Below are 57,671 nucleotides of genomic sequence, written 5' to 3' on the forward strand. Positions count from 1 at the left end.
TCTTGTTTTTCTGGATCACATGATGCCCGGCATGGACGGTCTTGAAGTTGTCGCCAAAATCAGGGCCAGGGGAAAAACCGATGAGTACTACCGGAAGCTGCCCCTTATCATGCTCACCGCAAACGCCCTGACGGGTCAGCAGGAGCTGTTCCTGAAAAACGGGGCGGATGATTTTCTTGCAAAACCTATCGAGACAAAAAAACTCAACGCCATACTGGAAAAATGGATACCCTCGGAAAAACGAATACACTCCCTCGCCGAAGAGGAGGACCGTCGGGAAGGGAAAAGCCCTCCCCTCCCCGACATACCGGGACTTGATCAGATCCGGGGTATGCGAAATTGCGGGGATGATCCGGCGATCTACCGGGATATACTCTCTTCGTTTAGTCATGATGCGGAGGACACCGCCGCGGAGTTGAAGGACACCATGGAGAAAGGGGATCTCGGTCTTTATACCATCCTTATCCACGCACTTAAGGGGACAGCCCGCAGCGTAGGCGCCATTGAGTTTGGGGAAGAGGCTGCGCTGATGGAAGAAGCGGCCCGGCGGGAAGACGCAGAGGCTATAAAGGAAAAAACAACACCCCTACTGGAAAAGCTCAAGTCATTGTTAGACAGCATAAACGCCGCCCTCCTTCATGATACAGAGACGGCGGTCCTTCAAACGGAAACAACTATCCCGGGGCTTGGGGAGCTCAAAAACGCCCTCCTCAAGATGAATATTGGGGAAGTGAATGCCCTGCTCCTCCACTATGCGCTTATGCCCCTGGATAAAAAAGCAAAGGACCACATAACGGAGATAGAACAATGTATCCTGCTGTTTGAATATGACAAGGCGGTTAAATGTATCGACCGGCTTCTAAATTAAGCGCCGCCTTGTTTTTCTCCCGCTATCGTTTTTTCAGATACTTCCGTATATCAATGGCAACCGCAGCAATGATGATGGCGCCCTTTACTATCTGCTGCCAGTAGGGCGACATATTAATAAACGTAAGACCGTAGTTTATCACGCTGAATATCAGCACCCCAATGACGATACCCGGAACAGTACCGATACCCCCCAGGTTGGAAACACCGCCCACAACGCAGGCGGCGATAGCATCCAGCTCGTAGCCGTTACCATAGTTGTTCGTGGCCCCACCGGTACGGGCAGCCTCCAGGGTGCCCCCCAGGCCGAAAAGTATCCCCGCTATCGTGTAAACCAGGATCAGGGTTCGGTTCACGTTGACCCCCGAAACTTTTGCGGCCTCCGCATTGCCGCCGATGGCGTAGATGTTTTTTCCATAGGTAGTTTTATTAAACAAAACATAGGTGATCAGGGTGACCACCACTGCGATGATAACAATATAGGGTATCGAATAGAGTCCGTCAAAGCCTATGTAGCCCGAACCCAGGGTGGAAAAACGCCGGTCCAGACCGCCGATGGGCTGGGCGCCGTAAGGGGGCCGGTCAAAATACAGGGAGTTCACCCCATAGACGGCCACCATGGAACCCAGGGTCGCGATAAAGGCCGGCAGTTTTAGTTTTGCAATAAAGAAGCCATTGAGGAAGCCAAAGATACCACAGGCAGCCATGGCCGCCAGGATAGGAATAAGCAGGGGCAATATGGGCATATCCGGGTACATGCGCCGGGGGTAATCAAGGTTTTGCAGCAATGATGCGGACAGTACCGCGGCGAGCCCTACCTGCCGCCCTGCGGAAAGATCCACTCCGCCGGTTATCAGAATCGCCCCCATGCCCATGGCGATGATGATCCGGGTGGCCGACATGGTTAAGATGTTCCGGAAGTTATTCAGGGACAGAAAGGCCGGTTCCTTTATCGCGATGACCAGTACCAGTACCACGAATACCAGATAGATCGCATACTGGACACCGAAGTCCTGCAGCTGCTTGATTTTGCTCGGACCCTGTACTTGATTTTGTGCCGCCATTGTTTTTCTCCAATTACCTGAATTTTGTTGCCAGACGCATTATTTCTTCCTGAGTCGCATCCTTGCGCTCAAGAAATCCCGTTGCCCGGCCTTCGCACATAACCATGATCCTATCGGAAATACCCAACAGTTCGGGCATTTCCGATGAAATCATAATAATGCTTTTCCCCTGTTTTGCCAGATCCAGAATGATGGTATAGATTTCATATTTTGCACTCACATCGATACCCCGGGTCGGTTCGTCCAGGATAAGGATATCCGGTTCGGTGAGCAGCCACCGGGCGAAGAGGACTTTCTGCTGATTCCCCCCGGAAAGGTCCCGGATAAGCGTTTTACTGTTCGGGGTTTTTACCTTCAGGGTGTTAATATTATCGGCAACATCGGATTCGCCCTGCTTGTCGTTGATCAGCCCCAGGTTTCCCACATAGCTTTTCAGGTTTGCCAGGATCATGTTTTCCTTCACCGAAAGCATGGGAACGATACCCGTAACCCGGCGTTCCTCGGTTAGCAGGGCAAGCTTGCGTCCCTTCGCTTGGGTGGGGTTTTTAATACTTACTTCCTGACCCCGGATAAAAATCTGCCCGCTTTCTATGGCCCGCAGTCCGAACAGGGACTCCACCAACTCGGTCCGCTGTGCGCCCACCAGACCGCCGATGCCGAGGATTTCCCCCTGACGCACACTAAAACTCACATCCTTAAAGGAACGCTCCAGGGCAGAGCTGAGGTTCTTTACTTCCATGATGATTTCCCCGGGAACATTGTCCTTGGGGGGGAAGCGGTTACTCAGATCCCGGCCTACCATGTATTTTATTATTTTGTCCGTGGTAAGTTCGGAGGCAGCATAGGTACCAATATGTTTGCCATCCCGCATGATGCTCACATCATCGGAAATGGTCAGTATTTCTTCTATTTTGTGTGATATATAAATGATGGCGACCCCTTCACTGCGCAGCCGCCGGATAATCGTAAAAAGCTGGGCAACTTCATTCTCCGTGAGGGATGAAGTCGGCTCGTCCATGATGATAACCTTGGAGTGCCAGGATACGGCCTTGGCAATCTCCAGAGACTGCACCTTGGAAACCGATAGTTCCCGGACCCATACCTTGGGATCAATCGCCATGTTGAGGGTCTTAAAGAGATCCACCGTATCCTGGTACATCCGTTTATGGTCCACCAGTTTAATGGGGCCGATTGACTGCTGCGGATACCGTCCCAGCCAGAGATTCTCCATGACGCTGCGGAAGGGTACCGGCAGCAACTCCTGGTGGATCATGGAAATACCGGCGTCCAGGGCTTGGCGGGAATCATCAAAATGTACGGACTTGCCATCCAGGATGATTTCCCCTTCATCGGGTTCATAAATGCCGAACAAACATTTCATTAAGGTAGATTTACCCGCGCCGTTCTCCCCCATGAGGGCATGAACCGAGCCGGGACGGACATTAAAAGAAACCTTATCCAGGGCGTTTACCCCGGGAAAGGATTTTGATAAGTGATTTACCTGAAGCACATAGTTGGTGTTTTCCATCAAACCCCCTCAAAAAACAGGTACCCCGGGAACCTGCCTCTTTCGAAGCTTTCCCAAGGTACCTTTTTAAACTGCGGTAAGGTTCTTACCGGCCATCCTTATTGGAAGCTTTTGTAATTGTCCCGGGTTACCTTTTGATAGGGTACCCACACATATTTCCCGGCCGTAAGGGTCCAACCGGCAGCGCTGACATTGGCGCCCGTGGCAAGGGCATAGGCAATATCAAAGGTGGCTTTCCCCTGGTTCTGGGCATCATTCAGCACGGTACCCAGGAGGGTACCTTCGCTCAGGGCCTGAAGGGCAGGCGCGGTGGCGTCAACTCCGACTACGGGGAGGTACTTCCCACCGGTAAAGAAACCGGCGTTCCGCAGGGATTCAACAACCCCCAGGGCCATGTCGTCGTTGTTACAGAGTACCGCTTCGATCTTATCCCCAAACCGGGCATAGAAGGCGTCCATCTTTTCTACCGCACGGGGCCGATCCCACATGGCGGTATCTTCGGCCAGGAGTTCAACCTTGATTCCCGCAGCGGTGATGGCCTTAACGGAAAATTCGGTGCGCAGCTCCGCATCCTGGTGTCCGGGTTCGCCCTTGAGCATGATATACTGAATAATGCCGTCGCCGTTCTTGTCTGCAGCGGGGTTGGCTTTCCAGTATTCAGCCAGAATTTCGCCCTGCATGGTGCCGGATTCTTCCGCCTTGGCGCCCACATAGTAAACCTGGTCCCATTTTGCCATATCCTCGGCAAAGGGTTCACGGTTAAAGAACACCACCGGAACTTTGCCGGCCTTGGCCTTGTCAATGATGGCCCCCGCCGCAGTCCGGTCCACCGGGTTGATGGCAATGGATTTCACCTTCTTGGAGATGAACTGATCCACCTGATCGTTCTGGGTGGGCTGGGCATTCTGGGAATCTACCGTGGTTACGGCAGCCTTTCCCTGGGCATTGGCTTCGATGGCGTTCCGGGTGTAAGACATAAAGGTATCGTCAAATTTGTAAATGGCGACCCCAATAGACGGCAACCCGCCCGCGTCTTGCTGACCGCCGGCAAACACCGCGGCAGTAACCAGCATCAGAACCAGTCCTGTAGCACATAGCTTTCTCATAAAAATTCCTCCATACATAAAAAATTAACTATAGGGTAACATACATTATCAGAAAAAAAAGGTACTAAAGTACTACTTTTTGGAATATTTTTGACTCATGTTTTACCAAATGGCTTATTTTTATCCTGCCGGGACGCCGCCATATCCATCTATACTATAATAGACAGATGCCCCCCAAGGATCCAAGCCAACAGGGACATTCCAAGGCCCCTGTCTTTTCGCTTTCCCATGAAGGGTTTACACTGTTCCCATGGGATTAAACGACACTCCTTCGGCAAACCGCATTCATATAGGCTTTTTCGGCCGGCGGAACGCGGGAAAATCCAGTCTGGTCAATGCGGTTACAAACCAGGACCTGGTCATCGTCTCGGATATCAGGGGCACCACCACGGACCCGGTTTCCAAGGCCATGGAACTTCTCCCCCTGGGGCCGGTGCTGATCATCGACACCCCGGGGATCGATGACGAGGGCGCCCTGGGGGAACTTCGGGTCCGCCGGGCCAAGCAGGTCTTAAATAAAACCGATGCGGCGATCCTGGTGGTGGACGCCGTTACCGGCAAGACCGAGGCGGACGAGGAACTTATCAGCCTGTTCCGGGCCAAGCAGGTCCCCTTCATCATAGCCTACAATAAAAGTGATCTGCTGGAAAGCCCTCCGGCGGATAATGCAGAAAACACCGGTGGCGAAAACACCATTTATGTGAGCGCCATAACCAAACACAACATAGAAACGCTGAAAGAACGGATCGCTTTCATCGCTAAGACCGATGAGCCGAAACTGCAAATCGTGGGGGACCTGATCCGGCCCGGGGATTTTGTGATCCTGGTGGTCCCCATCGACAAGGCTGCCCCCAAGGGACGCTTGATACTTCCCCAACAGCAGACTATCCGGGATATTCTTGAGGCGGATGCGGCGGCGGTGGTGGTAAAGGAATTCGAGCTTAAGGAAACCCTGGAAAATATCGGGAAAAAACCAAGTCTGGTGATAACCGACAGTCAGGTTTTCGCCAAGGTTTCTGCGGACACCCCTGCTGATATTCCCCTCACTTCATTTTCCATCCTCTTTGCCCGTTACAAGGGCTACCTCGCATCCGCAGTGCGGGGGGTTAGAACCTTGGACCATATTGATGACAGGAGCCGCATCCTCATTGCCGAAGGCTGCACCCACCACCGTCAGTGTGACGATATCGGCACGGTCAAACTTCCCCGGTGGATCAAACAATACACCGGCAAGGAGCCTGAGTTTGCCTTTACTTCCGGGGGCGAGTTTCCCGAGGACCTTTCCCCCTACGATCTGATTATCCACTGCGGGGCCTGTATGCTCAATGAACGGGAAGTGCGGTACCGGGAAGCCAATGCGGCGGATCAGGGGATACCCTTTACCAACTACGGTACGGTGATCGCCCATATCCAGGGCATCCTGAAACGGAGCGTGGCGGTGTTCCCCCACATCCTGGCGGAGCTGGAAGACGAATTATGAGAAAAGAACAGGACGAACTGGGAGAACGGGAACTGCCCGATGAGGCCCTCTACGGTCTTCAGAGCCTCCGGGCGGAGGAAAACTTTTCCCTGGCTTACAGAAAAACTAATCTCAGGCTTATCCGGGCAATGGTAACGATTAAGAAAGCTGCGGCCCTGGCTTACGGGAAGATTGCCGAAAGTGACGGGCAGGATCCGGATGGCGCCAAAAACGGCAGAACGGAAAAAAGCCGGGCCATTGTTGAGGCCTGCGACAGGGTTCTTGCGGGGGAAGCGGAGGATGCGTTTATTGTGGACGCCCTCCAGGGCGGGGCGGGGACGTCCACCAACATGAACGTCAATGAGGTTATCGCCAACCTGGCCCTGAAAATTTTGGGAAAGGCGCCGGGGGCCTACGATATTGTTCACCCCCTTGACGATGTGAACCGGGGGCAGTCCACCAACGATGTGTACCCCACGGCCCTGCGTATTGCCGCGATAGAACTGCTGCGTGACCTGAGCGATGGGTGCGCTAAATTGCAGGAGGCGCTTCAGAAACGGGAAAACGAATTTGCGGATATTAAAAAGCTGGGACGCACGGAGCTTCAGGATGCGGTGCCCATTACCCTGGGGGCCGAGTTCGGTGCCTATGCCCAGGCTATAGGCCGGGATCGGTGGCGGCTTTACAAGATCGAAGAGCGTCTACGGCAGGTGAACCTGGGGGGCGCCGCGGTCGGGCTTTCGGACAAGCTGACCAAACGTTACCGCTTTGAGGTGATAGAAAAACTGCGGGAGCTTAGCGGCATGGGACTGGCGGCGGCGGAATACCCCATGGACCTTACCCAGAACAATGACGTGTTTGTGGAAGTTTCGGGGCTCCTCAAAAGCCTGGGGGTCAACCTTACCAAGATCGCCAACGATCTCAGGCTTTTAAGTTCAGGACCCCACGGCGGTCTGGGGGAAATCCGGCTTGCGCCGATGCAGAAGGGAAGCACCATCATGCCCGGCAAGGTGAACCCGGTGATACCCGAGATGATTATCCAGGTCGGGATAAAGGTTGCGGCCAACGATTTCGCCGTCACCGCTGCAGCCGCCCGAGGGGAGCTGGAACTCAACGCCTTTTCCCCGATCATTGCGGATGCGCTTCTGGAAAGCCTTTCCCTCCTCTGCCGGGCGGTGTTCCTCTTTCGTACCCGGTGCGTAGAAACACTGAGCCCAAACCGGGAACGCTGCGCCGAACTGCTGGCCAGGTCCTATGCCTTTGCGGCCTCCTATGGCGAGAAACTCGGGTATGACCGGGTAAGCGCCATTATCGCAGAAAATGGGGGAGACCCGGAAAAAATACAAAAAGCCCTGGATGCGGAATGTACAAAATATCACCCCAGTTAATAGATACTGAAAATTTCACTTTCATTTTTTTCCGTTCTGTGGTATGCTTTCAATAATCCATATTGGGCGAGATTTTTCTTACCCGGCAGTGGGAAATATTCATTAGACCTTGTTGGCTAAGTCCTGTTGAAAACGACGGTTCTGGCTGCCCGAGGGTAATTATGGAAGGCATATCGCCCTGTCATTACCACCCCCGGGATAATTCCGGGGGTTTTTTTATCCCCAGACACAAGGCAAGGGAGTAACTATGCGGCGAATAGCGGTGATCGGGGCTATTTTGGAAAAACCCCAGGGCAGTCAAAAGGCCTTTAACGACACGGTCTCATCGTTCAAAGGAATCGTTAAGGGGCGAATGGGTATTCCCGTTACGGAGGAAGACCTGGCGGTAATTTCCATCACCCTCCAGGGGGATCTGGACGAGATAAATGCCCTTACGGGAAAATTGGGAAATCTTCCCGGGGTAACCGTAAAGACGGCGGTGTCCAGCGATCTTAAATCCGATACGGGTAACTAGGGGGAATATATGGTTACGGAACGTATGGATACTGCGGCGGCGGGAAAGGCATCGGAATTACAGCCGGAAGTCTTTATCAATCAGGCCTATATTGAGGAGCTTCTGGAAGGGGCAAAACATACCGGGGACGATGTCATCCGGGGTATTTTGGACAAGGCGGAACGGTTTGAGGGGCTTAACCACATTGAAATTGCATCCCTGCTTACCACAAAAAATCCTGCCCATATAGCACGGATATTTTCCATCGCCGGGATGATCAAGCGGCATATCTACGGCAACCGGATCGTGTTATTTGCACCCCTGTACGTGAGCGATTACTGTGTGAACCGCTGCGGCTATTGCAGTTATAACTGCGGCCATGAATTTAACCGGAAGAAACTTACCATGGATGAAGTCCGTGAAGAAGTGAAGATCCTGGAACAGATGGGCCACAAGCGGATAGCCCTGGAAGCGGGGGAACACGATACGGAATGTCCCATCGATTATATCCTGGAATGTATGCACACTATTTATGGAATGAAATTTGAAAATGGCGAAATCCGGCGGATCAACGTTAATATCGCCGCTACCACGGTGGAAAACTACAAAAAGCTCAACGATGTCGGCATCGGTACCTATATCCTCTTTCAGGAAACCTATCATCAGCCTACCTACGATACGGTCCACCACTCGGGGCCAAAGAAAGACTACGCCTACCATCTCACCGCCTTTGACCGGGCTCACCTGGGAGGTATTGATGATGTGGGGGGCGGGGTTCTCTTCGGCCTGGCTGACCCATACTTTGAAGTATTAGGTCTCATGATCCACAACGAACATTTGGAAGAGCAATTCAACGTGGGGTTCCACACCATTTCTGTGCCCCGGATCTGCCCCGCCGCAGGGACGGATACCACGGACTTCCCCAACCTGGTGGATGACGCCACCTTTGAGCGGATCGTGGCCATCATACGCCTGGCGGTTCCCTTTACGGGGATGATCCTCTCTACCCGGGAAAATCACGCCATGCGGGGGAAACTCCTGCAGCTGGGGATCTCCCAGATCAGCGCCGGTTCCAGCACCGAAGTGGGTGGCTATTCCAAACGGGAACACCAGGAGCAGTCCAATCCGCAGTTTTTTGTGAACGATGAACGGACCGCCCTGGAAATTATCACCGAGCTTATGGACGATGGTTACATTCCCAGTTTTTGTACCGCCTGTTACCGCAGCGGCCGGACCGGGGATCGCTTTATGAGCCTTGCCAAGTCCGGGCAGATCAAAAATGTCTGCCTCCCCAATGCCCTGATGACCCTCTCTGAGTTTTCTTCGGATTACGGCGATGAATCCTTTAAAAAGAAGGCCGCCGCCGCCATTGCCCGTGAATTGCCGGGGATCGCCAACGAAAAGATCCGCACGAAAGCGGCGGCGAATTTGGAAAGAATCAGAGCGGGCAAACGGGATTTTTATTTTTGAGGGCCGTTGTTTGGGGATGCGCATGATAGATCTATCCGGCGACGCAGCAATCTTACACTATATCACCACCGACGACCCTGTCGAGGCGGAGGCCCTCTACGCTGCGGCACGGGAAGTGCGTGAGGAACACTACGACCGGGATGTATATTTCCGGGGGCTCATCGAATTCACCAATTATTGCAAGAACGACTGTTACTACTGCGGCATACGGCATAGTAACAGTACTGCTGAACGGTACCGCCTTTCCCTGGAACAGATACTCTACTGCTGCCAAATGGGGGACATGCTGGGCTACCGGAGTTTCGTGCTCCAGGGCGGGGAGGACCCCGCTTTCACCGACGACCGGATCACGGAAATGGTGTCGGCCATACGCCGGGAATACCCGGGACACGCCATAACCCTGTCCATAGGGGAACGGAAGCGGGAAAGTTACGAGCGGTTTTTCCGGGCCGGGGCGAACCGCTACCTGCTCCGCCACGAAACCGCCAATGACGAACACTACCGAAAACTCCACCCTGCGGCCATGAGCCTGGCGGAACGGAAGGACTGCCTCTTTGCCCTGCGGGATATCGGCTACCAGGTGGGCGCGGGGTTTATGGTAGGAACCCCTTATCAGACTCCCGAATGTCTCCTGGAGGATCTCCGCTTCCTTGAAGAACTGGACCCCCACATGGTAGGCATAGGCCCCTTCATCCCCCAGGGCGACACCCCATTCGGCAGCCACCCCGGTGGAAGCCTGGAACAAACCCTAAGGATGCTGGCCCTGACCCGGCTGCTCCTCCCCAAAACGCTGCTTCCCGCCACCACCGCCCTGGGGACCATAAACCCCCGGGGCCGGGAACTGGGCCTTTTAGCCGGGGCCAACGTGGTGATGCCCAACCTTTCCCCAAAGGCTGTCCGCAAACTCTACGCCCTTTACGACAACAAGATCTGCACCGGTGACGAAGCCGCAGAATGCCGGCTTTGTATGGAAGGCAGGATTAGGGATTACGGCTTTGTCCCCGACATGGGCCGGGGAGATTCCCGGGTAGGCTAATTCTTTACAGGGTAAAAACTTACGTCTTTGGGCGCTACATGATTCGAACATGTGACCCCCACGGTGTAAACGTGGTGCTCTAACCAGCTGAGCTAAGCGCCCGATTTGAAAAAACTACCATAAATGAGCTTCCTGGTCAAGATAAACGGGCAGGAGCCCTGGCCTTAAAGAGCAACCTTTAGGAGGGCAATCTTCCGTTCCTCGAACAAACGCTCTTTTTCCACGGGAACCTCTTCATCGGTAATAACCATGCTTATGTTGTTGAAGGGTAGAAGAGGCACTAAACCCCGTTTGGAAAACTTTTCAGACTCCGTAAGGATGATCACCCGCTCCGCCTGTTTTGCCATATCCCGTACTGTTTCGGAACGGAGGTGATCATTTCCGGTAAAGCCCTGGTCCTCAGAAAAGCCATCGGTCCCGATAAAGAGTTTATCCACCGAGAAGCCCTGGGCACAGGCCCGTGCAATGGGCCCCACCATGACCTGGGATTCGTTCTGGTAATCCCCGCCCAGGAGTACAATCTTTGCCTGGGGCAGCCGCCGGATATAGGCGGCGATAAAAGCGGAATTGGTGATGATCCGCACATCCCGCCGCTTGGACGCCAGCTCCTCCGCAAGGATGGCGCAGCAGGAGCCTGATTCAATCATCACCGCCTCGCCGTCCTTTACCAGTTCCAAGGCGGCTCGGGCGATTTTCCGTTTGGTTTCATAGTGGTAACTCAGCCGGTTATTGATATCATCGCCGGAACCGGGACTAACATAGCCCTTTTCATGGCGTATAATTCCCTTTTCTTGCAGCTGATCCAGGTCCTTCCTCAGGGTTACCTTGGAGACCCCCATCATTTCCGCCAGTTTTGCTACCTCAATGCGCTCACTGGCGGCGATGGTATCAAGCATTTTTTTCCAGCGTTCATTTTGCTTTTTGGTCATGCGTCTATTCCCCGGTCAATAAGGACCTGACGATACTCTGTCAAATCTTCCCGGTGCAGCTGGGGTATACCGTGCATAGGATAGGGGATCCCCAGATCCTCATATTTTTTTTCCCCAAACTGATGAAAGGGAAGAAGTTCGACCTTGGATATACCCATGGCAGTAAATAAACGGGCGAAACCCTCGGCATCTTCAAGGCTGTTGTTAAAGCCGGGAATCACCGGAATACGGGGGAGTACGTTCTTCCCCCTATCCAGGGCTGTTTGCAAGTTGGCAAGACAGGCTTCGTTGGAGACCGTAGTACCTTCGATATGGCGCTCCCGGTCGTAATGCTTCACATCAATAAGAAGGAGATCCACATGGTTGATACATTCCTGCCAAACCGCTGCGGGAGCCAGGGCGCTGGTTTCGATAGCCCTATGTATTTTTTCTTCCCCCAGGCGGTCAAGTAAGGCGGTGGCAAAACCGGCCTGCAGGAGCACTTCGCCGCCCGAAAGGGTAACACCGCCCCCCGACTCCTCGTAGAAAGGGCGATCCTGGAGGCAGGTCTCCATGACCTCTTCTACCGTGTAATACCGTATATCGGCGGAAAGCCGGTTAGATGCGGTAACGCCCCCAAGGCCGACGGTCCCAAGACCGGCTTCCTGGGATTCCGGATTGGAACACCAGCGGCAGCGCAGCGGGCAGCCCTTAAAAAAGACCACCGTTCGTATGCCGGGGCCATCGTGGAGGCTGAATTTCTGAATATTAAAGAGCAGCGCTTTAACCGGCATGTTTATACTATATACTTATTCCTTGGCAAATGTCAAGAAATTACCTATTTTTGCTTACCCCTATACTTATTTTAATAACTTTTTTTCTTATTTTAGAAACTTTTTCCTTGACAAGCTTTAAGTTCGGATTTATCATTATTTTATGGATCTACATACCATAGGTATTGATGTTGGCGGAACTAAAGCGGCTTACGGACTTCTTAATGGGCAGAAGGAGATAATCCGGCGCCGTTCCCATCCTTCGGACGATACCGCAAGTCCGGAGGAATTTTTCGATACCATTGTGGCCAACATCAAAGACCTTATGGCTGCAGAGGGTCTGAAAAAAGAAGATATCCGGGGGATTGGTATCGGAATGCCCTCCTTCGTCCTTTTTGAGGAGGGACGGATTATCAAAACCACCAACCTGACGAAAATCCACGACTTCCCCGCCCGTACCTATCTGATGGAAAAGCTTGGGGGGATACGGGTGCTCATCGACAACGATTCCCATACCGGGGCTATTGCGGAACACCGGCAGGGGGCGGGGCGGGGGTTTGAGAATATGATCTACTGCCCCATCAGCACCGGGATTTCTTCGGGGATCATCATAGACGGGAAACTCTTCCGGGGCCGTTACGGCTGGTCCGGGGAAAGCGGCCACATGATCGTTACCCCCGATGACGGAGTGGAATGCGGCTGTGGAAACCGGGGCTGCCTCATGTCATGGAGTTCCGGCTCCATGATCATCAAACATATTGAAAAATGGATTGAACAGGGTGAGCAGTCCATCATGCCCCAACTGGCGGGCGGCGGAAAAATCACCGCGTTCCACCTCGGCAGCGCCTACAACGCAGGGGATGCGCTGGCCCATCGGGCCTACGATCAGATGGTGAAGTACCTGGGTATTTGGATCTATAACCTGTACGTCACCCTGAACATAAATTGTTTTGTCTTCGGAGGCGGCCTCCTTAAACTGAGCCAACAGCTTATGGATGGGGGAAAGAAAACCGCCATCCTCGAAGATATGAAAGAAGTTTTTGACGGGTACAATAAAAACGATATGCCCGTGTATTTCAAAGAGGCGGAGCTGGGGAATGACTTCGGCATTATCGGCGCCGCAGAATTACTATTTTAGAAGGAAGGCATCATGGGTAACTATTTCGGAAATCTGACAAGCAGGATGAGCCGGTTCCGGCTGGAACTGTTGAACGCAAAACCCCAGGTCTGTGTGGAGCGGGCCAAAATAACCACAAACGTCTATCGGGAAAATATGGATCAGCCCCTGGCGATACGGCGGGCGCTGATGCTTAAAAATGTCCTCGAAAAGATGAGCATTTATATAGAAGATGAAACCCTTATTGTGGGGAATCAGGCTGCAAGTAACCGCTCCGCCCCCATATTCCCCGAATACGCCATGGACTGGGTCATTGATGAACTTGATAAATTTGACCAGCGGGACGGGGACCGGTTTTACATAACGGAAGAAAACAAAGAAGCCCTCCGCACCATAGCCCCCTTCTGGGAACATAATACCGTAAAAGACCGGGGGCTTGCCGCCATGCCCGCATCGGCACGGGTTTTTTATGACCTGGGGATTATCAAGGCCGAGGGGAATATCACTTCCGGGGATGCCCACCTGGCGGTGGATTATAAGCGTGTGCTGGCGGAGGGCCTTCTTGAATACAAGCGGCGGTCGGCAGAAAAGCTGAACAGCCTGGATCTCACGGATTATAAAAATCTCCATAAATCGTATTTCTACCGGGGTATAATCATCACCATGGATGCGGTAATTGCCTTTGCCAAGCGCTACGCCGATCTGGCGGCAACAATGGCGGAGACTGAAAAAAACGACGGCCGCCGGAAGGAACTGCTTGAAATAGCCCGCATCCTTGTAAAGGTTCCTGCCCACGGCGCAGAGACTTTCTACGAAGCGGTACAGGCGCTGTGGCTTGTCCATCTGGTACTCCAGATAGAAAGCAACGGCCATTCCCTTTCATACGGAAGGATGGATCAGTATCTCTATCCCTATTATCAAAAAGATATCGATGCCGCTCGTACTACCGAAGAAACCGCCTGCGAACTCCTGACCAACCTATGGATGAAAACCTTTACGATCAACAAAATACGCAGCTGGTCCCATACCCGGTTTTCCGCCGGGAGCCCCCTATACCAAAACGTGACCATAGGCGGACAGATCCTTGAAAATGATTCCCCCCATGATGCGGTAAATCCCCTCTCCTTCCTTATTCTGAAAAGTGTGGCCCGGACCAAATTACCCCAGCCAAATCTGACGGTACGGTATCACCAGAAACTTGACCCGCAGTTTCTTAAGGACTGCATAGAAGTGGTGCGCCTCGGCTTCGGTATGCCCGCCTTTAACAGCGATGAGATCATCATCCCCTCTTTTTTGGAAAAGGGGATCGCCAAACCGGATGCGTACAATTACAGTGCCATCGGCTGTGTAGAAGTCGCCGTACCGGGCAAGTGGGGCTACCGGGTAACCGGTATGAGTTTTCTCAATTTTCCCAAGTCCCTGTTAATTGCTATGAACGACGGCATAGATATTGAAAGCGGCAAAAAAGTGTGCGAAGGCATCGGACATTTTACCTCATGGAAGAACTATGATGATGTAAAAAAAGCATGGGACAAGATTATTCGTGAGTTTACCCGTCAGTGCGTCATCATTGACTCCTGCGCCGATACGGTTCTGGAACGGGATACCGCCGACATATTCTGTTCCGCGCTCTGCGACGACTGTATCGAGCGGGGGCTTAACTTAAAAGAAGGGGGCGCGGTCTACGATTTTATCAGCGACCTCCAGGTAGGCATCGCAAACCTTGCCGACAGTCTTGCGGCGATTAAAAAATGCGTATTCGAGGACAAATCCGTCGGCACAGAAGAACTGTGGGACGCGCTGCAAAACAACTTTGCGGGTAATGAGGGGGAACGTATACGGAAACTCCTCATCGCCGCACCCAAGTACGGTAACGATGATGACTACGTGGATTTGCTCGTGCGTGGAGCCTATGACGTTTATATTGACGAAATGAAAAAATATCATAATACCCGCTACGGACGCGGGCCAATCGGCGGTATTTATTATGCCGGTACTTCGTCCATTTCGGCGAATGTTCCCCAGGGCGCCGGTACAACGGCGACCCCCGACGGACGAAAAGCGGGGGAACCCTTGGCGGAAGGATGTTCACCCAGCCATAGTATGGACCGGCATGGTCCTACGGCGGTCTTTAAGTCTGTGTCCAAGCTGCCTACCTCGGAAATCACCGGCGGTGTTTTGCTCAATCAAAAAGTAACCCCGGCCATGTTGGAAACCGAAGAAAACCGGGAAAAACTCATCTTTCTACTCCATGCTTTTTTTGCCCGGCTCGGCGGTTTCCATGTTCAGTTTAATGTGGTATCCAGGGAGACTCTGCTGGATGCCCAGATCAACCCAGAAAAGCATCGGGATCTCATCGTCCGGGTGGCGGGTTACAGCGCCTTCTTCAACGTCCTTTCCCGTCAGACCCAGGACGATATTATTGAAAGAACAGAGCAGATTATTTAAGGTTGCTAGAGATTGTACTCCACCTGGGGCTGGGAGATTGCCAGATGCAGCACTTCCAGGATCTTCTTCCGCAGGACAATAAAATCATCGTTGTTCCGATCCCGGGTTTCCCCAAGGTTCACGTCGAATATGTCGGTAATTTGACCCGGCCGTGGGGTCATGATCACAATACGGGTGCTCAGGGCTATGGCCTCGTCCACATCATGGGTAACCATAACCATGGTGGTATTGGTTTTGTTCCATACATCAAGTAACAGGGCCTGAAGCTCTATCCGCTTAAAGGCGTCCAAAGCGCCCAGGGGCTCATCCAGAAGCAGTACCTTGGGCTCATTTATCAGGGCCCGGATTATGGCGACCCGCTGGGCCATACCTCCGGAGATTTCATGGGGGTAGGATTTTTCAAACCCCGTAAGGCCAATCATATCAATATAATTCCGTACCCGGCCCTCCTGTCCCTGGTACACGCCCCGGGCTTTAAGCCCCATGGCAACATTGTCATGGACCGAAGCCCAGGGGAACAGGGTGGACTGTTGAAAAACATAGCCCTGTTCATGGCTGGGTCCGGCAATTTCCTGCCCGTCAATGGCAAGCGTCCCCGATTGAGGGCGGTCAAGCCCGGCGATGAGCCTGAGCAGGGTGGTCTTACCGCAGCCGGATGGACCCACGATGGAAACAAATTCACCCTTAGCAATTTCCAGATCAATATCCTTTAACGCATACAGGGGATTGCCGTTGGTATCCCGGTATATCCGGTTAACCTTTTTTATATCAATTAAGGTATCCTTAGCTAAAGCATCGCTCATTTCAAAATCCCCCTTTGCCAGCGAAGAACATAACTGCGTATAGCGCCGATGAGCGCAAGGATAAGTGCAAATTCTACGGCGATAATAATGATGGCGGCGTACACCTTTGAGTATGCGCCCCAGCCCTTGGCCCAGTTGATGTAGAATCCCAGCCCTGCCTTGGCGCCCACCATTTCCGACACAATCAGGGTGGTAAAAGAAAAGGCGGTGGCGGTCATGATTCCCGTAAACATGCTGGGCATGGCGTGGGGTATGGCGATACGAAACAAAAGAAACCGGTTATCCGCCCCCAGGGTTTTCGCCACATCAAAAAATGATTTTGGAGTGGCAATGATCCCCGCGGCCATCATGGAGGAAACGGGAAACCAGGATGAAATAAAAATCAAAAATACACCGGTAGTAAAACTGGTGGGCAGTATGGCCAGCGCTACCGGCAGCCACGCTACTGCGGGGATGATCCCCGTAACCTTAATAATGGGGGACAGCCAGTAATCCCACTGACGGTTCCAGCCGATGAGTATCCCCGTGGCAAGCCCCAGGAGCGTACCGGTGATCATCCCCACAAAAAAGAGACGCATCGAAAAAAGGGTGCTCCGCAGCAGCAGGAGCCGGTCATCGTACATCACGCTGAAAATTCCCGACATACCCGGAAAATAGGGTAAGGGGAAAATAGCGCTCTTGGTGGTGAGCAGTTCCCATATTGCCAGGACTACGCCCCCTGCAAAAATAAACTGCGCCTTATGGTACAGTTTCTTGCGGAAATCAGGCTTTCCAAGGGTGAAGAAATACAAAAGCAACAGCGCTGCCAAAAGGGCGCCAAGAATTGTATGGTAAGCCCCGGGCAGCTTGACGTCCTCCACCGATGGGATAAACACATTTACTGCCAGGGCCGCAGCAAAGGCCAAAACCGCAGCCCAGAACCAGACCTGCGTTTTTGGCTTCCAGTAGACAGTATCCTCCGCTATTTTCGGGTCATTATACCACTTCTGCTTTGCCACGGTTATCAATCCCCTTATTTCTTTTTCGCCGCCGCTTCCAGGGCGAAGATATCGACGTATATATCATCAACAAATTTCTGTACATTCAAATCTGTCGGCAAATACCCAATTTCGGTTAATTTCTGGGCAAAATACACCGCATCATCCTTGGCCCGCTCATTCGCCGCCTGGCCTGAGTGCTGATCGTAGTGATAGTGCCCAAGCAGACCGGTTACCAAGGCTACGTCTTCAGTGGCCACGGACTTATTGCTGACAAGAAGCTGCGCCGCTTCACCGGGGTTAGCGCCTATCCAGGCAACCGCCTTGTGGTAGCCCCGGAGCGCTGCGGCCACGGCGCCGGGATTTTCCCGCACCACCTTACCGGAGGCAAAGAGGAAGCAGCAGGCCCTGTCCTTGAACAGGGGGTGCTCGCTGATATCAACCAGGACCCGATAATTTCCCGTATTCTCCAGGGTCGTGGCAAAGGGATCCCAAAGGGCGGCTACATCAACTTCGCCTTTTTCCACGGATTGGACGATCTGGTCGTTGGGATAGGGTACCCAGATAATCTCGGTCTGGGGATCAATCCCCACGCTCCCCGCGGCAACCGAGGCTACCGACATGGGGGTTCCGCCGATTTCATCAACCGCAATGGTTTTTCCCTTCAGATCCGCCAGGGTTCTTATGGGAGAGTTGGCGGGAACCAGGATCTTTATGCATCCTTCGTGCAGGCCAGCGATAAGTTTTACATCAAGCCCATTGTAAACCCCGGGGAAATATTGAAAATCACCGTTTTCGATGATTGTCTTTCCCGCCGCCAGGGCCGCCCGCTCAGCCTCAAAGGTGCTGCCGCTCACCAGGGTAATATTAACCCCTTCTTCCGCAAAAAAGCCCTTCAGGCTGGCTATGGATGTAGGGGATCCACAGGTTGATCCCCCGTACCCGATATCAAAGGAACCATAAGGATATTGATCTCCATCCTTTTTCCCACCGGCAAATACCACTGAGGAGAGCAAAAGCACCCCTGCCACTACCGCAAATACACGTTTCATTCTAGCCTCCTATTTTACTTCATCGGAATAGTATATAATTCCGATATTTTTAATATGAATAAATATATACCAAAAGCTGTGAAATATGTCAAGAGAATTTTGAAAAAATTCCTAGAATTCCCATATTTTTTATATGTTTTTATAGCGCTATAGTAAACACTCGGCTCGTAAAGCCCGAGCGAATATTGCGGAATATTATTATAATATACAATTCCTATAGGCATTGTATATTATAAATACCCTCTATTTAACATTCCGGGTATCATCGAAATACAGGATCGCATTTTTGCGATGTTCCAATACGATCTCAATCAGGAAAGCGAATATGGGCGGAAGTAACGTATCCGGGGAATGATTTTTCCCTAAGGACCCCTGCCGCCATTTCATATACCGATTGTCCATAGCCGATGGTATCCAGTTCATGGGTAACCAAAAGGATAGCCGTTCCTGTTTGTACGATCCGGCTGAAAAGTTTCATTATTTCAAGGGTCGTATCTATGTCTAAATCGCCGGTGGGTTCATCGGCAATAAGAAGCGCAGGATCATTAATAAGGGCCCGGGCGATAGATACCCGCCGGAGTTCCCCTCCTGAAAGCTGCCGGGGATAACTCTTCGCCAAATGGCCAATACCTACCGTATCCAATAGAGCCATGGCCTTTGCGGTATTACTCCCCTCCCTCTTAAAAAGATAGAATGGAAGCCGTACATTATCAAGCGCCGTGAGGCCGGACAGCAGGCTCTGTCCCTGGGGCACATAACCGATCCTGGCGTTCCGTAACAGCGAACTATCTCCGTCATTCAATGAAAAAATATTCCTGCCTTCAATCGTAACAACACCCGATGTTGGACGCATCAAACCTGCAACCATATTCAGGAATGTACTTTTCCCGCTTCCGGAACGGCCGATTATGCTGACAAAGCTGCCCTTTGAAACGGTTAAATTCGCGTGGTCCACCGCATTAAAACCCCCAGGTCCCCGCTTGTATTCCTTTGTCAGCCCCGTAACTTCCAGAACCGTATTTTGAACTGCCATCTTATTCACCCTCACGCAGGGTAAAGTAGGTTTCCGTCCCGCTGATTTTTACCGCTGAATATACTGCAGAAAGGGGTCCAGCAGCAAAGGCAAAAACCAGGCTGGAAAGCAAAAGAAAAAGTATATTACCCATATGCGGCCGGATTAGGGGTAATCCTAAACGGTAACTGATATAGGGGCTGAAGGGAAATACTATCAGGGATGCCAATATAATTCCAATTGTCCCCCCAAATATTCCCGCTAAACATGATTCGGTCAAAACGATGTACGCTAATTTTTTCCGTGTCGCCCCCAGGACCCGCAGGATGGCGAATTCTTTTTTTCGTTCATTAATACTGCCGGAAAACACCGCCGCTAAAACAACAATCGCAACAAACCAAAGAACTACGGAAAAAGTCCCGATATAGCCCACAAGACCGTTTAGGGCTTCGGCGATATGGGCAAACATCCTATGGGAAACGATAACATCAACACCATTAATACTCTTTTTAATATCCAAGGCAACCGTTTCCGCGTCATAGCCATTGTCCAGGCGTACCAGAACCGCTGAAATTGCCCCCTCCCCTTCATTATCGGCAATGAAGGTAAGGTGTTCCTTATGTGCATTGTCCATCATCAGCCGCATCGTATTCATGGTCATAAAAATCGACGTATCGAAGCCCATGGCAGTTTTTGAAAGCTGCGCCGCCACGGGATAATTATAGTTAAAAAATTTTATAGCGTTATGGTGATTCGCCATGATTTCACTGCCGATAATCAGTTGTCCATCCCCAATGCTATCGCGGCTATCGCGGCTGTCGCTGGGCAATTCGGCAATCCAGGGCTGGATTACAAAATCCGTTGCCGGATCAAAGGCGATTAACTGCACCGGTTCGTCGCAGCATTCAGAGGAAAGGGAAGTAAGAAAAAATTGGGGGGAAACCTGTACAACTCCCTCAATCTGGGCAATATCCCGGATAACCGAATCATTAAAATAGAAATAGTTAATCTCTCCCCGCAGTAAAATTGCTTCTGTTTTTGCCTGGTACCCTGCAGGAACTACCATCAGGTCCGCCCCAAAACGCCTTTTCATTACATCCATACCGTTCTGCAGGCTTGAAGCAAGGATTGAACCGCCAAATAAAATAAATGCCAGAATTGCCACCACAATAACAAGACAGACAGTACGAACAGGCTTATTTGTTAAATTGGTAAGGGATAAACTACCCACAGAAAGGGGCTTTTCTTTCATAAACCACTTCCTTTTTTAAAGAGACCTGATTTTTTGAGAACAAAAAACCCATTCAATGCCGCAACAACAATAGTAATGCTACCCAGGACAAGCAATGCAGGCAAAGCAAGCATATGGCAGGACGCCCGTGGATGGGCGCAAACTCCGATTAACACCGTAGGAAAGAGCAGTACAAGAATACCGTTTATAAATACACCGGCACTCAAGCCGAAAATTTTCGATTCAAAAAACAGAGTTAATATCCCTAAAACAGCAATACTCAACCCAACTCCCAATTCCGCCCGGGCCGTCCAATGGCATTTCATAATCACATCCCGTATCTCACAGACCGGAAAAATCGTTATAGGCCCGATGGCAATTAAAATTCCCAGGACGATAAATGGGATTCCGGTAATCAATCGCTTATACATATCATGTCCTTTCCATTAAAAGTATTAAAAACTGTATTTAACCCCGATATATGGGTTTATATATACATTCCCACGGCCGCCGATATTTCCAAAATAAGCGCCGGTCCAAAGGATGATTTGCCCGATATAGAATTCAAAGGTGGGATCAACAATATACACATTAAAATCCTTATTTGCAGTGATTTCTATTTCCGCGCCGAAGGAACCATGCGCATAGTCAAGGGATAGCCCCATACCTCCATACCCTGCATCGGGATGCACTATAAATGTTCCGTTTAACTCTGCGCTCAGACCTAATGCTCCGCCCCAGCCCAGGCTGAGCTTGGTAAAAAATACGGTTTCCGAGTCTTTAATAAAGGACGCATACATAACCGGAAATGACGCAAGGGCATACCATGATCCAAAGCCCGCGTGCCGTACATACTGGAGCTTTGGGGTTACCACCCCGCTTACCGCATCAATGCCCGAATTTTTGTTTACCGTATTAATCGTATTACTGTTATTAAGAATCAAGAAAAGATTGGATACCGGGGAAAGCCAAATTTTATATCTAAAAAGTTCTTCCGCATATAGTTCCTGGCTTACGGTATCCTTAAAGGGGATGGTGTAATCTATTTGAAAAAAGACGCCGAGGTTTCCAAAACCTTTAGTGTAGCTTATCAGGGGGTCTATATATGGAATAGTCTCTCCCTCTTCAAACTCCACGCCGAATTCAGCACCCGTGTCAATACCGATCTCCTGCGCCGGCAGGACGGCGCTAGTTGCAACGAAGTTCCCCGCGCAGGCCAGCCCTACCAGGAGACCGGCTAACCCCGCTTTTTTTCTCATAAAGCTGCGCCCTGCTCAATGACCAGTATTTCAGGATCAACCCCATCGCCGTAAACAGGGCGAAGGGTTGCGTTGTAATCTTTATGAAAAAAATTGTCCCCCACACGGCTGCGGATCACATCATTAAGCCAATACACAAGCCCGTCGTTCCCCTTTCTCACCGCCGGAGCTACAACAAATTCCCCGCCGGGCGTTGTTTTGCGGTACGGCAGGGCAAAATCGACCAGTTCCCGGTTTTCTTCCGTTACGGCAAACCCGGCAATAACCATATCCAGTTTGTTCGTTTCCAGGAGTTCCACCCAGTTTGTTCCGGTTACCGGCACAAAGTATACCGCCCGCTCGCTGCCAAAAAGTTCCTTTGCCACCCGGCGGGCAAAGTAGATATCGTAACCCTGATACTTCCCCTTTGCATCGATAAAGCTAAATGGCTCGTTAGCCTCGGCAACTCCTATGCTGACGATACCCTTGCCATGGATTTTATGCACCGCCGGAATATCATGGTCCGATACGGGTATCTCGCCTGACCCTGCGGCAAAAACAGCCGACGCCGCCTTAAGGATAAGCAGGATACCTAACAGTTTTTTCATGGCGATCCCCCCTTACATTTCCATTCCGCCGCCTTCCGGCTCCGGCCAGGTATCGCCGGTAACGGTAAAGGTAGTTATAGTATCCCCTCCGTCCGTTGGTCCGAGATACGGCGATGTTGCCACCGAGTTTTCCGATACGGTACTCAGACTGTATACCGTCACCTCATAGCTTGGTGAAAGTTTAACCAAGGTTGGTGTTGTGCTGCCGTAATAGAGGTAGCTGAATTCTCCCCTATCCGCATATTTCGGGTTTGACATCATATAATGCCATTGGTGAAAGGTTCCGTCAGTTTTAAATTCGATCCAGTCATACATTCCGTTCCAGGACCCGGTTCGCCAATATTTCCCGGTGGAAAGGGTATTGTTCAGGGTTCTTGCCGGTATAGGAGCGGCAAGGATGTGGGTGTTTGATACAGTGTCGTCATTCGGGCCGTTTAGGGTAATCTTTCCTTCGGTAGTAGTAAAGGTGTACTTTTTTACAGCGGCGGCAGCGGCATCGGCATAATCACCACCGGATGCATTTGCCGCTTTTAGAAGAACCAGGGTAGTATCCCGCACAATATAAGATCCGAATGAACGATTGTTTGTGCCATCATCGCTTACTGCAAATGTCCCGTCAGCATTAAACGTCCATGTCCAGTTAAACGGTGAAAGGCTGATGGCAGCGCCCTCCGGAACCGGCGTCCATGTAGAGGCATTCGCCTCATCCCCGGTCAGGGTATAAACCGTAAGGCTATAGGATTCAAAATGCGTACTCCGGTAATCCGGTTCGGGGGCTTCTTGTGAAAGGGTAACTAATGTGTTTCCGTTAGTCAAATAGCTGAATTCACCGTAATCGGCATAATGGATAGTCCGGCTCATTGAGTGCCATTTATGAAAGGTTCCGTCGTTTTTAAACGTATACCAGTCAAACATTCCGCTGGAACCTTTCTGCCAGTTTTTCCCGGCGAATTTATCGCTTAACACTATTGGATGGTCCAGGTGATCCACCGCTTTACCGCTTCGATCAAAGGTTATATCGGTTTCACCGTCCAGTTGCAGGGTATTATTGTCCGGTACCGTAAAGGTATATTTCACGGGCTCAATTGAACCGGCCGTCAGAATAACCAGTACATTATCCCTTACCAGATAGCTGCCCGATTCGCTGCTAGCAGGATCCCCGTGGATAGCGGTGGTGAAGCTTCCATCAGCTTTAAATGTTGTAACCCTGTGTACATCTCCAACATGGTATCCCCAACTACCGACAAAGGGATTCGTCAAACCACTCAGCCAATCTCCCTCATCGTCTCCGGTGGGGTTACTGCAGCCGATGAAGGCCAGAGAAAGTACCAGTGTTAATCCAAATAAGCATCTTCTTTTCATGTCTTTTTCCTTTTTGTAAAACATATTCAGGAACAGCAATCGGGCAGGCTCGCAGCTGCCGCGTTTAAGGCTGCATCCATTCCGGGCCTGATATGAGCGCCCCGGTGACTCGTATGGGTATGATGAACCTTTTGTACCCCGCTTTGTTCAATACCTGTTCCGGCGGTGACGCAGCCGGAAAGGGACAGCGCAAGCCCCAGAAACAGCCCAATAGGGCGTCGTTTTCTTCTCACCATATTTATCCTCGTGGGGAATATATAAGTATTCCCATATAATTACTCAGAGTATTTTTAAAAAGTTGCAAAAAATTTCCAAATTTCCGCCCGGGGAGTTTGTCTACGGGTGCCGGGTTTCATTTAAGGTAAATATCGTAATAGATAGTACGGAAACAGAGAGGGCAGACAGCTGCTAATGGGACGTAGGTTTATAAACCCGGTTCTAGTCGATTTTTTAATATATTCTTCAACGCAGTCCCACTTCCGCAGTGGGACTGTATAAGGGGAATATTGTTCTGCGCTGCCTTGTTTTTTGCAGCCCGCGCCATACCATGCGCAACCGGATTGGTAAAAAGGACAATTAAGTCGGGATTCCCAATACGATCAGTTAAGTGCCCCTCAGAATTAAAAAAAATTTTTGCCTTGCAGCGGAACTCCTTGCATATGCATTGGTATTGACATTTCATACACTCGTTTCCGCCTATTATTACCACATTCATATCAAGCTCCCGATCATTTATATTATATATTACTAATACCATATGTTTACTATGTATTATTAGAGTATATTTTACCAAAAGATGCATGTCAAGTGCTTTAGAGAATTTTAAAAATTTATTATCATTCCGATATGTTTTATATGATTTTACTTGACAAAATTTAGGCGGTTTTATATCCTATTATTATCTTGTGATTTATAGGAATTTATTCTTTACAAAAGGAGCCTTTTATGCCGGATTCTAATTATCACTTCGATACCCTAAAAATACGGGCCGCCTACGATCCCGCTCAACACAACCAGGCTGTTTCACCGCCTATTTACCAGACTGCAGCCTATGAATTCCGGGACACGAAAAATGCCGATGGCCTTTTTGCATTGACCGAAGCGGGTTTTCTCTACACCCGGGTAAACAACCCCACGGTGGATGTGCTGGAACGGCGGGTTGCAGCACTGGACGGGGGCAGCGGGGCCATTGCCCTGGCGTCCGGCATGGCGGCCATATCCTACACCCTCCTTACCCTGGCGGAAGGGGGCGGCCGTATCCTGACCAGCCCCTACCTCTACGGCGGCAGCGCCGACGCCTTCCGGAGGATCTTCCCCAATTTCAATATCCACATCGACCAGTCCCCCAATATTGATGATATTACGGCCCTGGAAAAGGATATCAAGAGCGATACCAAGGCTATATTTGTAGAATCCGTGAGCAACCCCACCGGGGTGGTGGCGGATATTGAGGCCCTGGCCAATCTGGCCCACAAGCACGGTATTCCCCTGGTGGTGGACAATACCTTCGCCACCCCCTATCTTCTCCAGCCCATCAAGTACGGCGCCGATATTGTGGTCTATTCCGCCACCAAGGCTCTGAACGGCCACGGTAACGTGATTGCAGGTATAATAGTAGAATCCGGCCATTTCCCCTGGACTAACGGAAAATTCCCCCAGTTGGAACAGACGGAATATGTGCTGCGGGATCGTGCCACAGGAAAGGAACGGAATTTCCTGGAGGCAGCTCCGGATGCGCCCTTCGTAACCCGTATCCGCCTGACCTATCTTAACTACTTCGGTGCAGCCCTGGGGCCCTTTGACGCCTACCTTGCCCTTATCGGCATTGAGACCCTCTCGGAACGGCTGGACAAACAGGTTTCCAATGCAAAAAAGATTGTAGCCTGGCTGGAAAAAAACCCCCATGTGGCTTGGGTAAAATATGCCGGGATACCCTCCAACCCCTATTATAAGCTGGCCCAAAAATATCTTCCCAAGGGGGGCGCCGGGAATTTTTTCCTTCGGTTTTAACGGAACCCTGGAGCAGAGCGAAGCCTTCCTTGACGCTATAGAGCTGTGGAGCTATCATGTCAATGTTGGGGACTCGCGCTCATTGATCGTGAATTCACCGAAGACCACCCATAGCGAGCTGAACCCTGCGGAACTCAAGGCGGCTGATATTGAGCCTAATTTGATCCGTATTTCCCTTGGCCTGGAAGACGCCGAAGACCTCATAGCGGATTTGGATCAGGCCTTCAAAAAAGTCTTTGGAGGATAATAGTGACCACGGTTAACTTAAAAGCAGCCTCGGTACCGATCCGTGAAAACCGGCTTGGTTCTATCACCGGCTTTTCCGGGACTGCGGGGGAATTGGTAGGCCAGGCCCGAAAGGGCTGTTTAAAAGAAAAGGTCCGCTCCTTCAGCCAGTGCCTGGGCTGCTCCACCTCCAACGCCGCCTGTACCCTCATCCTGATCCAGGATTCCGCAGTGATAAGCCACGGCCCGGTGGGCTGTGCGGGCTGTCTCCACGAATACGCCTTTACCTACCGGGTAAACGGCGTACACCGGAATGTCTTTGAGCCCACGGAGCGGCGTATCTTCAGTACGAATATGGATGAACGGGACACGGTTTACGGGGGCGCGCAAAAACTGGGAGACGCTATCCGGGAAGTGTACCGCCGGGTACACCCAAAGACTATCTTTATCATTACCACCTGCGCTTCGGGGATCATCGGCGACGATGTAGAGACGACCGCTAACGAAGCGGAAGCGGAAATTGGTATCCCCGTGGTTGCGGTATTTTGCGAGGGTTTCCGTTCCAAGATCTGGACCAGCGGCTTTGACGCGGGGTACCACGGTATTGCCCGGAAGCTCATCAGAAAAGCTGAAAAGAAACAGGAAGACCTGGTTAACATTATCAACTTCTGGGGGGCGGATCTTATCGGCGATTGGTTTAAACGGCTCGGCCTGCGGGCCAATTATCTTACCCCCTTTGCCACGGTGGAACAGATTGCCACCTCCTCCGAAGCGGCGGCAACCATGCAGGTCTGTGCGACCCTGGGCTCATACCTGGGGGCCAGCCTGGAACAGGAATTCGGCGTACCGGAGATCAAGGTGTCCCCGCCCTACGGCATTGTTCAGACCCAGCGCTGGTTCCGGGAACTGGGACGGATCACCGGCAGGGCAGAGGCGGTGGAAGTTTTCCTGCGGGAAGAGGAAGAAAAGTGGCTGCCGGAAATAGAAACACTGCGGGAAAAACTCAAGGGCAAAACCGCCTATGTTACTGCGGGGGCCTCCCACGGTCATTCCCTTTTGGCGCTGCTCCGCGAATTGGGGATGGAGCCCCAGGGCGCGGCGATTTTCCATCATGACCCCCTGTACGATAATGGGGAAGTGGCGGCGGACACCCTGCAGAATGTGGTGAAAGACTACGGGGATATAAAACACTATAATGTCTGCAACAAGCAGGAATTCGAACTAGTGAACGTTCTAAACCGCCTGCGGCCGGATATACTGCTGGCCCGCCACGGGGGCATGACCCTCTGGGGCGCCAAATTTGGTATTCCCTCACTTTTAATCGGGGATGAACATTTTGGCATGGGATACCAGGGCCTGGTCCAGTACGGCAAGCGAATCCTGGACACCATGGAAAATGATGAGTTCGTAAAAAACTTTGAAAAACACGCGGTTAATCCCTACACCAAGTGGTGGCTTGAGCAGGATCCCTACACTTTTTTGGAGAAATAAACGATGTCCGGATTAATTGAGCAGCAGCGTTTCATGTGTTCCATAGGGGCAATGCAGTCCGTGGTGGCCATACCCAGGGCGCTCCCCATTTTACATTCCGGGCCGGGCTGCGGAACCATGGTGGCGGGTTTTTTTGAGCGGTCCACGGGCTACTCCGGAGGATACACCGCCCCCTGTACCAATTTTTCCGAAACCGAGGTAATCTTCGGCGGGGTGCAGAAACTGGAAAATCTTATCCGCCATTCCTACAAGGTATTGGACAGCGATTTACAGGTGGTACTCACGGGCTGCACCGCCTCCATTGTGGGGGATGACGCCGGACAGGTGGTCAAGCAGTTTGCCGCTGAGGGGAAACCCATCGTATACGCCGATACCCCGGGTTTTAAATACACCAACTACGAATCCCACAGTGTTATTGTCAACGCCATCATCGATCAATACACAGCCCGCTTCAATAAAGAAAAAAAACCAACGGATCCAAAACTGGTAAACCTTTTTGCGTCAATCCCCTACCAGGACCCTTTTTGGAAAGGCAACCTGGAGGAATACAAGCGGCTTATCGAAGGTATAGGTCTCAAGGTGCAGGTACTGTTCGGCCCCCATGCCCAGGGTACGGTGGAATGGCAAAACATACCCCGGGCGAATTTCAATATACTGATCTCTCCCTGGTACGGCAGGAACATTGCGGAACATTTACAGGAAAAGTACGATCAGAGTTATTTCCAGTTTCCCTACATACCCATAGGCGGAAACGAGACGACTCGGTTTTTACGGGGACTTGCACTCTATGCAAATGAGCATGGCGCGGAGCTTGAAAATGATGCGGTGGAGACCTTTATCAAAAAAGAGGAAGAGACCTTTTACGAAGAAATCGATAACCTGGCAACCTTCCTCCTGGAATTCCGCTATGGCCTGCCAAGTTATGTACATATCCTCCACGACGCATCCTACGTTTTGGGTATGGCAAGATTTCTCCTCCACGAGACGGGCATAGTACCCAAGGAACAGTTTATCACCGATAAAACCCCCGAAGAGTACCAGCAGAACATTCTGGATATTGGCGGCAGTATTTCTGATAAGAAAAAAATCCCCCTGTACTTCCAGGCGGATGCGGGACTTGCCCAGGAGACCATACTGGCGGCGAACCACGAAGGCCGGGGCCTCATAATCGGGAGCGGCTGGGACAAGGACCTTGCCCGAAAAAAGAACTGCGATTTCCTCTCCGCCGCCCTGCCCTCCCCTTACCGGCTGGTGATGACCTCAGGTTATGCGGGGTATCGCGGGGGACTGCGGCTCATTGAGGATATTTACAATCAAGCCCTGAGCACCTACCGTTAGCCCTTAAGGGGCGGTACCCTCAGCTTTTTTTAACATTCCGTCTATTATCCCGTAAACCTGATCCGTAAGGCTCCCTCCCCGCTTATCCTCCGTGGAGATATCCGCAGTGGCAATGGGGGGGGCGAAGTTTACCGAAACCGGCCCCGAATGCAGGCGGTAGGTTTTTTCAAAGACATCGTAACTGCCGGTAATAGCCAGGGGAACCATGGGGGCCCCCGCCTTGGTGGCCAGTTTGAGGGAGCCCGATTTAAAGGGAAGTAAACCCCGGCCTTTGCCCCGGGTCCCCTCGGGGAAAATGATCATGGCGCCCCCGGCTTTAATCCGCCGTATTCCCTCGTTAATGGTGCCTATGGCCTTCCGTATATTCTTCCGGTCAATAAAGAGGCCCCCCAGGAGCAGAATCCAGAGATTCAACAGGGGAATAACCGCCAGTTCCTTCTTTGCAATAAAACCAAAGGGCCGGCCAACGGTGGCCAGGAGCAGTACGATATCAAAAATACTGTTGTGATTTCCCACCAAACAGAAGCCGTCTTTCCGGGGGATGTTCTCCCTGCCCGTAACGGTAAGCTTGCAGCCCGTAAAGGCAAGGATCACATGGGCCCAGCCCTGAGCCATCTTATAGGCCAGATAATCCATGGTCTGTTTAAAACCAAGCCGACCCAACAAAAACATTATGATTCCAAAGGGGGTGATAATAATCATGCACACTATGACTGCAATAAAAATAAAGATTGTTCTCAATAAAATCATAGCTATTCCTCAAACAGGTATGGATAGGCCCCGCAAGGTTTCCCGGGCAATATCAGGGTCCTGCCAAACAAAACCCCGCATTCCCAAGGAGCAGGCCTTATCAATATTAACCGGCATATCGTCAAAAAAAACAAGCTCCTCCGGTTCAAGGGACAGGGCAGCGAAGAGATCCCGGTATATCTTTTCCTCCGGTTTGATCGATGCGCTTTCACAGGAAAAAATCCCCCCGTGGGGAAGGCTGAATACGGGGTACCGCTCCCGGGCTATGGCCAAAAAATCATGGGGCATATTGGAGAGTATCCCCAGTTTATAGCCCGCATTTTTTATATCCTCCATAAGACGTACCGTATCAGCGTTTATCCTGGACCAACTTTCTAAATCGAGTGCATGAATCTTCCTCAGGGTCTCGTCATCAAGAGAGACCCCGCCCTTGGACAGAAAAAACCGGTAGTATTCCAAACCCGAAATAGTCCCCCGGTCATACTCCGCCCGGTACGGCCAAAGCAGGGTTTCGAATTTTTCAATGTCCATCCCCGCCAGGGCTGCCATTTTCTCCATCACCCTATCCTCCGGGGGAAAAGAAATCACCTTACCATAATCAAAAACCACTCCGCGTATCACTCAAGTCCTCCATCTGAATATACATACAATATGATGTCCTTAGCTATCCCGCCAGGGCCGCCAATTTTTCCCGGATAAATTCGCTCTTCTCCTTCAGCCCAATACTGCCGGTCTGCAAAATCAATACATTGGGCGCCTTAGGGTCCAGCTTTACCCTGCCGCTGGACTCCTTCATAAGCCGCAGGAGCCGGTCTATCTTTACCTTGGAAACCTTGCCGAACTCCACCCGGACCGAACCGCCCTTCTCTTTCAGGGAGAAAACCGATATGTCCCGGCAGATAATGCGGATCTCCGCCAGGGCTAAAAGGGAAGCCGCCTCGTCCGGGGGCGGGCCAAAACGATCCGTCAATTCCCCAAGGAGATTTTCAAGCTCCTCCCTGGTCTTTACGGAGGCGATCTTCTTGTAGACCTCCATCTTTTCCTGGGCGCCGTCTATATAGGCATTGGGGATGAAGCCCGTGTATTCCAGTTCCAACAGCGTTTCTGTTTCCGCCTCGTACTGGGAGTTCTCCAGCCGATGCACCGCCTCATCCAGGAGCCTGAGGTACAGGTCAAAGCCCACGGAATAAATATCCCCGGACTGCTCCCGGCCCAGGAGATTCCCCGCCCCGCGTATCTCCATATCCTTCATGGCAATCTTAAACCCCGAGCCCAGCTCGGTAAAGTCCGATATAACCTGGAGCCGTTTCATGGCCAGTTCGGTCAGGGCCCGGTCCTTGGGGTAGAAAAGATAGGCATAGGCAACCCGGTCGGAGCGCCCTACCCTGCCCCGGAGCTGGTAGAGCTGGGACACCCCGTACATATCCGCCCGGTCGATAATAATAGTGTTTACGTTGGGGATGTCGATGCCGTTCTCAATGATGGTGGTGGACACCAGTACGTGGAAACCCCCGTGGATAAAGCGGTGCATCACATCCTCCAGCTCATGGGCGTTCATCTGCCCGTGGGCGGTTTCCACCAGCATCTCCGGAACCAGATGCTCTATCCGGAGGCGGGTTTCGTTAAGGCTCTCCACCCGGTTGTGCAGAAAGAATACCTGTCCGCCCCGCTCCACCTCGGTGCGTATGGCCGCCGCAAGCCGATCCTCGTTGAACTCGTCGATCACCGTTTCTATGGGGTGACGGTTATTCGGGGGGGTTGCCAGGAGGCTCATGTCCCGTATCTTAAGGAGGCTCATGTGCAGGGTCCGGGGTATGGGGGTGGCGCTCAGGGTAAGGCAGTCCACGTTATGCTTCATCTCCTTAAGCCGCTCCTTGTCCTTTACCCCAAAGCGCTGTTCCTCGTCGATCACCATGAGCCCCAGATCCTTAAAAACCACATCCTTCTGGATGATCCGGTGGGTCCCTACCAGAATATCCACTTCGCCTTTTTTCACCGCCTCCAGGGTTTGCCGGATCACGCTCCGGTCCACAAAGCGGGAAAGCATGCCCATGCGTACCGGAAACTGGGAGAACCGTTCCTGGAAATTTTCGTAATGCTGTTCCGCCAGTATTGTTGTGGGGGCGAGAAAGGCCACCTGCTTCCCCCCCATGACGGCCTTAAAACAGGCCCGCACGGCCACCTCGGTCTTGCCGTAACCCACATCCCCGCAGATAAGGCGGTCCATGGGGTTTGGCTTTTCCATATCGTCCTTAATCTCCTCCACGCAGCGGAGCTGATCCTCCGTTTCATCGAAGGGAAAACTGGCCTCGAACATGGTCTGCCATTCGGTGTCCGCCGGGAAGGCAAACCCCCGGGAGGCCCGGCGCTTGGAGTAGAGATCGATAAGTTTTTCCGCTATCTCCTCCACGGACTGCTTAACCCGGCCCTTGCGGTTTTCCCAGCTCTTGGACCCCAGCTTATCCATCCGCGGGGGCGACCCCTCGTTCCCGATATAGCGCTGGACCAGATTGACCTGTTCTATGGGCACAAAAACTATTTCCTCACCAAGATATTCCAGCTTGATGTAGTCCCGCTCATGCCCCAGGGCTTTTATCCGTTCAATCCCCTTAAAAAGCCCGATGCCGTAGTTTATGTGCACCACAAAATCCCCGGGGTTAAGTTCAACAAAGGTGTCGATAGCGGCACTGCGTACCTGCTTGAGGGACCGGGGCGGCCGCTTCCGCCGGCCGAATATCTCGTTCTCCTGGACCAGCATGAATTTTACATCCGGCAGGGCAAAGCCCATGGACAGGGACGCCGCAGCAACCGTAACCTTGTCGTCCTTAAATAACTCTTCCAGCCTGGCAGCCTGGGTATCCGACTCCGCAGCCACCACCAGTTCCCAGCCCTGGTTTGCAAGGACGGTAAATTCTTCCTTGAGGTAATTGATATTGCCGAAAAAACTACGCGGAGGATCGCAGGAAACCACCGCCCGCTCTTTCCCCCCGGCCGCCCCCTTAATGGTCATGAAGGAGACCTGCCGTGCCAGGCGATCCGCAAGATCCCCAAATTTCAGCAGTATCCGCTCCGGCGCCGGAACATCCCGTTCCCGCAGGGCTTTAGTAAAAAGGCTCTTATATTCCCGGTCCAGGGATTCCTGGGCGTTTTCCAGCCGCTCCCGCTCAAAATAGCAAACCGTTCCGTTCTCTCCCAGATAGTCGATCAGCGCCGGAGGAAAGCCGCCGGGAACAGTTTCAAAGGCCAAGGGGAAGAAGAGCTCCTCCCCGCCGGCGCTCCGCCGGGTCATCAGTTCCTCCAGAACCGCCCGGCCCTGGTTACGGCTTTGGTTGGAAAACTCTTCCATCGTGGCAAGGTTCCGGCTCAGTACCTCGATCCGCTCATCGGTCCAGACCACTTCCTTCAGGGGCCGGATCACCAGCTCGCTTACCTTTTCCCGATCCCCCGGCCCCAGGCTGCTCTGATCCACCGGATCAAAACGTTTGATGGATTCCACCTGATCAAAGTCAAACAAAACCCGGTAAGCCGAATCATCCCCGCCCATGAGTATGTCCAACACCTCCCCGCGCAGGGCAAACTCCCCGTGAACCTGCACCCTGGGTACCCGGGTATAGCCGTAACCCGACAGGGTCTCCGCAAGGGCGATAGTATCAATCTTCCCCCCCGGTTTAAGCGTAATGAGCAGACTGCGGATATATTCAGGAGGCGGCAGCGGCGTAAGAAAAGCCCGCTCAGGGACAATCACAATCCCCTTCGCGGTTAAACTATACGCCAAACCGCTCAAAACCCGGCTCCGGTCCCCAAAAACCGTTGAAAGGGGGGCCATTTCCCGGTAGGGCATGGTACCCCACCAGGGGAAAAGAGCCACCGGCAGACCCAGGGTCTCCAGATCAGTGGCCAGCTCTGCCGCCTCCCGTTCCGTGGGGGTTACCGCCAAGAAGTTACCGGGCTTGGTTTGAAACAACGCCGACAGGAGTACCGCACCAAAGGAACCTTCGGCGCCTTCGATTTCGAGGGGGAAATTACCGTGGCTAAATTCGTCCAGAATCTTGGAAACCCCGGGAGAATCGGCTATTCTTTTTAAGAAAGAAGGAAAAGATAAGGTTTTCATACACGCTTACCGATTACTATAATATAGTACTGGGTTTTTTTGAATCCGGTAAATGGAGTTTTGTGGTGAACCATCGAAAAAGCATATTCCTTGCCCTCCTCCTCCTGGCGGGTTTCGTTTCCCTATCCGCCGGACCGGATGTCCAAGACATAGGGCTGAACATACGATACTTTGACAAGCGGATCTACTATCTGGAGGACGATCCTATTCTTGTACAGATCACCATCACCAATTCGAGCCCCTCAAGCTACCGGTTCAGGCTGGCGGACGACCGGGCCTTTTCCATCGATTTCGATATACGGACCATGACAAACCTGACGGTGGATCCCGCGGATATCCTGATCCGGCGGCGTTCCACCAGCCAGCAGGTGTTTTTCCGGGATATTGCCGTGGAAAGCGGGGAATCCTTCTCCTTTGTGGAGGATCTGCGGAATTACGCCGCCTTAAGGCGGAGCGGTTCCTATGTGGTCCAGGTACGGATGTACCCGGAGCTGTATCGTAATACCATCAACACCCCCGTAGCGCTGAACTCAAACGGCGTTCCCCTGGAATCCAACCGGCTCAGCCTCAACATCAGACCCCCCGCCCTGCCCGGCCCCGGGGGCGTTCCCCTGGCGCTGGATGTGGAAACCAACGCCAACCTGGTTCGGGAGAAATTACCCCCGGATCAGGTGGTAAACTATATTCTTAGCGCCCGGCAGAAGGGCCAATGGGAAAAATTCTTCCTTTACCTGGATTTGGAAGCCATGTTAATCCGGAATGCCCCCCGCCAGCGCCAGTGGCTTGCGGAAAGCGAAGAAGGCCGCCGGCGTATGCTGGCCCGGTACCGGAGCGAGCTTGAGACGGAGGTCACCGATGGGGATATCGCCACCATCCCCATGGAGTTCCAGATCGAACGCACCACCTACAGCGCCGAAGAGGGCACGGTTTCGGTACTGGAAAAGTTTAAGACGGGGAACTATATTGAAAGGAAGCGCTATACCTATTATTTGCGCCAAAAGGACGATGTATGGACCATCGTCGATTATACGGTATTAAATTTGGGGACCGAATGAAATTACTGGTTATCCTTGGTTCAGATGAGATTCTCAGTCTGCTATCCCAAAACATCAAACCCCTGGGTTTTGATTTAATCCGGTATCAGTATGTCCTCAAGGCCATGGATAACATTGAAGAAATAGAGCCCTCTACCATTATTATCAGCGCCAAGGACTTCCCCCGGCACTGGAAAGTGCTGGTTCAATTCGTTCGTTACGCCCACTCCAAGGCGGAATGTCCTATCATCATCCTTAAGGGGCCGAATTTTACTATGGAAGAGGCATCCAAGGCCTTCTATATGGGGGTCAGCGGTATCGTTTCCGAGGACCTGACCAAGCCTTCGGAGGTGGATCAGCTCCAAAGGCTCCTGAGCCGGTATTTGCAGCTGGAAGAAAAACGCCGGAACAACCGCTACCACATTGAGGATCCTAAGGAAGTGGGAATTTGCGTGGTAAACCCGGTGAACAAAGCCCTAATCCCCGGCGAGGTAAAAACCATTTCCTCCACGGGTATCTCTTTCCTCCCCGAAAGCACCGCGAACCTGGATACGCTGGAAGAAAATATGGAGCTCGCCGAATGTTCCCTCCGTATCGGCGAAGATTTTATCACCCCCATATGCCGGGTGGTCCGCACCAGCCCCGATATGTCCCTGGAATTTATCTTCCTCCCCGATGTGGACCGGATACTGCTGGACAATTACCTGGAAGCCCTGCCTATGCAGGCACGCAAAGAAAAAAAAGCTGAATAAGACCAACATGGATGAACTGCTACGGATCTGGCGGCTGTGCCACGACTTTGTTCTTTTCTTTGATGATTTTCCGGCGTGGCTAAATGCACAGGGGATATCAAAAAATATTCCGGATTATGAAAAGCTCCTCTTGGAATATGACGATTTATTTAAAGGTACCAATGCTGATATCTACATCCCCCTATGGGCCTCGGCCTGCAAGGGTAATGGTGATATCCTGCTGGACACAACTACCCTGGATTTGATAAAGACCTACAACGCCTGGGGCTACGAAGCGGTTCCCATGGACGGTAATCCTCCTGATTTTATCGGCCAGCAGTTTCGCTTTCTCTGTTATCTCTCTGCGGTGGAGCTTCATTCTCCCGCCGCCGGCTGCGGGCAGGCCAGGGAAAAATTCCGGGACTCCTTCCTCACCGATACGGTGAGGGCCCTAAGCGAAGGAATCCGCCGTTACGGAGTATCGCCGGTGTTCCATCCTCTCGCGGACCGCCTGGAAACCTTCCCCGAGGGGGATGTGTCGAAAATCCCTTTGGAACAGCTTTACTGTTACGATATTTCTCAAAACGGGAGGCGCCCCGCAAGGCCGGACAAGGAACAGCGGATCATCAACACCACGGGCACCAACAACTGCGGCGGCCGCTGCGTCATCCGCATCACGGAACAGGAAGGCTGCGTACTGGATATATCCACCGAATGCGGCAACGGCGGGGAACCGGCGCTGCGGGCCTGCATACGGGGCCTCTCGTACCGGGAAACGTTTATAAACAGCCGGCGTCTGCGTTACCCCATGGTCAGGACAGGAGAGCGGGGCGAAGGCCGTTTCCGCAGGATTTCCTGGGAAGATGCGGCGGATATCACCATCGGAGAATGGAAGCGGATCCGCGATACCCATGGCCCTTCCTCACGGTACGTAAACTACAGTACCGGTGTACAGACCGTTTTTCGCCCCGACAACATAGTACGGCGCCTGCTTTTCCTGGACGGTGGGTCCCTGCTTTTTTACAATAACTACAGCAATGCCTGTCTTACCGTTACTACTCCCTATATTTACGGGGATACCCTCACCGGAAACAGTTTTGAAACGGTCCTGGATGCCAAGCTAATAATCCTCTGGGGTTTCAATCCCAAGGAAACGATCTTCGGTACCCGGCGCTTTCCGTATTTGCTCAAGGCACGGGCCAAGGGAATCCGTATTATTGTTATCGACCCCCGGCACAGCGATACGGCGCGGGCCTGTGCGGACCAATGGATCGGCATAAAACCTTCCTCCGATGCGGCCTTGGCGGACGCCATGGCCTATGTTATCTGGTCCGAGGGTCTGCAGGATCAGCATTTTATGGACACCTATTGTCAGGGCTTTGACGAAGCCCATATGCCCGAAGGAATTAAGCCGGGCGAAAGTTACGAAACCTACCTTTTTGGAAAAAAAGACGGAATACCCAAGACCCCCGAGTGGGCAGAAACCATTACCGGTGTGCCCGCCGGAACCATCAGAAACCTTGCCCGGGAATACGCCGCCGCCAAACCCGGCTGTATTCTGCCCGGTTACGGCCCCCAAAGAACCGGAAGCGGCGAACAGACGGTCCGTGCCGTAGCCCTGCTTACCGCTCTAACCGGCAATATCGGGAAGATCGGCGGAAGCGCCGGCGTCCTGGGGGAAGTTCCGAATATTCCCTTTACGTTTTTTCCCCTGCCCGAAAATCCTTACCCCGGAAAGATACCCTGTTTTCTCTGGACCAAGGCTGCGGAACACGCCCTGGAGATGAGTCCGGAAAAGGACGGGCTGATCGGTGTTGAGCGTCTGAGCAGTAATATTAAAATGATACTCAATTTTGCCGGCAATACCCTGATAAACCAGCACTCGGATATTAACCGTACTATTCGCCTGCTAAAGGATACGGGCAAGATAGAATTTATTGTGGGGTCCGATATTTTTATGACCCCCAGCGCAAAATTTTTCGATCTCCTGCTGCCGGGTGCTTCTTCCTTTGAAAATAATAACATCGCCCAATCCGGAACCGGAGCCGATTCCTATCTGTTATTCTGCCGTAAGGCTGTGGAACCCCTCTTTGGCTGCCGCTTTGAATACGATTTTATACAGACCCTGGCGAAACGCCTTGGGCTTGAAGAACCCTGGTCCACGGGGTATGCCACCTTCGAAGACCTCATACAGGGGCGGTATAATGAATTACGGAAAATCGCTCCCGAGGCGCCGGAATTTGAGGCCTTTAAAGATGGCGCAAAATGTTTTTTCAATTTACCTAAACCCTATATTGCCTACGAATCCCAGATCCGGGATCCTGACCATCATCCCTTTAAAACCCCATCGGGGAAAATCGAAATCTTTTCCCGCCGTTTATACGATTTAAACCGGCCAAAGGAAATCCCCGCCATTCCCTGCTATGTCCCCTGCCCCGAAGGCCCGGAAGATCCCCTGCGGGAAAAGTATCCCCTCCAGCTTATCGGCTGGCACACAAAAAAACGAACCCATTCCGTGCATGATATAAATATGCGGCTTGACAAAATCGATCCCCAGTGCCTGTGGATGCATCCCGATGACGCCAAAGCCAGGGGTATTGAGGACAAACAGCCAGTGGAGATTATGAACGACCGCGGCAGGATACGGATAGAGGCGCATATTACTACCCGGATCATCCCCGGAGCAGTAGCCCTGTCCCAAGGCGGCTGGTACACCCCGGATGCTTCCGGTACGGATACCAGGGGCAGCATTAATGTTCTTACTTCCCAAATACCAACCCCCCTGGCCCGGGGAAACCCCCAGCATACCAACCTGGTGGAAGTTCGAAAATATATCAGTTTTTCTGCCTGAACCGTCCGATAATTTTCTCCCCGTAGAGCAGTCCCAGTATGCCCATGGCGGCAATGATCAGAAAAAATATGGCTATCATTACCCAATTACCGCTGATCACGGAATCACCTAAAATAGTAGAAGTGAGTATCCCAGGGATGCGGGCAAAATTGGAAATGATGATGAACCGGGACAGTTTGATACTCCCCAGGGGAACTATATAGGTAAGGGTATCCTTGGGGATGCCGGGGATCAGAAAAAGCAGAAATAGTACCAGGGAGAATTTCCGGGTATCCTTGAGAAAAGCGTATTTATCGGTTAGTTCCCCGCCGAAAAAACGGAATACCAGGGGAGCGCCGAATTTCCTTACCACAAGAAATATACCGGTTGAGGCGGCGAGGCTGCCCAGGAGGCATATACCCAATCCGCCCAGGGCGCCATAGGCAGCGCCGGCCAGAACTTCCACGGGCCCCCCGGGTATGACCGCCACGATGATCTGCATAATCTGAATACCCAACAAAATCAACACGCCCCTAAAGCCCAGCTTTTCTATCCAGAGGCTGAACTGATCCCGGTATTCAGGGAGACGCAGCCGGGTAATAAATGGCCAAAACAGGATACAAAGGATCAGCGTCAGGATGATAAAAACAATGAAGAAGATGATACCGGTTCTGACGGGGCTTTTCATAGGCATATGGTAAGTATACCTTTTACACCCGTCAATTTACCATACCTTTGAATGTATTTCCCTGGGGAAAAATATGCGGTAAAAATTCTTGTCCGTCGCCGCTTCCAGTTCCTCAGGATCGCCGCCCGGCACACCCCCTTCTTTCCGTATCCCCGCAGCGCCCCGCAGTATAACTGAGAGATCCACCCAGTGCGAAAACGCCTTGCCCCGCAGGGGCTGGTAGGGGGCATCGGTTTCCAGGAGCAGGTGATCCAGGGGCAGGGCAGCACATGAACGTATCGCCCCTTTATGATTCAGCAGGATAGATGCGCCAAAGGAAAAGTAGGCGTTTATCCCCCGGCGTAAGAGGGCTTCCCCCTCCCCTACGGTTCCTGAGTAGGAGTGGAAGACCACTGCGGGCAGCTTTTTCAAGGCGCCGGTATGGGCAAAGACCTTGTGCATGGCCCGGCGCACATGGAGCACCATGGGCAGCCCGTACCGTAAGGCGGTTTCCAGGTGGGCCGCGAAAAGCTCATCCTGAACCGCCTCGGTGGCGCGGAACGCATTTTGCAGCGAAGTTTCCCGCGCATCGTTGTAGAGATCGAAGCCGGTTTCCCCTATGGCGTTCAGCTCATCCCCCGCAGCCAGGGTTTCCAGCAGTTCCAAAAGCGGCGCAAAGGAACTGGTGTTCCCGGCTGCGGGTAACTGGGGGTGTACGGCAAAACAGAGGGCCATAGGAGCGGCGCCTTCCTGACGGGCGCTGCGGGCAAGCTCCTGGTGGTACGCAAACTGCTCCCCGTTCCAGGCGCTGGCAGCACAGGCGATACCCAAACTGCGGCGTTCATTTTCAGCATCGGGGAAACGCCCGGCGAGATCGAAAGGATGGGCATGGGCATCGGAAGCCATAGGTGGAGTGTAATACGCAAAGTAAAAACAATGAAGGGATGTCACGATACCAACTTCAAATTAACCATCCCGGAAAGCCTTTATATTATACTTTACATGTGATAAATATTGCGTTATCCTATACTTAACACAGGAGAAATCATATTGAAGTTTACCAAGGAAATCGTTTCGGCGATAAATAATTTTATCATTGAAAATATTCCGGCCCATCAGCATGACATCCTTGCGCTGGTGATGAAGCACTTCGGCCTCTCCAAGCCCACGGCGGCAAAGTATCTCAAGAGCCTGCTTGAGGAGGGGATCATTCAAAAAGAACGGAAAGGCCGGTATCCCAACTACCAACTGGTGTATACGGTGTTTGAATACTCCTATGACGTAGATGACTCCCTTGACGAGGATGCGCTGTGGCGGAAGGATATTTCCCCCCATTTACAGGACGTTGCGCCGAATGTCCGCCAAATCTGTCAATATGGGTTTACCGAGATGGTTAACAATGCTATCGAACACTCCGGATCAAAGCGGCTGACAATAACCCTGGACCTCAGTGCCCGGGACATTGAATTTATTATACGGGATTATGGTATAGGTATTTTTATCAAAATTAAAGATGATTTAGGCTTGGAAGACCCAAAACATTCCATTCTGGAATTGGTAAAGGGAAAGTTTACCTCTGACCCATCAAAACATTCCGGGGAAGGTATCTTTTTTACATCCCGCATCTTTGATCACTTCCGTATATATTCGGGCGGTCTCGCGTTTTGGGGGCATAAAGACAATGACCTGCTTATGGAAATTCCAAATAACAGTATCACTAGCGGAACCGGGGTATTTATGCTCATACGGAAAAACACTTCCCTGCAAATTGCCGATGTATTCAACGAGTACACCGATCCTGACAAGCAGCCGGGCTTCCACAAGACCGCTATTCCGGTACAGTTGATGCAGTATGAAGGGGAATCTCTTATATCCCGTTCCCAGGCCAAACGGCTTATCACCCGGTTTGATCGTTTTTTAGAGGTGGTTTTGGATTTTTCCGGGGTAGATATGATTGGCCAGGGCTTTGCGGATGAAATCTTCCGGGTCTTTGCCAATGCCCATCCCACGGTACATTTAACGCCGATACATTGCAGCGAGAATGTGAAGAACATGATCCGGCACGTTGGCAGTTAAAAGCCGTTTCCGGTACACGGCAGACCTTAGGAACGGAATTTAAGAAAGGTTATAGGCAGGGAGCTGCCCTCACACGGCGCTGCCCCGGCATACAAAGCCATTCGGTATTTATACGCCTCTTTTCTCACCTTGAAATAGACAGCGTAAGAGCTAAAGTGGCGGGGGAGTTAAAAAACCGTTTCGACGAGGGTAGTTTTATCTGCTATTTTGAAACTATCGGCAGACTCCACACCTGGACCTATGCCGAACTCCGGGCAATTATTCGTAAAGACAAAAAAATGCCCGGCCCTGAATAAACAGAGCCGGGTGGCGGAGGAGGCTACAATGCCGCCTCCTCCGGTGGCATTTATAATACTACTACATTTCCCTCGATTTGTCAAATATAAATCTTAAATTCACCCTTCACCCTCCCCGCTTTTTTCTGTATACTCTCCCCCATGGCAAGCCCTCTTATCAAGGAAATTTTGGCAACCCCCCCCGGCTTCCCAGGATGTGACGGTTCGGGGCTGGGTCAGGACAAAGCGGGACCTGAAAAATCTGGTCTTTGTGGAAGTGAACGATGGGTCCGGCTTCAACGGTATCCAGTGTACCTTTGACCGCGGCGGAGACGGCAGCCTGGGAGAAGAGCTGGAAGCGGCTTTAGCGGCGGTGAATACCGGGTCCTCAGTGGAAATACGGGGCAAGCTGGCCTCATCCCCGGCCTCGGGGCAGGCGGTAGAAGTGGCCGCTTCGGATCTGCGGATCATTGGGGATGCGCCGGCGGAAAGTACCGGAAACATAGCGGCCTACCCCCTGCAAAAAAAGCGGCATTCCCTGGAATTTCTCCGGGAAATAGCCCACCTCCGGGCCCGGACCAATACCTTCGGCGCAGTAACCCGGGTGCGCAGCCGCCTGGGTTTTGCGGTACACCAGTTCTTTCAGGGACAGGGTTTCCAGTACATCCAAACCCCTATCATCACCGCCAGCGACGCCGAGGGAGCGGGGGCCATGTTCCAGGTAACCACCCTGGACCTGGAAGCCCTGGCCAAATCCGGCAAGGCCCCGGACTATTCCAAGGACTTTTTTGGTAAGCGGAGCTTCCTCACCGTTTCGGGCCAGCTGGAGGCGGAAACCTATGCCGCCGCCCTTACCCGGGTCTATACCTTCGGCCCCACTTTCCGGGCGGAAAACTCGAACACCACCCGGCATTTGGCGGAATTCTGGATGATAGAGCCCGAAGCCGCCTTTGCCCACCTGGAAGACAATATGGCCCTGGCGGAGGACTTTCTCAAATACCTCTTCAACGCCGTCCTCTCGGACTGCGCGGAGGACCTTGCCTTTTTCGATGCCCATGTCGAAAAGGGAATCATCGACACCCTCAAATCGGTAATCAATTCCAAGTTCACCCACATGAGCTACACCGATGCTCTGGCGGAACTGGAAAAGGCCGGATCAAATGCGGCGTTTGAGTTCAAACCCTACTGGGGCTGTGACCTCCAGAGCGAACACGAAAAATTCCTCACCGAAAAAATAGTCAAAGGACCGGTGATCGTCACCGATTATCCCAAGGAGATTAAAGCCTTTTACATGAAGATGAACGATGATAATAAAACTGTCCGGGCCATGGACGTACTGGTCCCCCGCTTGGGAGAGATCATCGGAGGGTCGGAACGGGAAGATAATCTGGACCGCTTGGAAAAACGAATACGGGAGATGGGAATGGATACCGCCGATTACAGTTGGTACCTGGACCTTCGCCGTTACGGTACGGTTCCTCATTCGGGTTTCGGTATGGGCTTTGAGCGTCTCGTCCAATACGTCACCGGCATGGCCAATATCCGCGACGTAATCCCCTACCCCCGCGCTGTAGGCCAAGCGGAGTTCTAAACCGGGTTATGAAACACCGTTCCTTAACAGTACTGTTACTATTATTTGCGCTCGCCCTCCACGGTCAGGAAGCGTCGCAGGAAGCGTCGCAGGAAGCGTCGGCGGCATCACCGGCAGCGGACGCGCCGGATATTGTATCCCTTTCCGCTGTGCTTATGGACGCCGCCACCGGGACGGTACTGTACGCGAAGAACGGAAACACGCCTATCCCTCCCGCCTCGCTGACAAAGCTCATGACCATCCACATTGCCCTGCAGGAAGTTGACGCAGGCCGGGCTTCCCTGGACGAAATTGTGGAGCTTCCCAAGGAAAGCTGGGCGGTAAATCAGCCTCCCCGATCAAGCCTGATGCATTTAGCCCAGGGACAGATCGTAAGCCTGCGGGAACTGATCCTGGGGCTGGCTATACCCTCGGGGAACGACGCCGCCGTGGCAGTAGCCCTGCGTTTCAGTCCCACGGTACCGGACTTTGTAAACCGCATGAACGCTGAGACCCGGAGGCTGGGGTTGACCCGGACCAGATTTGTGGAACCCTCGGGTATTTCCGAAGACAATATGACCACCGCCCTGGAATTCGCATCCTTTTGCAGGGAGTATATAAACCGTCATCCGGACAGCCTCCGGGATTTTCATTCGGTCCTGGAATTTTCCTATCCCCGGGCCGTCAATGTGGCGCCCGAATACCGGAGCCGGGTGGGTACCTGGCGTCAATACAACCACAATTACCTGCTCGCCGACTTTGAAGGGGCGGATGGCCTTAAAACCGGGTACATTGATGAGGCGGGCTACAACATCGCCCTTACCGCTGCCCGGCTGGAAACCCGGTTTATCGCCGTAATCCTGGGCGCCCCCGCTTCCTGGGGCGGAGACCGGATCCGGGACGCCGATGGAAGGAAGCTCCTAAGCTGGGGTTTCGATCATTTTAAGACCCTGCGTCCTCCGGAACCGGAGATTAATCCTGCCCGGATATGGAAAGGCGTATCCAAGTGGGAAACCCCGATCCCCACCGAGCCCCTCCCCTTTACCACGTTTGTCGACCGCGGGGAAAATCTCAGTTGGGAAATACGTCTTGAGGATCCTATCATCGCTCCTCTGCCTACGGGGAGTCTCCTGGGCAGCCTCATTTTAAGCGATGATAAGGGCGAACTTCGCCGCATCCCCCTGGTTACCCCAAGGGAAATAGAACAGGGGAATATCTTTAAGCGCGGCTGGGATTCTGTACGGTTATTTTTCCGGAGGGTCTTTTCTAAAAAAGCGGATTAGAATTCGTTGTCTTTGATCATCAAATCCAGTTCCAGTTCCAAAGTCTTGAGCGCGTCCTCCATCTCCCGGATACGCCGGATGGAGTACTGTACCCTTCTATCCCAGAGGCGGTTACAGGTTTCGTTAACCACTTCTTTAAATGAGGATTTATCGGAAAGAATGGCCGCTTCACCACTGGGCTTATCCGTAGGATTCATACTTTATATAGTACCTCTCCCGCGGCATTATCGCAAGGGGCAAAGGGGGTTTCCGGAGTTCCAAATTCGGAATTGCCGGGGGGATTATTTCGTCTCTAGGGTAATTGCCGCTTCGGAAATATTCCGGCCCTGGTCATCGGTAGTATCGTAAGCCCTGATAAAGGTAGCCATAGCGATAAACGCTAAAAGGATGAACACGAGCTTACGCATAAAACCTCCCGTTCCGGGTACGAAACGTCTTTTTAATTTTTTGTGTAATTACTATTTTATCCCAAATCATCTTAATTTTATCCTTATTTATTAAGAAATTCAAGGGGGTTAACGGGTTTACCGTTCTTATATACCGCAAAATGGAGGTGCGGGCCCGTACTGTAGCCGGTACTGCCCACTTCCCCGATTTTTCCGCCCTGGTAGACATAGGATCCCTGGGTTACCGAGGTGGTATTCAGGTGAGCGTAGAGGGTTTGGAACCCATTACCATGGGAGAGGATAATATATTTACCGTAAACCGAATTCAGGCCCACCGTGGCGACCTTTCCATCCAGGGAAGCCTTGACGGGGGTACCCAATCCGGCGGCCAGATCCAGCGCCGCATGGTAACGCCGGGCGCCGCTGATGGGATCGTTCCGCCAGCCGTAGGGAGAACTAAGCGCTCCCCGGATGGGATACATAAAAAGTTCCCCCAGGGCAAGCCTGAGATCCTCGGTACGCATCTTGGCCCCGGGGATAAAGAGCTGCTGACCGGCGCTGATGGCATCGCTCTGGATATCATTGGCGTCCAGGATCGCGTCCAGGGGGACCCCCAGCTTGGCGGAAATCTTAGAAAAGCTGTCCCCCGGTTTTACCGTATAGGGTATACCGTCCATATTCGGGATACGAATCGTTTCCCCCTCCCGGAGCCGCCGGGCGTTGGAAATTCCGTTAGACGCAATGATGGCATCCATAGAAATCGAGCGGGTTGCGGCGATCTTCGATACCGAATCCCCCCGCTGAACCGTGTAGCTTTCCCATCGGAAGCTCTCCGTCAGATCCAGGGGCATGAACTCAGAATCCTCTTCGGTAATCGAAATAGCTTCGGCGATCCCGGCATTTTGCAACGAAGTTTCCCGCGCATAGGAGGCAAGGTTTGCCCGCATGGCGGGGTCGTCCCCGGGGGACAGGGCCATAACCGGGGAATTCTGCAGCCCCAGGATAAGGGCGGAAAAAAGGGCGATCCCCCCAAGTACACAAACCGGGGCCGGAGAAGCCCAGAAGGTATTTTTCAGCCGGTTCGGAATTGGGAAGGACCACGGCTTTGTCTCAGACATACCGGAACTTCGTTCTGCCTTGGGTTTCACGATCCTTTCAAACCAATCGGGTTTAGACCTTCGGCCTTCGCGGGGAACTTCGTTACAAACTGTATTTCCCTTCAAAAAACCGGGAAACCGGGATTCCTGTTTTTTCCAAGACCGTTTAATATGGACAGGGTTTTGCTTAATCGCATCAATATACTTATAGGGTTTATAGACCGCCGGACTTTTGAATTTTGGAAAGGAAATCAACGGATGATTTTGGCGGCGCTGAATAGATTGGTCCATAGCTATATACTGCATATATAGGTTTATCGACATAATTAAGTTGAAGTATTATACTTCCGTTAATTATGGTGAATCCCGGGAAGGCCGTTTTTTTGGCATGTATCGCGGCCCTGTTGATGAAGGTTCTATTGTTTGATTTTATGATTACCGATGGACAATCCATGATGCCCGCCATACGGCCGGGAACTATTCTGGTGGTTGTCCGGACCGCATACGGTATCCGTTTGCCATGGTCCGGGAACTACCTCCTGCGCTGGTCTAAGCCAAAGACCGGGGATGTGGTAGTATTTTTTACCCCCAAGGGCGCCGTGGCGGTAAAACGCTGCGGCGCCCTGCTTGGGGAGGATACTTTTTTTGCCCTGGGTGATAATAACCGGGAATCCTATGATTCCCGGTTTTACGGTCCCGTTCCGGTGGATCACATTATAGGAAAGGTGTTGGGTATTAAATGAAAAACAAAAATGATACATGGGTAAACCCTCCACCGGAAGTACCCCACAAAAGACGGTTCATCATTTTTCTTGCAATTTTTGCCTTCCTCAGTGTCGCTGTTCTGATACGGTACGCAGTACTCATGCTCCGGCCCGCCGATACGGGGAACACGAGCAGCACAAAGCCCTTTGTGGAACGGGGACCCATACTGGACAGAAATGGCCGTATCCTGGCCCTCCAGACCCGGCTGGGCAATATCACGGTGTGGCGTCCCGATATTATCGACCGGGATATTTTAAGCCGGGACCTGGCTCCGATACTGCAAATCCCCGCGGAAACCATCGATGCACGTATTGAATCATCCTCCGCGGATTTTATCTACCTTAAAAAACAGGTAGAACAGTCCACCGTACGGGAAATCGAAAACCTCAAAGCCGAAGGGCGGCTTCGGGGGGTCGGTGTGGAGGCCATTGTCGGCCGCATCTATCCGGAAAAACGGCTGGCAAGCCAGATCATCGGCTTTGTGGGAAATGAGAATAACAACGGCCTTGCGGGGATAGAATATGCCCTGGAGTCGGAGCTTTCCCCCGCATCGGTTAAAGCCAAGGGCGGTTCGGGGAACCAGGTTTTTCTCACCATCGATTCCAACGTCCAGCATATCCTGGAAGAAATCGGCGAACGGATACGCCGGGAAAGCAGGGCTGAGGCGGTGATGTTTATGGCCATGGATCCCCGTACCGGGGATATCCTGGGTTCCGCTTCACTCCCAAACTTTGATCCCAACGATATCAATTCCTCGGACGATATTTCCCGGATGGATCGCCCCGCCATCTGGGCGTATGAACCGGGATCGGTTTTCAAGGTATTTTCCATGTCCGCCCTGATGGAATCCGGAGCGGTCAGCAGCGGCTCCGTCTTTGTCTGCGACGGCCATTACGAGCGGATTAGCAACCGGGGGGAACGGGTGGTGATCAACTGTCTCGGCGCCCATGGAAGGGTAACCATCCGTGATATCATCATCAAGTCCTGTAACGCCGGGGCTGCCTATGCGGCGGATCGCCTGGGGGCGGATGCTTTTAACGAGCTGCTGCAAAACTACGGTTTCGGCGCCCGGACCGGCGCGGGAAACCCCGGGGAAACCGTGGGCTACCTCAGTCCCACAAGCCGCTGGTCGGAACGGTCCAAGCCAACCATCGCCATGGGCCAGGAGATTGCCGTTTCCGCCCTGCAGATGGTCCAGGCCGCCTCCGCAATAGCCAACGATGGGGTCCTGGTACCCCCCCGGATTGTCTCCCGTATCGTTTCGCCCAAGGGGGAGACCATACGCTCCTACGAGGCAGCGGGAGGCCAGGGCCAGAGCCGCCGGATCCTCAAGGCGGAAACTGCCCGGGCCATGCGCGCCTACATGGTGGACGTAACTTCCGACATCGGTACGGGCTGGCGGGCCAATATACGGGATCTGTCCCTGGCGGTAAAGACCGGTACCGCCCAGCTCATCGACCCAAAAACCAACGCCTATTCCCCCACGGACTTTATTGCCAGTTGTATCGCCCTGCTCCCCGCGGAGTCCCCTTCGCTGATCCTCTATCTGGCCATTGTAAAGCCCAAGGGCGATTCCTACCTGGGGGGCCGTATCGCCGCTCCGCCCATCCGGGAAGCTGCGGAAGCCTTGGTGGATTACCTGGGCATCCCCCGGGGCCGGAACCCCCAGATCAGCCATCCCGGTTCCGTAAGCCTGCCCCTGCCTATCAGCCCCGTGGTGGATGCGGTGGTCCCCAACTTAGAAGGCTATTCCAAGCGGGAACTCCTCCCCCTGCTCCTCCGGGAGGATCTCCACATTGAAATCTCCGGTGACGGCTGGGTCCGCCGCCAGGCGCCTCCCCCCGGAAGCCCCCTAAACAGCGATACGGTCATCATCCTTGAACTTGAATAGTATTTGGGAAGCCAATCTCCGGATCATCGAAGCCCAATACCCCGGCTTGGCGGCACAACTTCTGCAAGCTCCGGGGGATTATCCGGGTGAGGGTGATATACTCATTGAACCCGCCTCGTCCGGGGACCCTACACTCATTGTGCAGGGCATCCACATACACTCCCCCCGGGACCCGGTTCGGGAAGGCCGGCGGCTGGCCGAAAACCCGGAAGGGGATGGCCCGCTCATAGTTCTTGGTTTTGGCCTGGGTTACGCCGCCGAAGCAGCCGCCCAGGCAAAGCCGGACCGCCCCATCATCGTGGTGGAACGCCATCCCTTCATCCTGAAAAAAGCCCTGGAAAACCGGGATCTCACTACCTTTCTTACAAAGTACAAGGTCCTGTTTGTACTGGGCGGAAACGGTGAGGCCCTAAACGCCGCGCTCCGGCTCCTGAAAGACGACGGCGGCAAAATCGCCCTAATCCGAAACCGCGCTCTTGTCGGCCTGGATGCGGAGTGGTACGCCGGGGCTGAACAACGGATAAAAACCTGGTCCTCCCGGGAGGATGTGAACACCGCCACCCTCAGGCGCTTTGGAAAGCGCTGGGTCCGGAACCTGGCGCTGAACCGGGAGGCTATTCGGGATCTGCCCGGGGTATCCCATCTGGCGGGCTGTCTCGCCCCCCTATCGGCGCCGGTACTCCTGGCCGCGGCAGGCCCTTCCCTGGACCGCATCGCCCCCCTGCTGCCGGAGCTTGCGGAACGGGCGCTTATTGTGGCGGTGGACACTTCCCAGCGGTTTCTCCTGGCCCATGGCGTGGCCCCGGACTTTACCGTGGTGGTGGACCCCCAGTACTGGAACGCCCGTCATCTGGACCGCGCCCCCGCCCCCAAAACCTGCCTTATCGCCGAATCCGCGGTCTACCCATCGGTGCTCCGGTGGAACCATCGGAACACCGATGGTTCCGTACCCTTTGCCCGGGCCTTCCTCTGCGCCTCCCTGTTCCCCCTGGGCCGCTTTATCGAGGACCGGCTTGACCCAAAGGGCAGCCTGGGCGCCGGGGGTTCCGTGGCCACCACCGCCTGGGACTTCGCCCGTACCCTTGGGGGCGGCGGCATCTGGATAGCCGGCCTGGACCTATCCTTCCCAAACCTGAAAACCCATTTCAGGGGTGCCCTCTTTGAAACCCGCTCCCTCGCGGAATCCCTCCGTTTCAAGCCCGCCGAAACCTGGTCCGTCCATGCCCTCCGGGACGGCCATCCCTTCCGTGCCCCCTCGGCGAGGGGCGGCGAGGTCCTCACGGACAAACGCCTATCCCTTTACTCATCCTGGTTTGAAAACCAGTTCCGCCGCTACCCTGCGGTCAAAAACCACAGTCTTTCCCCGGACGGGCTAGCCATCCCCGGTTTTCCGGTCAGCCCCGTGGAGGAACTCCTCGCCCTCCCTCCCCGCCGCGCGGAAATAAACCAGCTCCTGGATGATGTGTTTGCCCGGATCGATGGGGATTTCAACTCCCCCACAGAACGGGAAGCCCGTTCGGCCCGGTACAAAACCGCCTATACCGGCCTATTACGGGGCCTGGAGGGGCTAAAAAAATTGGCATCCGAATCGGCGGATCTGGCCTCCGGCCCCGCAGAAAACCACGAGCGCCTTCTGAAGCGGCTGGGTGATGTGAACCGCCTCATCCTGGAAAGCGAGGTAAAAGACGTAGCGGGCTTCCTCTTCCCCCCCCTGGCTGAACTGGAAACAACCCTAAGGACCCCCGAATCGGACCCCTACGGACGATACCTGGAGCTATCCGCAAAGCTCTACCGCTCGCTGGCGGAAACCACCCAATACCACCTGGACATCCTCACCCGCTAAGCCCGGTAATACAAAGTATAAAGATTCAAAAAAATAAAGCCGATACATAATATGCAGGGTTAAACCTCAATTTAAAGACGGTGCGCAGCAGGCTTTACGCCTGGACGTCCAGGCGCATCGTCTTTTTTTATTTTTAAACAGCCGGTTCGTTATACCTTTAATTATTATACTTGATATTATTATAATTTGAAGTATAATAATTAAAGGTATAATAATATGGAATATCCAATTACATTCATAGACCGGGAAGAGGAACTTCAGGCTCTTGACTGGGAATATAGGCGGCCGGCGGCATCCTTTGTGGTCCTCTATGGACGCCGGCGTATTGGGAAGACCGCCCTTATCCGGGAATTCCTCAAGGACAAGGAGGCGGTCTATTTCCTTGCCACCGAAGAGAGCGAGGACCAAAACCGGGACATGCTTAAAAATCTGATCGCCGGATTTACCGGGAATCCCCTGCTTGAAGGGGCATCCGTAAAGGATTGGACCCTGATCTTTAAAGCCTTGGCAGACTTTGAAAGGCCGGCAAAAAAGATCCTGGTCATTGATGAATTCCAATACCTGGGAAAGATCAATCCCGCCTTTCCCTCCATAATGCAGAAAATATGGGACACCCTCCTGCTGAACCGGGATATCATGGTCATCCTCTGCGGTTCCCTAATATCCATGATGGAAAGCCAAACCCTCGCCTACACCAGCCCCCTCTACGGCAGGCGGACCGCCCAGATCAAACTCCGGCAAATCCCCTTCTGGTACTACGGCCAATTTTTCCAAGGGAAGAGCCGGGAAGAATTAGTGAAACTCTATGCCCTTACCGGGGGGGTTCCGCGGTATATCGAATTATTCCGGAGCCCGGGGGACATATTCGGCGCTATCAGAAAGAATATTCTTTCCCGGACCAGTTTCCTCTACGATGAGCCGAATTTTCTGCTTCTCCGGGAACTGGGGCAGGTAGGAACTTATTTTTCCATCATTAAAACTATTGCCGCGGGGAATCACAAGATGGGGGATATCGCTGCAAATCTGGGAGTAAAGCAGACCGGGCTTACCAAGTATCTCACCACCCTTATAAACCTGGATATACTGGAGCGGGAGGTACCGGTTACTGAAACCCAGCCGGAAAAGAGCAAGCGGGGTCTTTACCGTATCAAGGACAATTTTATTCTTTTTTGGTTCAAGTTCGTATACCCCGCTCTGAGCTACCTCGAATCCGGGAATGAAGCCCCGGTGATGGACCGGATCCGCGCCAATTTTATTGACGGCCATGTGAGCTATGTCTACGAAGCAATTTGCCGGGAAGAATTTTTCTACCGCAACGCTCCGCCATTCAGGTACAATAAACTTGGGCGCTGGTGGAACAAAAATCATGAAATAGATATGGTCGCCCTGAACACCGAAGGACAGGATATCCTCTTCGGGGAATGTAAATTCCGTAAATCTAAAACCGGGATCAACGTATTCTTTGAGCTCCTGGAAAAAGCCCGGAAGGTGGATTGGAAACAGGGTGAACGGCGGGAACAGTATGCCCTATTTTCCATAAGCGGATTTACGGAAGAACTAATCGCCTTAGCAAAGACCCGGGAAGATCTCCTCCTATACCAATAAGACCGGGTATACTATAATCAAGTAAAGTGATGGAATACGAAGTCAAAGACCTGGCGCCGGAAAGTTTTTTCTCCCAGACCGTATACCTGCCGGATCAGCGGTTTGTCATTGCCGCGCCGGAGATGGCTATTACCGCCGCCATGAAAAGCACCCTTCAGGAATGGGGATTCCAAACTGTTCTGAGTGAAGGAGAACCCAGGGAAGACTACTCCCCGGAAGAAATCCCCGCCGGAGGCTCGGCGCCCATAGCTCCCAAGGAAAGCGTCGATGCCGAACACTTAAAGAAGGCCGAAGCTTTGTATATGAATTTTCAGCATTATGTGGAATCCCTTTTTGCCCAGATGTCTCTGAATAATCCCCCGCAGCTTAATGAAATGGCAGAAAAAATTAAGTATCTCTGCGATGCCATCAGGGCGGATCGCCGGTACCTTCTGCGGGTGCTGAGAAACGCCGGCCCCGAGACGGAGCAAAACTATCTGACATCCCATACGGTTAAGTCCACCATCCTGGCCATCATCATCGGTTCCTACCTGAAACTTACCAGCCACCGGCTCATCGAGATGGGGGTGGCGGCGATGCTCCACGAAGCGGGGATGCTCAGGCTCCAATCCAGGGTCTACATGAACAAGGACGCCCTGAGCCGGGATGAGCAAAAGGCGATCCTCTCCCACCCGATACTGGGATTCAATATGCTCAAATCGTTTAGCCTGCCCCTTTCGGTGACCATTCCCGCCCTGGAACACCACGAACGGGAAAACGGCGAGGGATATCCCCGGCGGCTCACGGGTGATAAGATCAGCCTCTACTCTAAGATCATCGCCGTGGCCTGTACCTACGAAGCGCTGACCAATAATCGGCCTTATAAAGAGGCTAAGGACGGTTTTGCGGGAATGCTGGACCTCCTGAAAAACGAGGGTAAACAGTACGACGATACGGTTATCCGGGCCTTGGTTTTTTCCCTTTCCATCTACCCTATCGGGCTCTATGTACTCCTTTCCAACGGTAAGAAAGGCCAGGTGGTGGATGTGAATCCGGAAAATCCCCGGTATCCCATGGTTCAGCTTCTGGGAGTTCTAACCCCGGACGGGAAAACTAAAATCCTGGAAACTTCCCAGGGCGGCATCCATATCGTCCGTCCTCTGGTCAGGGATGAACTGGGATGATGTTTTTTATTATTCTCCTGCTTCTTATCATAAGCGGCGTTTTTACCCTGGCAGAGCGCTCCCTCATTTCGTCCCGGAAAGCCCGGCTGCGATCTAAGGCTGAGGGGGGGAATGAAAAATACCGGCTGGCCCTTGAGGCGGCGGAGAATCCCGAATCACTGCTTTCCGCCCTCCGGATCGGAATCATCCTGGCAGATATTTTTGCGGGCGCCCTGGGCGGAATCCCGGCGGCGGGGATATTTGAAAAGTTTTTCCCCATGCATACCGGGTTCGTTATCCCCGCCCTGGCTGCGGCTTTACTATTTACCATCCTGTTAGTTTTACTGCAAAGTTCTTTGGCAAGACCCATCGCCCGGGGTAAGCCTGAAATTATCCTTGTCCATACCCTCCCGCTTATCCGCTTTCTCAAGGTTTTTTTTACCCCCCTAATCTTTATTAGCTCCATCCTGAGAATTGATCCTGTGGCGGATCAGGGAATGACCGAAGATGAACTACGGATAGCCCTCCAGGACGGGGAAAAGTCCGGTATTGTGGAAAGCGAAGAACGGACCATGGTGGAGGGGGTCTTCTATCTGGGAGATCGTCCCGTGGGGACTTTTATGACCCACCGCTCGGAGATCCAATGGCTGGACATCAATGCGGACGCAGAAAAGGTACGGGCCATGGCGGTGGAATACCGGCAGCAGCAATTCTTCCCCGTAGCATCCGGCGCCATTGATGAGATTGTCGGGGTAGTCTCGGTCCAGGACATACTTCTGGCCTTTCTGGAAAACACCTGGCCGGGCTTGAAATCCCTCATGGCCCCCCCCCATTTTGTCCCGGAAACCATGTCCTCCATCAGGGCCTTTGAAGCCTTCAAGCGCGGTGAATCCAATGTCCTCTTTGTGATCGATGAATACGGCGGTTTTGCCGGGGTACTTTCGGTACGCAACCTTATCGAAGAAATTGTGGGTGAACTTTCCGCTTCCGCCTCTGCGGATGACGATATCCTGGCCCAGGGTGACGGCGCCTATCTGGTCAGCGGCAGCGTCAACATTGATGATATCGCAGAAATACTACCCATCGCAGGGTTCCCGGCGGCGCCGCAGGAATACCATACCCTGGCGGGTTTTATCCTGGAACTGGCCGGGGAGATTCCCCGTACCGGAGCGGTCTTTGACTGGAACGGGTATCGGTTCAAGGTGGTGGGCATGGATGGGAACCGGATAGACAAGGTCTTGATAGAACCGATAGGGTAAACGGGGTTTAAATACCTGTTGTAAAAACGCCGGTGGGGGCGGGGAATCCCCACTGCGGGATGCCTGTAGAGTCTGCCTACGGAGCCCCTGCGGGTCTCCTCCGGCAGGGAATTCCAGAATATCCCGCAGCGTGGCTTCCCCGCCCCCACCGGCGCCTGTTCGCAGGGGTTTAACTTCGTTTACCCTAACTTCGCCTTACGAAATGATTACGCGGGAGAGCTGCACGCCTCCCATGTCATAGAGACCCGGTCTGTTTGCTGCCTGCTGTCCTCCGGGGCTAATGCTGCTTAAGCCTGTCCGGTGGCGGTATTCTGCAAGATAACGCCGCCGGTGTCGGCTTTGGTGAAAAGACCGGCGCTGTTTACGGATACCCCGCCGCCCCGGGATGCGGTATTGTTGCCTATTCTCCCGCCGTTCATGGAAAAAGACCCATTGGAACTGTTCTATGGGGGCCGCAGTTCAGTTCTAAAGCCCCCCCTATGCCCTCCCCCCCCAAGCGGGTTCTTCTTCTTTGTGGTTATTAATTCTTTTCCACAAATTCTATCAAGATATCCGCCATAAAAGCGATGTTTTTTTCATCGCTTCCGCTGCCGTCAATTATGAGGGAAAGGTGCCTTACAAGCCCATAATTCCAGTAGCCTGCATCCACCCAGTCATGCCGTTCGCCGGATATGCTGCCGGAAAGTTTTTGTGTTGGCAGAGTCCTCAGCTCTATAACTTTATACCCCGATAAATCTTCCGTATACGTCCCGGTAAGTTGGAGCACTGTCCAATCACCTCCCCCTTCTTTTACCGTGTAGATATATTTTATCTCCGCATTACGGTATATTCCGTCAGTTCCTTGATTTATTAACTGCACGCTTGTTACTTCAAACTCCCAGTTGGTGTATTTGTTATTCTTTGTATCAACATTGCCATCACCGCCGGTCTTTGAAGCAGTTCCCTTTTGTACATCGGTGCTTTTGAATAGCGAATTTTCTTTGGTATCAGGCGGCGGCGGATCCGGCGGTTCAAGCCCGGTTACTACTTCATCGTCCGGTTCAATAGAAGCAAAATCGATAACAGGGATAAACAATAAATCGCCTTCGCCTGTTTTACCGAAACTTCCCAGATCACTGGAGTCAAAATCAATTCCCCAGGCAAGCGAGGATTCACGCGCCCGGTAACTAATATCCGTTTCAAGAACAGTACGGGTAGCTGCATCGACTTGAAATAAACAATAGACATCGGTAATTCCGAATAATGCGTATCGGTATTTTCCCGGTGCTTCTCCATGGTCTCCAATGGTGGCGCTTATGCTTTCGCTTTCTCCCGCCATTTTTGTTTCCACTGTTTCATAGGTATTTGAAGTCGAGACGGCATTTGCATCCTCAACGGATCCCGTGGCGGTAATTTTTCCGGTTACTTTAGCTTTTGCAAAAAGTACACCCGCCTCGGCTTCCACCCCGGCCTCAATGGCAACACTCGCACTGCCTGTCACCGTATGCTCTTTGGCCGTTGTCATGGAGCTGGTTATGGATTCTTCAGTCGCCGAGCTTTTTTCATACGTAATGGTTATGGGCGTCTTTTCATCGTAATAGTACGCCGTTTTGTAGGCAATAGGCACACTCGTAACATACCCCAAATAATAAAGGTAATAATAGACTGTCCCAGCTTGGTTGTGGCCGGAACTTACCAGTACGTACGGCTCTGAGGCGCTGCGGCTAGCCTTTTCAAATGGTACAATTGCATACCGTTTGCCGCTGATATTTGGCGCGTTATTACCGCCGGCAAAGTTTTCACAGCCCGCCAGAATAAAGCCCAATACCATAATCAGGGCAACGGATACTAATTCCGTCAGCATGTTCTGTTTTTTCATTTCCATTTTTCCTTACACTGTTCTTTATTTATAATTATGTTTTCCGTTTTGTGAAAACGCCAAGCTTATCTATCTGTTTTTTGGATTTTTTCATTACCATAGCGGCCTGGACGTAACTCATTTCCTCAAAGAAAAGCAGATACAGCGCTTCCCCATATTCCGACTTTAGCTTTTTTATTGCGCCCTGAAGTTGGTTTTTGCGTTCTTCCTCACTCCGTTAAGCGAAACAAAGGCCCCTATGGACCCCTTAAGCGGCTCGGGAACGCACTCACACTACCGTTATCGGGGGTGACAGTGGAACAAATATCAGGGGGACCCTCTGGGGGTTCCTGATATTTGTTCCAGCTGGCAGGACCCCATACACAGTTTTAGTGCGTTCCCGGTAACCACCTATTCGGGGTCCATAGGGGGAGGCGCCTGCACCTTTCCTGCGTATAACTCTTTTGGATACACGATAATACCCAGTTTCTTCTCCAGCTTGACCAGGTTCCGCATTTCACCTTCGTCTCCAAAGGTAGCCATGATGCCCTGTTTCCCCGCACGGGCAGTACGGCCGGCGCGGTGGATATAGGCGTCGGGATCCTGCAGGGTGTCCAGGGCGATAATGTGGGTTACATCCGGGATATCAAGGCCCCGGGCGGCAAGATCGCTGGCAACCAGCACTGAGGAACGGCCCCGGCGGAAATCGTCCATGGCTTGTTTGCGCATCTTTTTGTCCATATCTCCGTACAGGCCCAGAGCGGGAATGCCATGGTACTGCAGTTTGGAAACGATGTTCCCCACCTGGGCGCTCCGGGCGGTAAAAACCAGGGCCTTCTTGGGACGGAGGGCCGCTAAAAAAGAACGGAGAAGCCCTATCTTGTCCCGTTCCTCGCAGTAAAACGCCCAGTGTTCTATCTTATCCCGGAGTATCTCGTTTGCCCGGGTCTCTTCAACAGAAACGCCCTCTCCCATGATGGGGAGAAGCCGCTCCCGGCACTTGTCCGGCAGGGTGGCGGAACAGGCGACGGTCTGGGGACTCCCCCGTATCAGGGAGACCAGTTCCCGGGTTTCATCGTAAAGTTCATCCGCCGTAAGCCGGTCCGCCTCGTCGAGAACCAGGAAGCCCAGGTTTCCCAAACGCAGCTTTCCCATTTTCGCCAGCTGCAAAACCCGTCCGGGATTCCCAACCAGCGCCCGGGGCTTGTCCTTCTTCAGGGTATCTATCTGCCGGCTTAAAGCGGTGGCCCCGATAAGGAGGCTGATCTTAAAAGAGCCTGCACCGGAAAGCAGAAACTCCGCCTCCTGTTTAATCTGGGCGCATAGCTCGTACGTGGGGGCCAGGATCAGTACGCCAGCGTCGGACTCCGCGTTTTCCATCAGTTTCTGAAACAGAGGAATTAGGTACGCAAAGGTCTTCCCGGTTCCGGTGGGGGAACGGAACAGCACCCGCTCTCCCCGAATTAAGCGGGGGATTACCCGGCGCTGTATTTCCACGGGTTCAAAAATACTCCG

At 52.7% G+C, this 57,671-nt stretch carries 52 protein-coding genes and 1 tRNA gene (1 of these 53 running past the window's edge); 25 read left to right on the forward strand and 28 right to left on the reverse strand.

The window, feature by feature from the left end:
- Positions 1-868: response regulator (locus TPRIMZ1_RS0109150; protein ID WP_010258135.1), on the forward strand; the 868-nt coding region annotated here is incomplete at its 5' end.
- A gap of 22 nt (positions 869-890) precedes the next feature.
- Here the strand turns inward: TPRIMZ1_RS0109150 and mglC are convergent.
- From mglC to TPRIMZ1_RS0109165, 3 genes are all read right to left on the reverse strand, one after another.
- Complete coding sequence (gene mglC / locus TPRIMZ1_RS0109155; protein WP_010258137.1) at positions 891-1,931, reverse strand: galactose/methyl galactoside ABC transporter permease MglC; 1,041 nt, start codon at positions 1,929-1,931, stop codon at positions 891-893.
- A gap of 13 nt (positions 1,932-1,944) precedes the next feature.
- The gene (locus TPRIMZ1_RS0109160) at positions 1,945-3,459 is read right to left on the reverse strand and encodes a sugar ABC transporter ATP-binding protein (protein ID WP_010258139.1); all 1,515 of its coding nucleotides are present in this window, start codon (positions 3,457-3,459) and stop codon (positions 1,945-1,947) included.
- 98 nt (positions 3,460-3,557) lie between these two features.
- A complete protein-coding gene (locus TPRIMZ1_RS0109165) occupies positions 3,558-4,565 on the reverse strand; it encodes a galactose ABC transporter substrate-binding protein (RefSeq protein WP_010258141.1) in 1,008 nt (335 codons plus the stop codon).
- A gap of 250 nt (positions 4,566-4,815) precedes the next feature.
- Here TPRIMZ1_RS0109165 and hydF point away from each other — a divergent pair, with 250 nt between their 5' ends.
- From hydF to hydE, 5 genes are all read left to right on the forward strand, one after another.
- Positions 4,816-6,045 carry a [FeFe] hydrogenase H-cluster maturation GTPase HydF gene (gene hydF, locus TPRIMZ1_RS0109170; protein ID WP_010258143.1) on the forward strand — a complete coding sequence of 410 codons (1,230 nt, stop codon included), beginning with the start codon at positions 4,816-4,818 and terminating at the stop codon, positions 6,043-6,045.
- A complete protein-coding gene (locus TPRIMZ1_RS0109175; RefSeq protein WP_010258145.1) occupies positions 6,042-7,412 on the forward strand; it encodes an aspartate ammonia-lyase in 1,371 nt (456 codons plus the stop codon). Before hydF ends, TPRIMZ1_RS0109175 begins: the two co-directional genes overlap by 4 nt.
- Positions 7,413-7,659: 247 nt before the next feature.
- Entirely contained in the window at positions 7,660-7,926 is a 267-nt protein-coding gene (locus tag TPRIMZ1_RS0109180; protein ID WP_010258147.1) for a TM1266 family iron-only hydrogenase system putative regulator, read from the forward strand.
- Between the two features lie 9 nt (positions 7,927-7,935).
- Positions 7,936-9,375 carry a [FeFe] hydrogenase H-cluster radical SAM maturase HydG gene (gene hydG, locus TPRIMZ1_RS0109185; protein ID WP_010258149.1) on the forward strand — a complete coding sequence of 480 codons (1,440 nt, stop codon included), beginning with the start codon at positions 7,936-7,938 and terminating at the stop codon, positions 9,373-9,375.
- Positions 9,376-9,397: 22 nt separating this feature from the next.
- The gene (gene hydE, locus TPRIMZ1_RS0109190) at positions 9,398-10,411 is read left to right on the forward strand and encodes a [FeFe] hydrogenase H-cluster radical SAM maturase HydE (protein ID WP_010258151.1); all 1,014 of its coding nucleotides are present in this window, start codon (positions 9,398-9,400) and stop codon (positions 10,409-10,411) included.
- Between the two features lie 28 nt (positions 10,412-10,439).
- Here hydE and TPRIMZ1_RS0109195 read toward each other — a convergent pair.
- The 3 genes from TPRIMZ1_RS0109195 to TPRIMZ1_RS0109205 form a co-directional block, all read right to left on the reverse strand.
- A tRNA-Val gene (locus tag TPRIMZ1_RS0109195) sits at positions 10,440-10,513 on the reverse strand.
- 62 nt (positions 10,514-10,575) lie between these two features.
- Positions 10,576-11,340, reverse strand: a complete 765-nt coding sequence (locus tag TPRIMZ1_RS0109200; protein WP_010258154.1) for a DeoR/GlpR family DNA-binding transcription regulator — start codon at positions 11,338-11,340, stop codon at positions 10,576-10,578.
- Positions 11,337-12,113, reverse strand: coding sequence for a glycyl-radical enzyme activating protein (locus TPRIMZ1_RS0109205; protein ID WP_010258157.1), 777 nt, complete (start codon positions 12,111-12,113; stop codon positions 11,337-11,339). The genes TPRIMZ1_RS0109200 and TPRIMZ1_RS0109205 overlap by 4 nt, the downstream gene beginning before the upstream one ends.
- A 142-nt stretch (positions 12,114-12,255) precedes the next feature.
- On the opposite strand from TPRIMZ1_RS0109205, the gene TPRIMZ1_RS0109215 reads away from it, so the two are divergent.
- Both TPRIMZ1_RS0109215 and TPRIMZ1_RS0109220 read left to right on the forward strand, forming a co-directional pair.
- Positions 12,256-13,230, forward strand: coding sequence for an ROK family protein (locus TPRIMZ1_RS0109215; protein WP_010258159.1), 975 nt, complete (start codon positions 12,256-12,258; stop codon positions 13,228-13,230).
- Between the two features lie 12 nt (positions 13,231-13,242).
- The gene (locus TPRIMZ1_RS0109220) at positions 13,243-15,657 is read left to right on the forward strand and encodes a glycyl radical protein (protein ID WP_010258160.1); all 2,415 of its coding nucleotides are present in this window, start codon (positions 13,243-13,245) and stop codon (positions 15,655-15,657) included.
- Between the two features lie 5 nt (positions 15,658-15,662).
- Here TPRIMZ1_RS0109220 and TPRIMZ1_RS0109225 read toward each other — a convergent pair whose 3' ends face one another.
- The 11 genes from TPRIMZ1_RS0109225 to TPRIMZ1_RS0109275 form a co-directional block, all read right to left on the reverse strand.
- Positions 15,663-16,460 carry an ABC transporter ATP-binding protein gene (locus TPRIMZ1_RS0109225; protein WP_010258162.1) on the reverse strand — a complete coding sequence of 266 codons (798 nt, stop codon included), beginning with the start codon at positions 16,458-16,460 and terminating at the stop codon, positions 15,663-15,665.
- Positions 16,457-17,458, reverse strand: a complete 1,002-nt coding sequence (locus tag TPRIMZ1_RS0109230) for an ABC transporter permease (protein WP_010258163.1) — start codon at positions 17,456-17,458, stop codon at positions 16,457-16,459. The genes TPRIMZ1_RS0109225 and TPRIMZ1_RS0109230 overlap by 4 nt, the downstream gene beginning before the upstream one ends.
- 14 nt (positions 17,459-17,472) lie before the next feature.
- Entirely contained in the window at positions 17,473-18,489 is a 1,017-nt protein-coding gene (locus TPRIMZ1_RS0109235) for an ABC transporter substrate-binding protein (RefSeq protein WP_010258164.1), read from the reverse strand.
- Between the two features lie 307 nt (positions 18,490-18,796).
- Positions 18,797-19,522 (reverse strand): ABC transporter ATP-binding protein, encoded by a 726-nt coding sequence (locus TPRIMZ1_RS0109240; RefSeq protein WP_010258165.1) that lies wholly within the window; start codon positions 19,520-19,522, stop codon positions 18,797-18,799.
- 1 nt (position 19,523) lies between these two features.
- A complete protein-coding gene (locus TPRIMZ1_RS0109245) occupies positions 19,524-20,753 on the reverse strand; it encodes an ABC transporter permease (RefSeq protein WP_010258168.1) in 1,230 nt (409 codons plus the stop codon).
- Entirely contained in the window at positions 20,750-21,163 is a 414-nt protein-coding gene (locus tag TPRIMZ1_RS0109250) for a DUF4418 family protein (RefSeq protein ID WP_010258172.1), read from the reverse strand. Before TPRIMZ1_RS0109250 ends, TPRIMZ1_RS0109245 begins: the two co-directional genes overlap by 4 nt.
- A 24-nt stretch (positions 21,164-21,187) precedes the next feature.
- The gene (locus TPRIMZ1_RS0109255) at positions 21,188-21,991 is read right to left on the reverse strand and encodes a hypothetical protein (protein WP_010258175.1); all 804 of its coding nucleotides are present in this window, start codon (positions 21,989-21,991) and stop codon (positions 21,188-21,190) included.
- Positions 21,988-22,578: a transporter substrate-binding domain-containing protein gene (locus TPRIMZ1_RS18735; protein WP_010258178.1), complete on the reverse strand. Its 591-nt coding sequence runs from the start codon at positions 22,576-22,578 to the stop codon at positions 21,988-21,990. Before TPRIMZ1_RS18735 ends, TPRIMZ1_RS0109255 begins: the two co-directional genes overlap by 4 nt.
- A 12-nt stretch (positions 22,579-22,590) precedes the next feature.
- A complete protein-coding gene (locus tag TPRIMZ1_RS0109265) occupies positions 22,591-23,940 on the reverse strand; it encodes a hypothetical protein (protein ID WP_157784209.1) in 1,350 nt (449 codons plus the stop codon).
- 26 nt (positions 23,941-23,966) lie between these two features.
- Complete coding sequence (locus tag TPRIMZ1_RS0109270) at positions 23,967-24,176, reverse strand: hypothetical protein (protein ID WP_010258181.1); 210 nt, start codon at positions 24,174-24,176, stop codon at positions 23,967-23,969.
- A 188-nt stretch (positions 24,177-24,364) separates the two neighbouring features.
- Positions 24,365-24,742 (reverse strand): DUF2325 domain-containing protein, encoded by a 378-nt coding sequence (locus tag TPRIMZ1_RS0109275; protein WP_332829116.1) that lies wholly within the window; start codon positions 24,740-24,742, stop codon positions 24,365-24,367.
- A 143-nt stretch (positions 24,743-24,885) separates the two neighbouring features.
- Between TPRIMZ1_RS0109275 and TPRIMZ1_RS18740 the strand changes: the two genes are divergently transcribed.
- The 4 genes from TPRIMZ1_RS18740 to TPRIMZ1_RS0109290 are packed head-to-tail and all read left to right on the forward strand — an operon-like array spanning position 24,886 to position 29,004.
- Positions 24,886-25,950 (forward strand): O-acetylhomoserine aminocarboxypropyltransferase/cysteine synthase family protein, encoded by a 1,065-nt coding sequence (locus tag TPRIMZ1_RS18740; RefSeq protein WP_198429924.1) that lies wholly within the window; start codon positions 24,886-24,888, stop codon positions 25,948-25,950.
- Positions 25,862-26,197 carry a PLP-dependent transferase gene (locus tag TPRIMZ1_RS20990; RefSeq protein WP_198429925.1) on the forward strand — a complete coding sequence of 112 codons (336 nt, stop codon included), beginning with the start codon at positions 25,862-25,864 and terminating at the stop codon, positions 26,195-26,197. Before TPRIMZ1_RS18740 ends, TPRIMZ1_RS20990 begins: the two co-directional genes overlap by 89 nt.
- 2 nt (positions 26,198-26,199) lie before the next feature.
- Positions 26,200-27,666 carry a nitrogenase component 1 gene (locus TPRIMZ1_RS0109285; protein WP_010258185.1) on the forward strand — a complete coding sequence of 489 codons (1,467 nt, stop codon included), beginning with the start codon at positions 26,200-26,202 and terminating at the stop codon, positions 27,664-27,666.
- A gap of 3 nt (positions 27,667-27,669) precedes the next feature.
- Entirely contained in the window at positions 27,670-29,004 is a 1,335-nt protein-coding gene (locus tag TPRIMZ1_RS0109290; protein WP_010258187.1) for a nitrogenase component 1, read from the forward strand.
- Positions 29,005-29,007: 3 nt separating this feature from the next.
- Here TPRIMZ1_RS0109290 and TPRIMZ1_RS0109295 read toward each other — a convergent pair whose 3' ends face one another.
- From TPRIMZ1_RS0109295 to mfd, 3 genes are all read right to left on the reverse strand, one after another.
- Entirely contained in the window at positions 29,008-29,676 is a 669-nt protein-coding gene (locus tag TPRIMZ1_RS0109295) for a lysophospholipid acyltransferase family protein (RefSeq protein ID WP_232616792.1), read from the reverse strand.
- An 87-nt stretch (positions 29,677-29,763) separates the two neighbouring features.
- Complete coding sequence (locus TPRIMZ1_RS0109300) at positions 29,764-30,375, reverse strand: HAD family hydrolase (RefSeq protein ID WP_010258191.1); 612 nt, start codon at positions 30,373-30,375, stop codon at positions 29,764-29,766.
- A 43-nt stretch (positions 30,376-30,418) separates the two neighbouring features.
- Positions 30,419-33,865: a transcription-repair coupling factor gene (gene mfd, locus TPRIMZ1_RS0109305; RefSeq protein ID WP_010258193.1), complete on the reverse strand. Its 3,447-nt coding sequence runs from the start codon at positions 33,863-33,865 to the stop codon at positions 30,419-30,421.
- Positions 33,866-33,930: 65 nt separating this feature from the next.
- Between mfd and TPRIMZ1_RS0109310 the strand changes: the two genes are divergently transcribed.
- From TPRIMZ1_RS0109310 to TPRIMZ1_RS0109320, 3 genes are read left to right on the forward strand one after another with little or no spacing between them, the layout of a single operon-like run.
- The gene (locus TPRIMZ1_RS0109310) at positions 33,931-34,920 is read left to right on the forward strand and encodes a hypothetical protein (protein WP_010258196.1); all 990 of its coding nucleotides are present in this window, start codon (positions 33,931-33,933) and stop codon (positions 34,918-34,920) included.
- A complete protein-coding gene (locus tag TPRIMZ1_RS0109315) occupies positions 34,917-35,651 on the forward strand; it encodes a PilZ domain-containing protein (protein WP_010258198.1) in 735 nt (244 codons plus the stop codon). The genes TPRIMZ1_RS0109310 and TPRIMZ1_RS0109315 overlap by 4 nt, the downstream gene beginning before the upstream one ends.
- 7 nt (positions 35,652-35,658) lie before the next feature.
- Entirely contained in the window at positions 35,659-38,481 is a 2,823-nt protein-coding gene (locus TPRIMZ1_RS0109320) for a DMSO/selenate family reductase complex A subunit (RefSeq protein WP_010258200.1), read from the forward strand.
- Here TPRIMZ1_RS0109320 and TPRIMZ1_RS0109325 read toward each other — a convergent pair.
- On the reverse strand, positions 38,465-39,154 hold the full coding sequence (locus TPRIMZ1_RS0109325; RefSeq protein WP_010258202.1) for a TVP38/TMEM64 family protein: 690 nt from the start codon (positions 39,152-39,154) through the stop codon (positions 38,465-38,467). The two genes, TPRIMZ1_RS0109320 and TPRIMZ1_RS0109325, sit on opposite strands and share 17 nt — an antisense overlap.
- Positions 39,155-39,184: 30 nt before the next feature.
- Positions 39,185-40,033: a TatD family hydrolase gene (locus tag TPRIMZ1_RS0109330; RefSeq protein ID WP_010258205.1), complete on the reverse strand. Its 849-nt coding sequence runs from the start codon at positions 40,031-40,033 to the stop codon at positions 39,185-39,187.
- Positions 40,034-40,177: 144 nt separating this feature from the next.
- Between TPRIMZ1_RS0109330 and TPRIMZ1_RS0109335 the strand changes: the two genes are divergently transcribed.
- The 4 genes from TPRIMZ1_RS0109335 to TPRIMZ1_RS0109350 all read left to right on the forward strand — a co-directional run bounded on the left by TPRIMZ1_RS0109335 (position 40,178) and on the right by TPRIMZ1_RS0109350 (position 44,331).
- Positions 40,178-41,203 carry an STAS-like domain-containing protein gene (locus tag TPRIMZ1_RS0109335; protein WP_010258207.1) on the forward strand — a complete coding sequence of 342 codons (1,026 nt, stop codon included), beginning with the start codon at positions 40,178-40,180 and terminating at the stop codon, positions 41,201-41,203.
- Between the two features lie 155 nt (positions 41,204-41,358).
- A complete protein-coding gene (locus tag TPRIMZ1_RS20490) occupies positions 41,359-41,499 on the forward strand; it encodes a hypothetical protein (RefSeq protein WP_157784210.1) in 141 nt (46 codons plus the stop codon).
- Positions 41,500-41,695: 196 nt separating this feature from the next.
- Positions 41,696-43,069 carry an asparagine--tRNA ligase gene (gene asnS, locus TPRIMZ1_RS0109345; RefSeq protein ID WP_010258210.1) on the forward strand — a complete coding sequence of 458 codons (1,374 nt, stop codon included), beginning with the start codon at positions 41,696-41,698 and terminating at the stop codon, positions 43,067-43,069.
- Between the two features lie 8 nt (positions 43,070-43,077).
- A complete protein-coding gene (locus TPRIMZ1_RS0109350) occupies positions 43,078-44,331 on the forward strand; it encodes a D-alanyl-D-alanine carboxypeptidase family protein (RefSeq protein ID WP_010258213.1) in 1,254 nt (417 codons plus the stop codon).
- On the opposite strand, the gene TPRIMZ1_RS0109355 is transcribed toward TPRIMZ1_RS0109350, so the two are convergent.
- From TPRIMZ1_RS0109355 to TPRIMZ1_RS0109365, 3 genes are all read right to left on the reverse strand, one after another.
- Positions 44,328-44,528: a hypothetical protein gene (locus TPRIMZ1_RS0109355; protein ID WP_010258217.1), complete on the reverse strand. Its 201-nt coding sequence runs from the start codon at positions 44,526-44,528 to the stop codon at positions 44,328-44,330. The two genes, TPRIMZ1_RS0109350 and TPRIMZ1_RS0109355, sit on opposite strands and share 4 nt — an antisense overlap.
- 84 nt (positions 44,529-44,612) lie before the next feature.
- Positions 44,613-44,738, reverse strand: a complete 126-nt coding sequence (locus TPRIMZ1_RS20995; RefSeq protein ID WP_010258219.1) for a hypothetical protein — start codon at positions 44,736-44,738, stop codon at positions 44,613-44,615.
- A gap of 83 nt (positions 44,739-44,821) precedes the next feature.
- A complete protein-coding gene (locus TPRIMZ1_RS0109365) occupies positions 44,822-45,835 on the reverse strand; it encodes a peptidoglycan DD-metalloendopeptidase family protein (RefSeq protein ID WP_232616793.1) in 1,014 nt (337 codons plus the stop codon).
- 335 nt (positions 45,836-46,170) lie between these two features.
- Here TPRIMZ1_RS0109365 and TPRIMZ1_RS0109370 point away from each other — a divergent pair, with 335 nt between their 5' ends.
- The 6 genes from TPRIMZ1_RS0109370 (at position 46,171) to TPRIMZ1_RS0109395 (ending at position 54,319) form a co-directional block, all read left to right on the forward strand.
- On the forward strand, positions 46,171-46,557 hold the full coding sequence (locus tag TPRIMZ1_RS0109370) for a S26 family signal peptidase (protein ID WP_010258224.1): 387 nt from the start codon (positions 46,171-46,173) through the stop codon (positions 46,555-46,557).
- A complete protein-coding gene (locus tag TPRIMZ1_RS0109375; RefSeq protein ID WP_010258226.1) occupies positions 46,554-48,470 on the forward strand; it encodes a penicillin-binding transpeptidase domain-containing protein in 1,917 nt (638 codons plus the stop codon). Before TPRIMZ1_RS0109370 ends, TPRIMZ1_RS0109375 begins: the two co-directional genes overlap by 4 nt.
- Entirely contained in the window at positions 48,457-50,313 is a 1,857-nt protein-coding gene (locus TPRIMZ1_RS0109380) for a motility associated factor glycosyltransferase family protein (protein ID WP_100217051.1), read from the forward strand. The genes TPRIMZ1_RS0109375 and TPRIMZ1_RS0109380 overlap by 14 nt, the downstream gene beginning before the upstream one ends.
- Positions 50,314-50,529: 216 nt before the next feature.
- Positions 50,530-51,918 carry an ATP-binding protein gene (locus TPRIMZ1_RS0109385; RefSeq protein WP_010258230.1) on the forward strand — a complete coding sequence of 463 codons (1,389 nt, stop codon included), beginning with the start codon at positions 50,530-50,532 and terminating at the stop codon, positions 51,916-51,918.
- A 29-nt stretch (positions 51,919-51,947) separates the two neighbouring features.
- Entirely contained in the window at positions 51,948-53,081 is a 1,134-nt protein-coding gene (locus tag TPRIMZ1_RS0109390) for an HD-GYP domain-containing protein (RefSeq protein WP_010258232.1), read from the forward strand.
- Positions 53,078-54,319 (forward strand): hemolysin family protein, encoded by a 1,242-nt coding sequence (locus TPRIMZ1_RS0109395; protein WP_010258233.1) that lies wholly within the window; start codon positions 53,078-53,080, stop codon positions 54,317-54,319. Before TPRIMZ1_RS0109390 ends, TPRIMZ1_RS0109395 begins: the two co-directional genes overlap by 4 nt.
- A gap of 287 nt (positions 54,320-54,606) precedes the next feature.
- On the opposite strand, the gene TPRIMZ1_RS21000 is transcribed toward TPRIMZ1_RS0109395, so the two are convergent.
- The 3 genes from TPRIMZ1_RS21000 to TPRIMZ1_RS0109415 all read right to left on the reverse strand — a co-directional run.
- Positions 54,607-54,738, reverse strand: a complete 132-nt coding sequence (locus TPRIMZ1_RS21000) for a hypothetical protein (protein WP_269775814.1) — start codon at positions 54,736-54,738, stop codon at positions 54,607-54,609.
- Positions 54,739-54,839: 101 nt separating this feature from the next.
- Entirely contained in the window at positions 54,840-56,177 is a 1,338-nt protein-coding gene (locus TPRIMZ1_RS0109405) for a hypothetical protein (RefSeq protein WP_010258235.1), read from the reverse strand.
- A 390-nt stretch (positions 56,178-56,567) separates the two neighbouring features.
- On the reverse strand, positions 56,568-57,671 hold the 3' portion of the coding sequence (locus tag TPRIMZ1_RS0109415; protein WP_010258238.1) for a DEAD/DEAH box helicase. It continues 69 nt past the right edge of the window; the window shows 1,104 of its 1,173 coding nt (coding positions 70-1,173); its start codon lies off the right edge, out of view — the gene reads right to left on this strand; the stop codon is at positions 56,568-56,570.

The organism is Treponema primitia ZAS-1 (assembly GCF_000297095.1).
Lineage (GTDB): Bacteria > Spirochaetota > Spirochaetia > Treponematales > Breznakiellaceae > Termitinema > Termitinema primitia_A.

Bases quoted from the DNA above. Each gene is read 5' to 3' on its own strand.
- TPRIMZ1_RS0109320 (WP_010258200.1), top strand. From the start codon at position 35,659: ATGGATGAACTGCTACGGATCTGGCGGCTGTGCCACGACTTTGTTCTT.
- TPRIMZ1_RS0109160 (WP_010258139.1), bottom strand. From the start codon at position 3,459: ATGGAAAACACCAACTATGTGCTTCAGGTAAATCACTTATCAAAATCC.
- TPRIMZ1_RS0109330 (WP_010258205.1), bottom strand. From the start codon at position 40,033: ATGGCTTCCGATGCCCATGCCCATCCTTTCGATCTCGCCGGGCGTTTC.
- TPRIMZ1_RS21000 (WP_269775814.1), bottom strand. From the start codon at position 54,738: ATGAACGGCGGGAGAATAGGCAACAATACCGCATCCCGGGGCGGCGGG.
- TPRIMZ1_RS0109350 (WP_010258213.1), top strand. From the start codon at position 43,078: ATGAAACACCGTTCCTTAACAGTACTGTTACTATTATTTGCGCTCGCC.
- TPRIMZ1_RS0109295 (WP_232616792.1), bottom strand. From the start codon at position 29,676: ATGTTTTTGTTGGGTCGGCTTGGTTTTAAACAGACCATGGATTATCTG.
- TPRIMZ1_RS0109220 (WP_010258160.1), top strand. From the start codon at position 13,243: ATGGGTAACTATTTCGGAAATCTGACAAGCAGGATGAGCCGGTTCCGG.
- TPRIMZ1_RS0109365 (WP_232616793.1), bottom strand. From the start codon at position 45,835: ATGTCTGAGACAAAGCCGTGGTCCTTCCCAATTCCGAACCGGCTGAAA.
- TPRIMZ1_RS0109375 (WP_010258226.1), top strand. From the start codon at position 46,554: ATGAAAAACAAAAATGATACATGGGTAAACCCTCCACCGGAAGTACCC.
- TPRIMZ1_RS0109390 (WP_010258232.1), top strand. From the start codon at position 51,948: ATGGAATACGAAGTCAAAGACCTGGCGCCGGAAAGTTTTTTCTCCCAG.
- TPRIMZ1_RS0109275 (WP_332829116.1), bottom strand. From the start codon at position 24,742: ATGCATCTTTTGGTAAAATATACTCTAATAATACATAGTAAACATATG.
- TPRIMZ1_RS18735 (WP_010258178.1), bottom strand. From the start codon at position 22,578: ATGAAAAAACTGTTAGGTATCCTGCTTATCCTTAAGGCGGCGTCGGCT.
- mfd (WP_010258193.1), bottom strand. From the start codon at position 33,865: ATGAAAACCTTATCTTTTCCTTCTTTCTTAAAAAGAATAGCCGATTCT.
- TPRIMZ1_RS0109240 (WP_010258165.1), bottom strand. From the start codon at position 19,522: ATGGCAGTTCAAAATACGGTTCTGGAAGTTACGGGGCTGACAAAGGAA.
- TPRIMZ1_RS0109315 (WP_010258198.1), top strand. From the start codon at position 34,917: ATGAAATTACTGGTTATCCTTGGTTCAGATGAGATTCTCAGTCTGCTA.
- TPRIMZ1_RS0109165 (WP_010258141.1), bottom strand. From the start codon at position 4,565: ATGAGAAAGCTATGTGCTACAGGACTGGTTCTGATGCTGGTTACTGCC.
- TPRIMZ1_RS0109250 (WP_010258172.1), bottom strand. From the start codon at position 21,163: ATGTATAAGCGATTGATTACCGGAATCCCATTTATCGTCCTGGGAATT.
- TPRIMZ1_RS0109405 (WP_010258235.1), bottom strand. From the start codon at position 56,177: ATGAAAAAACAGAACATGCTGACGGAATTAGTATCCGTTGCCCTGATT.
- hydE (WP_010258151.1), top strand. From the start codon at position 9,398: ATGATAGATCTATCCGGCGACGCAGCAATCTTACACTATATCACCACC.
- TPRIMZ1_RS0109325 (WP_010258202.1), bottom strand. From the start codon at position 39,154: ATGCCTATGAAAAGCCCCGTCAGAACCGGTATCATCTTCTTCATTGTT.
- TPRIMZ1_RS18740 (WP_198429924.1), top strand. From the start codon at position 24,886: ATGCCGGATTCTAATTATCACTTCGATACCCTAAAAATACGGGCCGCC.
- TPRIMZ1_RS0109235 (WP_010258164.1), bottom strand. From the start codon at position 18,489: ATGAAACGTGTATTTGCGGTAGTGGCAGGGGTGCTTTTGCTCTCCTCA.
- TPRIMZ1_RS0109385 (WP_010258230.1), top strand. From the start codon at position 50,530: ATGGAATATCCAATTACATTCATAGACCGGGAAGAGGAACTTCAGGCT.
- TPRIMZ1_RS0109205 (WP_010258157.1), bottom strand. From the start codon at position 12,113: ATGCCGGTTAAAGCGCTGCTCTTTAATATTCAGAAATTCAGCCTCCAC.
- hydG (WP_010258149.1), top strand. From the start codon at position 7,936: ATGGTTACGGAACGTATGGATACTGCGGCGGCGGGAAAGGCATCGGAA.
- TPRIMZ1_RS0109225 (WP_010258162.1), bottom strand. From the start codon at position 16,460: ATGAGCGATGCTTTAGCTAAGGATACCTTAATTGATATAAAAAAGGTT.
- TPRIMZ1_RS0109265 (WP_157784209.1), bottom strand. From the start codon at position 23,940: ATGAAAAGAAGATGCTTATTTGGATTAACACTGGTACTTTCTCTGGCC.
- TPRIMZ1_RS0109395 (WP_010258233.1), top strand. From the start codon at position 53,078: ATGATGTTTTTTATTATTCTCCTGCTTCTTATCATAAGCGGCGTTTTT.
- TPRIMZ1_RS0109355 (WP_010258217.1), bottom strand. From the start codon at position 44,528: ATGAATCCTACGGATAAGCCCAGTGGTGAAGCGGCCATTCTTTCCGAT.
- TPRIMZ1_RS0109200 (WP_010258154.1), bottom strand. From the start codon at position 11,340: ATGACCAAAAAGCAAAATGAACGCTGGAAAAAAATGCTTGATACCATC.
- hydF (WP_010258143.1), top strand. From the start codon at position 4,816: ATGGGATTAAACGACACTCCTTCGGCAAACCGCATTCATATAGGCTTT.
- TPRIMZ1_RS0109370 (WP_010258224.1), top strand. From the start codon at position 46,171: ATGGTGAATCCCGGGAAGGCCGTTTTTTTGGCATGTATCGCGGCCCTG.
- TPRIMZ1_RS0109175 (WP_010258145.1), top strand. From the start codon at position 6,042: ATGAGAAAAGAACAGGACGAACTGGGAGAACGGGAACTGCCCGATGAG.
- TPRIMZ1_RS0109290 (WP_010258187.1), top strand. From the start codon at position 27,670: ATGTCCGGATTAATTGAGCAGCAGCGTTTCATGTGTTCCATAGGGGCA.
- TPRIMZ1_RS0109245 (WP_010258168.1), bottom strand. From the start codon at position 20,753: ATGAAAGAAAAGCCCCTTTCTGTGGGTAGTTTATCCCTTACCAATTTA.
- TPRIMZ1_RS0109180 (WP_010258147.1), top strand. From the start codon at position 7,660: ATGCGGCGAATAGCGGTGATCGGGGCTATTTTGGAAAAACCCCAGGGC.
- TPRIMZ1_RS0109255 (WP_010258175.1), bottom strand. From the start codon at position 21,991: ATGAGAAAAAAAGCGGGGTTAGCCGGTCTCCTGGTAGGGCTGGCCTGC.
- TPRIMZ1_RS20990 (WP_198429925.1), top strand. From the start codon at position 25,862: ATGCCGGGATACCCTCCAACCCCTATTATAAGCTGGCCCAAAAATATC.
- mglC (WP_010258137.1), bottom strand. From the start codon at position 1,931: ATGGCGGCACAAAATCAAGTACAGGGTCCGAGCAAAATCAAGCAGCTG.
- TPRIMZ1_RS20995 (WP_010258219.1), bottom strand. From the start codon at position 44,738: ATGCGTAAGCTCGTGTTCATCCTTTTAGCGTTTATCGCTATGGCTACC.
- TPRIMZ1_RS0109215 (WP_010258159.1), top strand. From the start codon at position 12,256: ATGGATCTACATACCATAGGTATTGATGTTGGCGGAACTAAAGCGGCT.
- TPRIMZ1_RS0109270 (WP_010258181.1), bottom strand. From the start codon at position 24,176: ATGGTGAGAAGAAAACGACGCCCTATTGGGCTGTTTCTGGGGCTTGCG.